The 57,671-nt window shown below is 66.5% G+C and carries 43 protein-coding genes and 1 tRNA gene (2 of these 44 cut by a window edge); 16 read left to right on the forward strand and 28 right to left on the reverse strand.

Going from position 1 to position 57,671, the window contains the following annotated elements:
• From ACT54L_RS00505 to cphA, 5 genes are all read right to left on the reverse strand, one after another.
• Positions 1-681 carry the 5' portion of an SDR family oxidoreductase gene (locus tag ACT54L_RS00505; RefSeq protein WP_476083581.1) on the reverse strand. The gene continues 63 nt to the left of window position 1, outside the view, so only the first 681 of its 744 coding nucleotides appear in the window; it begins with the start codon at positions 679-681; its stop codon lies beyond the left edge, outside the window.
• A gap of 67 nt (positions 682-748) precedes the next feature.
• Positions 749-1,468, reverse strand: coding sequence for a GNAT family N-acetyltransferase (locus ACT54L_RS00510; RefSeq protein WP_476083582.1), 720 nt, complete (start codon positions 1,466-1,468; stop codon positions 749-751).
• Positions 1,469-1,568: 100 nt separating this feature from the next.
• On the reverse strand, positions 1,569-3,395 hold the full coding sequence (locus ACT54L_RS00515) for an IlvD/Edd family dehydratase (protein ID WP_476083583.1): 1,827 nt from the start codon (positions 3,393-3,395) through the stop codon (positions 1,569-1,571).
• Positions 3,396-3,595: 200 nt separating this feature from the next.
• Positions 3,596-5,794: a cyanophycinase gene (locus ACT54L_RS00520; RefSeq protein ID WP_476083584.1), complete on the reverse strand. Its 2,199-nt coding sequence runs from the start codon at positions 5,792-5,794 to the stop codon at positions 3,596-3,598.
• 10 nt (positions 5,795-5,804) lie between these two features.
• Positions 5,805-8,549 (reverse strand): cyanophycin synthetase, encoded by a 2,745-nt coding sequence (gene cphA, locus ACT54L_RS00525; protein WP_476083585.1) that lies wholly within the window; start codon positions 8,547-8,549, stop codon positions 5,805-5,807.
• Positions 8,550-8,929: 380 nt separating this feature from the next.
• Between cphA and ACT54L_RS00530 the strand changes: the two genes are divergently transcribed.
• From ACT54L_RS00530 to ACT54L_RS00550, 5 genes are all read left to right on the forward strand, one after another.
• A complete protein-coding gene (locus ACT54L_RS00530) occupies positions 8,930-10,078 on the forward strand; it encodes a succinylglutamate desuccinylase/aspartoacylase family protein (protein WP_476083586.1) in 1,149 nt (382 codons plus the stop codon).
• A gap of 199 nt (positions 10,079-10,277) precedes the next feature.
• A complete protein-coding gene (locus ACT54L_RS00535) occupies positions 10,278-11,657 on the forward strand; it encodes an amino acid permease (RefSeq protein WP_476083587.1) in 1,380 nt (459 codons plus the stop codon).
• The gene (locus tag ACT54L_RS00540) at positions 11,654-12,523 is read left to right on the forward strand and encodes a universal stress protein (RefSeq protein WP_476083588.1); all 870 of its coding nucleotides are present in this window, start codon (positions 11,654-11,656) and stop codon (positions 12,521-12,523) included. The genes ACT54L_RS00535 and ACT54L_RS00540 overlap by 4 nt, the downstream gene beginning before the upstream one ends.
• Positions 12,524-12,960: 437 nt before the next feature.
• Positions 12,961-14,256 (forward strand): hypothetical protein, encoded by a 1,296-nt coding sequence (locus ACT54L_RS00545; protein WP_476083589.1) that lies wholly within the window; start codon positions 12,961-12,963, stop codon positions 14,254-14,256.
• A gap of 75 nt (positions 14,257-14,331) precedes the next feature.
• Positions 14,332-15,624 carry a hypothetical protein gene (locus tag ACT54L_RS00550; protein ID WP_476083590.1) on the forward strand — a complete coding sequence of 431 codons (1,293 nt, stop codon included), beginning with the start codon at positions 14,332-14,334 and terminating at the stop codon, positions 15,622-15,624.
• A gap of 42 nt (positions 15,625-15,666) precedes the next feature.
• Here ACT54L_RS00550 and ACT54L_RS00555 read toward each other — a convergent pair whose 3' ends face one another.
• The 8 genes from ACT54L_RS00555 to hrpB all read right to left on the reverse strand — a co-directional run bounded on the left by ACT54L_RS00555 (position 15,667) and on the right by hrpB (position 28,463).
• On the reverse strand, positions 15,667-16,821 hold the full coding sequence (locus ACT54L_RS00555; protein ID WP_476083591.1) for an ABC transporter permease: 1,155 nt from the start codon (positions 16,819-16,821) through the stop codon (positions 15,667-15,669).
• On the reverse strand, positions 16,821-19,556 hold the full coding sequence (gene rbbA, locus ACT54L_RS00560; RefSeq protein ID WP_476083592.1) for a ribosome-associated ATPase/putative transporter RbbA: 2,736 nt from the start codon (positions 19,554-19,556) through the stop codon (positions 16,821-16,823). Before rbbA ends, ACT54L_RS00555 begins: the two co-directional genes overlap by 1 nt.
• 10 nt (positions 19,557-19,566) lie before the next feature.
• Entirely contained in the window at positions 19,567-20,556 is a 990-nt protein-coding gene (locus ACT54L_RS00565) for an HlyD family secretion protein (protein WP_476083593.1), read from the reverse strand.
• Between the two features lie 216 nt (positions 20,557-20,772).
• The gene (gene adiC, locus ACT54L_RS00570; RefSeq protein ID WP_476083594.1) at positions 20,773-22,320 is read right to left on the reverse strand and encodes an arginine/agmatine antiporter; all 1,548 of its coding nucleotides are present in this window, start codon (positions 22,318-22,320) and stop codon (positions 20,773-20,775) included.
• 24 nt (positions 22,321-22,344) lie between these two features.
• Positions 22,345-24,600 carry an Orn/Lys/Arg family decarboxylase gene (locus ACT54L_RS00575; RefSeq protein ID WP_476083595.1) on the reverse strand — a complete coding sequence of 752 codons (2,256 nt, stop codon included), beginning with the start codon at positions 24,598-24,600 and terminating at the stop codon, positions 22,345-22,347.
• 193 nt (positions 24,601-24,793) lie between these two features.
• Entirely contained in the window at positions 24,794-25,219 is a 426-nt protein-coding gene (locus ACT54L_RS00580; RefSeq protein ID WP_476083596.1) for a group II truncated hemoglobin, read from the reverse strand.
• Between the two features lie 61 nt (positions 25,220-25,280).
• The gene (mobA, locus tag ACT54L_RS00585) at positions 25,281-25,901 is read right to left on the reverse strand and encodes a molybdenum cofactor guanylyltransferase (RefSeq protein WP_476083597.1); all 621 of its coding nucleotides are present in this window, start codon (positions 25,899-25,901) and stop codon (positions 25,281-25,283) included.
• A 72-nt stretch (positions 25,902-25,973) separates the two neighbouring features.
• The gene (gene hrpB / locus ACT54L_RS00590) at positions 25,974-28,463 is read right to left on the reverse strand and encodes an ATP-dependent helicase HrpB (RefSeq protein WP_476083598.1); all 2,490 of its coding nucleotides are present in this window, start codon (positions 28,461-28,463) and stop codon (positions 25,974-25,976) included.
• A 237-nt stretch (positions 28,464-28,700) separates the two neighbouring features.
• On the opposite strand from hrpB, the gene ACT54L_RS00595 reads away from it, so the two are divergent.
• From ACT54L_RS00595 to ACT54L_RS00605, 3 genes are all read left to right on the forward strand, one after another.
• Positions 28,701-29,693 carry a WD40 repeat domain-containing protein gene (locus ACT54L_RS00595; protein ID WP_476083599.1) on the forward strand — a complete coding sequence of 331 codons (993 nt, stop codon included), beginning with the start codon at positions 28,701-28,703 and terminating at the stop codon, positions 29,691-29,693.
• A 207-nt stretch (positions 29,694-29,900) separates the two neighbouring features.
• Entirely contained in the window at positions 29,901-30,647 is a 747-nt protein-coding gene (locus tag ACT54L_RS00600; protein WP_476083600.1) for an acetoacetate decarboxylase, read from the forward strand.
• Between the two features lie 252 nt (positions 30,648-30,899).
• A complete protein-coding gene (locus ACT54L_RS00605) occupies positions 30,900-32,051 on the forward strand; it encodes a patatin-like phospholipase family protein (protein WP_476083601.1) in 1,152 nt (383 codons plus the stop codon).
• A 68-nt stretch (positions 32,052-32,119) separates the two neighbouring features.
• On the opposite strand, the gene ACT54L_RS00610 is transcribed toward ACT54L_RS00605, so the two are convergent.
• The gene (locus ACT54L_RS00610; RefSeq protein WP_476083602.1) at positions 32,120-32,887 is read right to left on the reverse strand and encodes a sulfite exporter TauE/SafE family protein; all 768 of its coding nucleotides are present in this window, start codon (positions 32,885-32,887) and stop codon (positions 32,120-32,122) included.
• Between the two features lie 128 nt (positions 32,888-33,015).
• On the opposite strand from ACT54L_RS00610, the gene ACT54L_RS00615 reads away from it, so the two are divergent.
• Entirely contained in the window at positions 33,016-33,909 is an 894-nt protein-coding gene (locus ACT54L_RS00615; protein ID WP_476083603.1) for a LysR family transcriptional regulator, read from the forward strand.
• A 52-nt stretch (positions 33,910-33,961) separates the two neighbouring features.
• Here ACT54L_RS00615 and ACT54L_RS00620 read toward each other — a convergent pair whose 3' ends face one another.
• The gene (locus ACT54L_RS00620; RefSeq protein ID WP_476083604.1) at positions 33,962-34,612 is read right to left on the reverse strand and encodes a glutathione S-transferase family protein; all 651 of its coding nucleotides are present in this window, start codon (positions 34,610-34,612) and stop codon (positions 33,962-33,964) included.
• Between the two features lie 277 nt (positions 34,613-34,889).
• Here ACT54L_RS00620 and ACT54L_RS00625 point away from each other — a divergent pair, with 277 nt between their 5' ends.
• Positions 34,890-36,110, forward strand: a complete 1,221-nt coding sequence (locus ACT54L_RS00625) for a polyhydroxyalkanoate depolymerase (protein WP_476083605.1) — start codon at positions 34,890-34,892, stop codon at positions 36,108-36,110.
• Between the two features lie 42 nt (positions 36,111-36,152).
• Here the strand turns inward: ACT54L_RS00625 and ACT54L_RS00630 are convergent, their stop codons facing one another.
• Entirely contained in the window at positions 36,153-36,980 is an 828-nt protein-coding gene (locus ACT54L_RS00630; RefSeq protein ID WP_476083606.1) for a bestrophin-like domain, read from the reverse strand.
• A 204-nt stretch (positions 36,981-37,184) separates the two neighbouring features.
• Between ACT54L_RS00630 and ACT54L_RS00635 the strand changes: the two genes are divergently transcribed.
• A complete protein-coding gene (locus tag ACT54L_RS00635; RefSeq protein ID WP_476083607.1) occupies positions 37,185-38,615 on the forward strand; it encodes a homospermidine synthase in 1,431 nt (476 codons plus the stop codon).
• Positions 38,616-38,727: 112 nt separating this feature from the next.
• Here the strand turns inward: ACT54L_RS00635 and mgtE are convergent, their stop codons facing one another.
• From mgtE to ACT54L_RS00670, 7 genes are all read right to left on the reverse strand, one after another.
• A complete protein-coding gene (gene mgtE, locus ACT54L_RS00640; RefSeq protein ID WP_476083608.1) occupies positions 38,728-40,092 on the reverse strand; it encodes a magnesium transporter in 1,365 nt (454 codons plus the stop codon).
• Positions 40,093-40,176: 84 nt separating this feature from the next.
• A complete protein-coding gene (locus tag ACT54L_RS00645; RefSeq protein WP_476083609.1) occupies positions 40,177-41,997 on the reverse strand; it encodes a BatD family protein in 1,821 nt (606 codons plus the stop codon).
• Positions 41,994-44,267 (reverse strand): VWA domain-containing protein, encoded by a 2,274-nt coding sequence (locus tag ACT54L_RS00650; RefSeq protein ID WP_476083610.1) that lies wholly within the window; start codon positions 44,265-44,267, stop codon positions 41,994-41,996. Before ACT54L_RS00650 ends, ACT54L_RS00645 begins: the two co-directional genes overlap by 4 nt.
• Complete coding sequence (locus tag ACT54L_RS00655) at positions 44,264-45,322, reverse strand: vWA domain-containing protein (RefSeq protein WP_476083611.1); 1,059 nt, start codon at positions 45,320-45,322, stop codon at positions 44,264-44,266. The genes ACT54L_RS00650 and ACT54L_RS00655 overlap by 4 nt, the downstream gene beginning before the upstream one ends.
• Positions 45,319-45,843 carry a DUF4381 domain-containing protein gene (locus tag ACT54L_RS00660; protein WP_476083612.1) on the reverse strand — a complete coding sequence of 175 codons (525 nt, stop codon included), beginning with the start codon at positions 45,841-45,843 and terminating at the stop codon, positions 45,319-45,321. The genes ACT54L_RS00655 and ACT54L_RS00660 overlap by 4 nt, the downstream gene beginning before the upstream one ends.
• A complete protein-coding gene (locus tag ACT54L_RS00665; RefSeq protein ID WP_476083613.1) occupies positions 45,840-46,787 on the reverse strand; it encodes a DUF58 domain-containing protein in 948 nt (315 codons plus the stop codon). Before ACT54L_RS00665 ends, ACT54L_RS00660 begins: the two co-directional genes overlap by 4 nt.
• A 13-nt stretch (positions 46,788-46,800) precedes the next feature.
• Positions 46,801-47,781 carry an AAA family ATPase gene (locus ACT54L_RS00670; RefSeq protein WP_476084390.1) on the reverse strand — a complete coding sequence of 327 codons (981 nt, stop codon included), beginning with the start codon at positions 47,779-47,781 and terminating at the stop codon, positions 46,801-46,803.
• 476 nt (positions 47,782-48,257) lie between these two features.
• Between ACT54L_RS00670 and ACT54L_RS00675 the strand changes: the two genes are divergently transcribed.
• The 5 genes from ACT54L_RS00675 to ACT54L_RS00695 all read left to right on the forward strand — a co-directional run bounded on the left by ACT54L_RS00675 (position 48,258) and on the right by ACT54L_RS00695 (position 53,539).
• A tRNA-Ser gene (locus ACT54L_RS00675) sits at positions 48,258-48,347 on the forward strand.
• Positions 48,348-48,840: 493 nt separating this feature from the next.
• Complete coding sequence (locus ACT54L_RS00680; RefSeq protein WP_476083614.1) at positions 48,841-49,857, forward strand: Bug family tripartite tricarboxylate transporter substrate binding protein; 1,017 nt, start codon at positions 48,841-48,843, stop codon at positions 49,855-49,857.
• A 186-nt stretch (positions 49,858-50,043) separates the two neighbouring features.
• Positions 50,044-51,294 carry an alpha-hydroxy acid oxidase gene (locus ACT54L_RS00685; protein WP_476084391.1) on the forward strand — a complete coding sequence of 417 codons (1,251 nt, stop codon included), beginning with the start codon at positions 50,044-50,046 and terminating at the stop codon, positions 51,292-51,294.
• Positions 51,295-51,330: 36 nt separating this feature from the next.
• Positions 51,331-52,437, forward strand: coding sequence for a lactonase family protein (locus ACT54L_RS00690; RefSeq protein ID WP_476083615.1), 1,107 nt, complete (start codon positions 51,331-51,333; stop codon positions 52,435-52,437).
• Between the two features lie 25 nt (positions 52,438-52,462).
• Positions 52,463-53,539 (forward strand): amidohydrolase family protein, encoded by a 1,077-nt coding sequence (locus tag ACT54L_RS00695; protein ID WP_476083616.1) that lies wholly within the window; start codon positions 52,463-52,465, stop codon positions 53,537-53,539.
• A gap of 227 nt (positions 53,540-53,766) precedes the next feature.
• On the opposite strand, the gene ACT54L_RS00700 is transcribed toward ACT54L_RS00695, so the two are convergent.
• The 5 genes in view from ACT54L_RS00700 to ACT54L_RS00720 are tightly spaced (at most 42 nt apart) and all read right to left on the reverse strand, a layout consistent with a single transcriptional unit that may run on beyond the window.
• Positions 53,767-54,657 carry an ABC transporter permease gene (locus ACT54L_RS00700; protein ID WP_476083617.1) on the reverse strand — a complete coding sequence of 297 codons (891 nt, stop codon included), beginning with the start codon at positions 54,655-54,657 and terminating at the stop codon, positions 53,767-53,769.
• Entirely contained in the window at positions 54,650-55,468 is an 819-nt protein-coding gene (locus ACT54L_RS00705; RefSeq protein WP_476083618.1) for an ABC transporter ATP-binding protein, read from the reverse strand. Before ACT54L_RS00705 ends, ACT54L_RS00700 begins: the two co-directional genes overlap by 8 nt.
• Positions 55,468-56,469, reverse strand: coding sequence for an ABC transporter substrate-binding protein (locus ACT54L_RS00710; protein WP_476083619.1), 1,002 nt, complete (start codon positions 56,467-56,469; stop codon positions 55,468-55,470). The genes ACT54L_RS00705 and ACT54L_RS00710 overlap by 1 nt, the downstream gene beginning before the upstream one ends.
• A gap of 29 nt (positions 56,470-56,498) precedes the next feature.
• A complete protein-coding gene (locus ACT54L_RS00715) occupies positions 56,499-57,506 on the reverse strand; it encodes an ABC transporter substrate-binding protein (RefSeq protein ID WP_476083620.1) in 1,008 nt (335 codons plus the stop codon).
• 42 nt (positions 57,507-57,548) lie between these two features.
• Positions 57,549-57,671, reverse strand: the end of a protein-coding gene (locus ACT54L_RS00720; protein WP_476083621.1) for a hydroxyacid dehydrogenase. 852 nt of this gene lie beyond the right edge of the window; the window shows 123 of its 975 coding nt (coding positions 853-975); the start codon falls outside the window, past its right edge — the gene reads right to left on this strand; the stop codon is at positions 57,549-57,551.

Consider the following 57,671-nt stretch of genomic DNA (forward strand, 5'->3'; position numbering starts at 1 on the left):
GGCGAGATAGAGCGCGAGATTGGCGATCTCTTCCGGCGTACCCAGGCGCCCCATGGGCTGGCGGCCGACGAAATCCGCCTGTACTGCGGCGATGGAGCGCCCGGTCTGCGCTGCCACCGCGGCAATGCGCTCATCCAGGGAGGGTGACTGCACCGTGCCGGGGCAGATGGCGTTCACGCGGATGCCCTTGGCCACATAATCGGCGGCGACCGCCTTGGTGAGGCCGATGATGGCGGCCTTGGTGGCGCCATAGGCATAGCGGTTCGGCACGCCCTTCACCGAGGAGGCGGCGGAGGCAATGTTGACGATGGAGCCGTGCCCCTTCTCCAGCATGCCCGGCACGAAGGCGGTGAGCGTGCGGTGGATGGATTTCACATTGAGGTCGAAGGAGAAATCCCAATCCTTCTCGCTGCACTCCAGCAGCGAGCCCTGGTGCACATAGCCGGCGCAATTGGCGAGCACGTCCACCGGGCCGATCTCCTTGGCGAGGGCATTGACTGCCTCTGTCGAGAGCACGTCCAGCACCCGCGCCTCGCCGCCGAAGCCCTTCAGCTTGGCAAGGTCCAGATCGGTGGCCACCACCGTGGCGCCCTCGCGCACATAGATGTCGGCGATGGCCCGGCCGATCCCCTGCCCCGCCGCCGTGACGAGGCAGGTCTTTCCCTTCAAGCGTCCACCCATGGTTTCCATCCCTTCGTGAGGTCTTTTGACAGGCCGGCTTTGCGCCGGCCCGATTGGTGTGAAGGCCTCAGGCCGTCGCGCGCAGGTCCTCCAGGCGCGCCTTCTGGCGGCCATCGGCGTCGAAATTGGCTGGAGAAAGCCAGGCCTCGAAGGCCGCCTTGGCGCGCGGCCACTCGGTGTCGAGCAGGGAGAACCAGGCGGTGTCCCGGTTGCGGCCCTTGACGATCATGTGCTGGCGGAACAGCCCCTCATAGGTGAAACCCAGGCGCTTGGCCGCCGCGCGGGAGGGCGCGTTGAGGGCGTTGCACTTCCATTCATAGCGGCGATAGCCGAGATCCTCGAAGGCGTGGCGGGCCATGAGATACATGGCCTCGGTGGCCGCCGGCGTGCGCTGGAGCGCGCGGGTATAGAGGATGTTGCCCACCTCGATCACCCTTTGGGCGGGCTCGATGCGCATATAGGTGGCATGTCCCACCGCCTTGCCGCTCGCAGGGTCCACCAGCGCGAACAGAAGCGGGTCGGCCTTGGTGGCGGCCTCCGCATAATAGCGGCGGAAGGTGGTCTCGTCCGGGAAGGGGGCGGGGGAGAGATAGGTCCACAGCGCCGCGTCACCCGGCCCGTGGGAGGCGGCATAGAGGTCGGCGGCGTGGAGGTCGCAGTCGAAGGGCACCACATGGATGTGGTGCCCTTCGTGACGCACCCGCTCGGGCCGGCGCGCGGCAGGCCCCTCCACGATGTCGCCAAGGGGCTGTCCGGACGCCGGTGCGTCGGCGGATGACTGAGACATAGCAAGACCTGCAAGCTAAGCCTAGAGCCGACGAAACAGCCGGCTCGCAAGGCGGGAAGGACACGTTCCGGCCCGGGAAAGCACCGGGCCGGACGGCACCTTAATGGTTGTCGCGCGGCACGCCCATGGTCTGGGCGACGCGCTGGTACTTCACCGCCGGCTTCAGCACCATGCCCTCGTCGAACTGCTCCACCATGCTGCGCTGGATTTCCTGCCAGGGGGTCTGGCTCTTGGGGATGGGGAAGCCGCCCTTGGCTTCCAGCTCCGCGCGCCGCTCGGTGAGTTCAGCATCCGAGATGAGGATGTCCGCCGACCCCGTATTGAGGTCGATGCGCACCCGGTCGCCGGTGCGCAGCAGCGAAAGGCCGCCGCCCGCCGCGGCCTCGGGCGAGGCATTGAGGATGGAGGGCGAGCCCGACGTGCCGGACTGGCGGCCATCGCCGATGCAGGGCAGCGCCTTCACGCCGGCCTTCAGGAGGGCGGCGGGGGGCTGCATGTTCACCACTTCCGCGCCGCCGGGATAGCCGATGGGGCCGGTGCCGCGGATGAACAGCAAGGTGTGCTCGTCAATGCCGAGACTCGGATCGTCGATGCGGTGGTGATAGTCCTCCGGCCCCTCGAACACCACGGCGGGCCCCTCGAAGGCGTTGAGGTCGTCCGGGTTGGACAGGAAGCGGGCGCGGAATTCCTCGGAGATGACCGAGGTCTTCATCACCGCATTGTCGAACAGGTTGCCGCGCAGCACGATGAAGCCGGCATCGGCCTTCAGCGGTTCGTCATAGGAACGGATCACGTTGCGATCCCACGAGAACTGACCCTTGCAATTCTCGCCCATGGTGCGCCCGTTCACGGTGAGCGCGCCCTCATGGATCTTGCCGGCGCCGATCAGCTCGGCCACCACGGCCGGAATGCCGCCCGCGCGGTGGAACTCCTCGCCCAGGAACTCGCCCGCCGGCTGCATATTGACCAGCAGCGGGATCTTGTGGCCCACCGCCTGCCAGTCATCCACGGTCAGCGGCACGCCCACATGGCGGGCGATGGCATTGAGGTGGATGGGGGCATTGGTGGAGCCGCCAATGGCGGAATTGACGCGGATGGCGTTCTCGAACGCCTCGCGGGTGAGAATGTCGGAGGGCTTCAGATCCTCCCACACCATGTCCACGATGCGCTTGCCGGTCTCATAGGCGATCTGGCCGCGCTCCCGATAGGGCGCGGGAATGGCGGCGCAGCCGGGCAGCGACATGCCCAGCGCCTCGGCCAGCCCATTCATGGTGGAGGCGGTGCCCATGGTGTTGCAATGGCCCACCGAGGGGGCGGAGGAAGCCACCACGTCCATGAAGGTGTCGTAGTCCAGCTTGCCCTCGGCATGCTCCGCGCGGGCCTTCCACACCACCGTGCCGGAGCCGGTGCGCTCGCCCTTCCACCAGCCGTTCAGCATGGGGCCGCCGGAGAGCACGATGGCGGGGATGTTCACAGTCGCCGCCGCCATGATGCAGGCGGGCGTGGTCTTGTCGCAGCCGGTGGTCAGCACCACGCCGTCGAGCGGATAGCCGTAGAGGATTTCCACGAGGCCGAGATAGGCCAGATTGCGGTCGAGGGCAGCGGTGGGGCGCTTGCCGGTCTCCTGGATGGGATGGACCGGGAATTCAAAGGGAATGCCGCCCGCCGCCGCGATGCCCTCGCGCACGCGCTTGGCGAGGTCCAGATGGTGGCGGTTGCAGGGGGAGAGGTCCGAGCCGGTCTGGGCGATGCCGATGATGGGCTTGCCGGACTGGAGTTCGGCGCGGGTGAGGCCGAAATTCAGGTAGCGCTCCAGATAGAGCGCGGTCATTCCGGGATTGTCGGGATTGTCGAACCACAATTGCGAGCGCAGGCGCCGTTCCGTCGCAGCCCCGTTCTGGTTCTTCTTGTCGTGCGGTCCGGCCATGGATGTCTCCCTTCGACCCGCCTGGGGGCGGGGAATTTCAATCGATTTGATTTGCCGAATTTATGCGCCGCCGCCGCCGGGAAATCAATTGCGTTTGGAGCGGTTCGCAACAGCCGTGCAGCTTGTGCATGGCAGCGCGGGGGGCCGGCTGCCGACACACCGGAGCCGTCAAAGGCCCCGGCGTGCCGTCCGATGTCAGGTTACGTCCGGTCGTCGCGAGGACATTCCACGTCGAGGCTCACCGTCCCCTCGCCCATGGCGGAGATGCCCATGAGGATGGCGCGGTTGCGCTGGTGCTCGGTCAGCGGGGTGCCGAGCGGCACGGCGCCGCACTCCACCACCAGCTCGTTCACGAGGCGCACCAGGGTGGCGGTTGCCGGTTCGGCCGGCGTGTGGCGGATGACCTCGCCCTTGGCCACGTCGATCTGGTCGCCCGGGCGGGCGAAGGACAGTTTCACCCCGCGGGCGACAAAGCTGTCGCTCTGAAGCACCAGGGAATTCTGGTCCACATCCGCCAGCACCACCCCATAGCGGCCGAACACGTCGATGAGGCCGCCGTCGCCCCGTGCGCACAGCATGCTTTCTTCGCAGATGCCGAAGCCGTAGCGCGCGCCCTCCTCCGCGCAGGCCACGACCAGACGGCCGAGGCGGCGGGAGGAGAAGAGGTTCTGGTCCACGATGCCGCCGCCGAAAAAGCCGACGCCCTCCTGGATGACGAGGCCGTAATGGCTGGTGTCGGACGACACGCCGAACCGGAACGCCTCCTGCGAGGAGCCCCCCGCGATCATGAAGCGTGACAGGGCGGAGGCTGAGCCGGAGGCACCGATCAAGGTCGCCCCTGCCGCCCGGGCCTTGGCGATGGCCAGCACCAGCGGGGTTTCCTCGCCCCGATAGAGCAGGCTTTCCACCAGTCGGATCTGGTTGCCGCCGGGAAAGAAGATGGTCTTCAGCCCGGCAATGCGCGCCATCAGCTCGGTGTCGTGGAAGCAGCTCTCCACATTGTCGATGGTGATGCCCAGATCGATTCCGGTGCGCCCATGCTCCTGCAGGGCGCGAATATGGGCCTGGGCGGTGTCGCGCGGATCGGAGGAGGCGGCGGCGATGATGCCGATGTCGCCCTCGCAATGGCGCAGCATCTCCACCAGCATGTCGGGGCCGCGCTGGAGGGGAGATGAGCCCAGCAGCAGCAGCCGCGCCTTGGGGGAGGGTTTCACGCCATAATCGCGCTGCAGCTTGGTGGCGCGGTTGGCGAGGCGCGCGGCGCTCAATTTCTCGCTCATGACCGTCGCCTTCAGATTGAGGGCGGTCATGCGGAAGCCGTTCTCGGTCTGGGCCACCAGCATGCGCGACTGCCCGCGCACCCGTTCCAGCTCCACCGTGACGGCCATGGAGGTCTTCAGATCCACGGCGCTCGCCCGGTCGGTGGCATAGACGATGGGGTCACCCAGCACGAGACGGCCGAGGAGGTCGTAGAGCGTATAGGCGCCGAACACGTTGCGCTGGGAACGGGCCGGCGCCCGATAGGCGATCTCGGCCGTGCGCACCCGCCGCTTGGTGGGGCCTGCGGTCGGCTTCATGCGCACGAGATCGATTTCGTCGCCATCGTCCAAATAGTGGAAGCGCATGTCCTCGAAGGTGCGGAAGCGCTCGTCGAAATTGGCGCCGGCCATATCGATGACGAAGGCACCATATTCGCCCACGATGCGCCCGCGCCGCCCCTCGACGATCAGGGCGGTGTTCTCGTCGATGCCGAAGCCGCGCTGAACCCCGCCCTTGGCCATGGCGATGATGAGGCGCCCGAGGCGTCCGCGCTTGATGAAATGCTGGTCCACCACGCCATAGGGAAAGAAGCCGAGCCCCTCCCCCACCAGCATGCCCGGCTTTTCCGGGTCGGCGGTCACCCCGTGCACCATGGCATCCAGCGAGGTGCCGCCGACGATCATCACCTGCGACATGATGGCGGCGCCGGCGCTGGAGCCGGCGATCAGCCCGCCCTCCAGATTGGCCTCGCGAATGGCGGCAAGGACTGGCGTCTCCACGCCCCCCGGCGCCAGGGCAGCGATGATGAGGGCCTGGTTGCCGCCGGTGAAATAGACGCTGCCGAAGGCGCGCACCATCGCCGCCACCGCCGGGTCATTGGCCGCGGCGGCCGCGTTCGGCCCGAAGACGGGGGCGACCTGCGCCTCGAAGCCGTAGGAGCGGAACACCTGCGCGGTTTCGAGCCCCACCTCCTCCGGCTCTCCGGAGGCGGTGGGAAACACGAGGATGCGCCCGCCGGACAGGCGGTGCATCTCCCCGAAGATGGCGGAATTGCCATCCTCGAGCCGACCGCCGATCACGGCGAGCCGCCGGGTCGGTTCGTCGCTCAGCCGCAGCGAGAACCAGTCATAGAAGGACATATCCCGCTCGTTACTCGATCGGTGCCAGGATCACGCCGCGCTCATCCGTGACGATCTTGAAGCCCTCGGGCACATCGAAGGCAATGCGCACCGGCGGCGCAGACACCTTTTCCTCTGCCGCCATCTCCTCCGGCTTGAAGTAGATGATCTTCTTCCAGCAGGCGGTGATGCCATCGCAGAAGACGAGCACCAGGTCGTCGCGCCGGGCCATGTTCAAAGCTTTGTCGACTGCGGTCAGTTCCTCCGGCGCGATCTGAATCTGCTCGTCCTTGACCCCGAAGGACATGAGCGCGGCGCGCATCAGGTCGGGAATCTCGGTGGGGCCCCGTCCGCGCAGATTGTCGTCGCGGTGGCAGATATAGGTGTCGAACTTGCCGGCCACCTTCTCCGCGATGTCGCGCACATCCTCGTCGCGGCGGTCGCCCGGGCAGGTGACGCAGACGATGCGCTTGCCGCGCGGCTTGAGGCGCTCCACCAGATCCACCATGGCGCCCACGGCGGCTTCGTTGTGGCCATAGTCCAGGATCACCCGGAAGCCGTGCTCGTCGAACACGTTCATGCGGCCCGGCGACTGGAAGAAGGTGTTGTCGAAGGTGCGCAGGCCGTTGCGGATCTGGTCGAGGCTCTTGCCCAGCGCATAGGCCATGGCCGCGGCGAACATGGCGTTCTCCACATTGTGGAGCGCCTTGCCCTCGATGGTGGCGGGGATGAGATGGGTCCAGATGAGGGGGATCTGGGTGCCGTTGTCATAGATGACGATCTGGTCGCCGTTCAGCCCCTCTTCCAGCACGATGGCCCGCTTGCCCAGCCGGATGTGCTCGCGCACCAGCTCGTGGTGGGGGTTGCGGGTGACGTAGAACAGGTTCTTGGCGGTGACGTAGGACGCCATCTTGAGCGTGTATTCATTGTCGGCGTTCAGCACCGCTGTGTCCCGCGCCACTTCCACCACCACGCGCTTCACGCGGGCGAGTTCATCCACCGTGTCGACGCCGCCAAGGCCCAGATGGTCGGAGGTGACGTTCAGCACCGCGCCCACGTCGCAATACATATAGCCGAGGCCCGAGCGCACGATGCCGCCGCGCGCCGTCTCCAGCACGGCAATGTCCACGGTCGGGTCGCGCAGCACCATCTTGGCGGAGACCGGGCCGGTCATGTCGCCCTTCACGGTGACATTGCCGTCGATATAGACCGCGTCGGTGGACGTCTGGCCCACCACATGGCCCGCCATCTTCAGGATGTGGGCGAGCATGCGCGAACAGGTGGTCTTGCCGTTGGTGCCGGTGAGCGCGGCCACGGGGATGCGGCTCTGCGTGCCCGGCGGGAACAGCATGTCCATGATGGCGCCGCCCACGTCGCGCGGCTTGCCCTCGGAGGGGGAGATGTGCATGCGCAGGCCAGGCCCCGCATTGATCTCGCAAATGGCGCCGCCCGTGTCGCGATAGGACTGGGTGATATCGGAGGTCAGGAAGTCCACGGCGCCGAGGTCGAGGCCCACCGCCAGGATGGCCCGCTCGGCCATGGACTTGTTGTCGGGATGGATGACGTCGGTCACATCCACGGCGGTTCCGCCGGTAGAGATGTTGGCGGTCTTGCGCAGATAGACCACCTCGCCCGCGGGCGGCACGCTCTGCGCCGTGTAGCCCTTCTCTCCCAGCAGGCGGAAGGCCTGGTCATCCAGCTCCAGCTTGGTCAGCACATTGTCGTGGCCGACGCCCCGGCGGGGGTCGAGGTTCACGATGTCCACCAGCTCGGCCACCGTGTGGCTGCCATCGCCCACCACGTGGCCGGGCACGCGCTTGGCGGCAGCCACCAGCTTGCCATTGACCACCAGGAGACGGTGGTCGTCGCCGACGATCATGCTCTCCACCACCACGGCGGAGCCTTCCTCGTCCGCCACCGCGAAGGCCTTTTCCACCTCTTCGTCGGTGGTGATGTTGACGGTGACGCCGCGCCCGTGATTGCCATCCAGCGGCTTGACCACCACCGGATAGCCGATGCGGCGGGCGGCCGAGACCGCCTCGTCGGCGTCATAGACCAGCTTCTGCTGCGGCACCGGCAGGCCGAGGTCACCGAGAATGGTGTTGCACACGCCCTTGTCGGAGGCGATCTCCACCGCGATGTGCGAGGTCATGGAGGTCAGCGCGGCCTCGATGCGCTTTTGATACTTGCCCTGCCCCACCTGGATCAGGCTCTGGTCGTTGAGGCGCACCCAGGGAATGTCACGGGCTTCCGCCGCCTTCACCAGGGCGAGCGCGGACGGGCCGAGCGAGCGCTTCTGCGCAAAGCGCAGGAAGCGGTCCAGCTCGTCCTCGAAGTCATAGGGCTCGTCGTCGGATGCGCGGGGCGCGATCAGCTCGATGATGAGGTCGCAGGCCAGGTCCCCAGCCTCCAGGCCGATCTCGTCGGATTCATAGCCGTAGAGCACTTCCACGTCGTCCGTGCCGGGCACCGGAAGGGCCTGGGCGAAATCGGTGGGCGCGCCGGCAAGGCGCTGCAGGTTCAGCGCCAGATGGGCGATCAGCTCCCCGAGCCCGCAATCGGGCGAGGTGCGCGCCCGCTCCACCCACAGGCTGCCGTCGGGCAGGCGGTCGGCGGCCATGGTGGGCACGAACGTCAGCAACCGGTCGAGAACGCTCGCGCCATAGCTGGCCACCGAGGCGGCGGAGCGGCTGCGCAGATCCACCGTGAGACGGATCAGCGGCACCTTGGCATAGCTGTTGGGCCCGACATAGGCGGCTGTCGAAATGATTTCCATGATGATGGTTCCCCAGCGTGCCGATGGGATCGGCGCTGCCCCGTTCTGGAAGCGACCCTGTTGTTTCCTTATGCCGGCCCCTTCCGGGCGGTGAACCGCCGGGGGCGTCGCGCGGCAGCGGCCCGACGACCGATGCTGCAGCGCAATACGCCCGGAGCCCCATCGGCCGCACCCGGATGAGCGGGGACACCTGTCCCGGCCCGCCCGACCGCGACCCGGCGGCCGCCGGTTCACGCGCCCGAAAAACTCCGAGCTGCGGGGAGCCTAGACCCAATCGAGAGGGGCAAGCAATATGACACGATCCACAACCCGCCGGCCGAGGCCAAGCCGCCCGGCGGGCGACCAAATTCCTTGCAGTGCACAACGGGGACGACCCTATCATGGCGCAAATTGAGGCAAATCCCACGTCGCGCACGCGGGTGCCGCTCGCCGGAATCGGACCCGACGGCGTCCCCGCTGCGCTCACCGTTCTGCGCTACGGCACCCCCGGCGCCCGGCCCAAGGCCTATCTCCAGGCGGGGCTTCACGCCGATGAGTTTCCCGGCATGCTCGCCCTGCGCCACCTTGCCGCGCGGCTGGAGGAGGCCGCCGCGCGGGGCGCCATCGCCGGCGAGATCATCCTGGTGCCGCAGGCCAATCCCCTTGGCCTTGCGCAGCACCGCTTCGGCTTTCTCCAGGGCCGGTTCCACGAGGCGAGCGGGCTGAATTTCAACCGCGACTATCCCGACCTGGCCGCCGCCATCGGCGATACCATCGGCGCGCACCTCGGCCCCGACGCCGCCGCCAATGTGGCCGCCGTCCGCGCCGCCATGGGCACGGCCCTGGAGGGGATGGAGGCGCAGACCGAGCTGGACCGGCTGCGCCTCACCCTCATGGGCCTCGCCTATGATGCCGACATCGTCCTCGACCTCCACGCCGACAACGAGGCGCTGCTGCATCTTTATATCGGCACCCCGCTGTGGCCCGATGCCCAGGACGTGGCCGCCGAGATCGACGCCCGGGCGGTACTGGTGGCGGAAGTCTCCGGTGGCCATCCGTTTGACGAGGCCTGCGGCGGGCCGTGGTGGGCGCTGGCCCACAGGTTCCCGGACCAGCCGATCCCGCCGGCCTGCCTGTCGGCAACCCTTGAGCTGCGCTGCAACGACACGGTGGACGAGGGCCTGGCCGCCCGCGACGCCGCCGCTCTGGAGCGCGTCCTGCGGCGCCGGGGCGTGATTGCGGGTGGGGTGGAGGAAGCCCTGCCCCGCCTTCTGTGCACCGCCACCCCGCTGGAGGCCATGCAGCAGGTGCGCGCCACCAGCCATGGCCTCATCGCCTATCACCGCCAGCTGGGCGACACGGTGCGGGCGGGGGAGGAGGTGGCACGGGTCATCGATCCCGTCGGCGCGAGCGTGCCCGTCCTTGCCACTACAGATGGACTTCTCTTTGCGCGCCACAGCCAAACTTATGCCTGGCCGGGCAAGGTGATCGGGAAGATCGCGGGCGCACATGCTCTGCCCGAGCGCACCGGCAGGCTGCTCACCGACTGAAGCCGGTCGCCCCCTCCCTATCCGGCAAAAAAGTGCGGGCAATGTGATTTTTTTGTGGCACGCTGATTGCTGGGTGACGCGACAGGCCCCGCAAAGGGGTGCCCGCCACCGGTGACGGGAGCGGGATCAGAATCGAAAGACGGGGTCTTCCATGAGTGGGTCGGGGAAGTGGAGTAGCGCCCTCCTGCGGTGCAAGCCGGTGAGCGCGTTGGTGGATGAGCACGGCAGCGGCAAGGCCCATCTGGAACGCAGCATCGGCCTGTTTCAGCTCACCATGCTGGGGGTGGGCGCCACCATCGGCACCGGTATCTTCGTTGCCCTCACCGCCGCCGTGCCGGAGGCGGGCCCGGCGGTGGTGCTCTCCTTCATCATTGCCGGCATCACGGCGGCGCTCACCGCCCTGTGCTATGCCGAAATCGCTTCCACCATCCCGGTCTCGGGCTCGGCCTATTCCTATGCCTATGCCACGCTGGGCGAATTGGTCGCCTATCTGGTGGGCGCCTGCCTGCTGTTGGAATATGCGGTCTCCGCCTCCGCCATCGCGGTGGGCTGGGGGCAGTATCTGAACGAATTGTTCCTGGACGTGTTCGGCTGGAAGATGCCGGACGCCATCAGCCAGCCGCCGGGCGCAGGCGGCTATTTCAACCTGCCGGCCATCGTGCTGGTGGCCATCTGCGCCTCGCTGCTCATGAAGGGCGCGCGGGAATCCACCACCATCAATGCCATCCTGGTGGTGCTGAAGCTCGGCATTCTCGCCCTGTTCGTCATCATCGCCTTTTCCGCCTTCAATTCGGAAAACCTCACGCCCTTCATGCCCAAGGGCTGGCTTGGGGTGGGCACCGCGGCGGGCACCGTCTTCTTCTCCTATATCGGCATCGACGCCGTCTCCACCGCCGGCGAGGAGGTCAAGAACCCCCGTCGCAACATGCCGCTTGGAATCATCTTCTCGCTGGTGCTGGTGACGCTCGTCTATGTGCTTGTGGCCTTTGCGGGCGTGGGCACGCAGAAATGGACCGAGTTCACCGCCCAGGATGCGGGCCTTGCGGTCATCCTGCGCAACATCACCGGCGCCACCTGGCCTTCCTTCGTGCTCTCGCTGGGCGCCATCATCTCCATCTTCTCGGTGACGCTGGTGGTGATGTACGGGCAGACCCGCATCCTCTTCGCCATGAGCCGCGACGGCCTGCTGCCCAAGCTGTTCCAGCAGGTGGACCCCAAGACCATGACGCCGGTGACCAACACCTACATCGTCGCCATCTTCATCGCCTTCCTGGCCGCCTTGATCCCGCTGGATGTGCTGGCCAACCTCACCTCCATGGGCACGCTGATCGCATTCGCCGTGGTGTCGCTGGGCGTCATCATCCTGCGCCGCACCCGGCCGGACCTGCCGCGCGGTTATTCCGTGCCCCTCTTTCCCTATGTGCCCATCGCCAGCGTGCTGTTCTGCCTCTACCTCATCACCCAGTTGCCCTGGGACACCTATGCCATGTTCGTGGTGTGGATCTCGGCCGCGCTGGTGATCTATTTCAAGTTCTCCCGCAGGCACTCCCTCCTCAATGCGGACGGAGGCAGCCAATGAGCTATGTGGTGGGCTATTCCCCCGACCGGGGCGGTGCCGACGCGCTGGCGGTGGGGCGCATGATGGCGCAGGCCGGCGATGTGCCCCTCACCGTGTGCGTGGTGACGCCGGAGACTTGGGGCTATCCCTCCCCTGCGGCGGTGGATGCGGAATATAAGGTGTTCCTGGCCAAATATGCCGAGAAGGCCCTCGCCAAGGCTGCCGCCTATCTTGGAGGCAAGGTGAAGGCCGATTTCGTGGCCACCTCCGCGCCATCGGCGGCCAAAGGCATCACCCGCGTCGCCAACGAGATCGATGCCGAGGTCTCCATCCTCGGCTCGGCGCGCGATGGCAAGAAGATGCGCTGCGTGCTCGGCTCCACCGCCTCGGCGGTGCTGGCGGGCACCAAGTTTCCCACCATGCTCGCCCCCTTCGGCTATGCGGCCTCAGCCCCCGAGAAGCTGGAGCGGGTGACCTGCGCCTATTCCGACGACCATGAGGGCCGCTCCACCTTGGAGGTGGCCGTCTCGCTCGCCCGCCGCCATGGCGTGCCGCTGCGCCTCGTCACCTTCGTGGTGCGCGACAAGCAGATGTACCCCTCGGACGTGGGCCTCAACGCCGAGGACATGGTGGCCAATGCCTGGAAGCAGCAGGCCACCGCCGCCCAGGCCCATGCGCTGGAGCAGCTTCCCGACGACATCGCGGCCACCGCCACCATCGGCGACGGCCGCGACTGGAAGCACGCCATCGCCAATGTGGGCTGGCTGAAGGGTGACATCCTGGTGGCTGGCGCCCACCATGAGCAGGGTGTCTGGGCCTTTCTTTTCGGCACCGCCTTCACCCGCCTGCTGCGCTATGCCAGCGTGCCCATCGTGGCGGTGGACTGAGCGGCCGGCGCGCGCTCCAAAAAAGCGCGCGCGAGGCGGCCCAAGACGACAGCGCCCTGGCGCGCCGCCGGTGGGAGCGGGTCAGCTTGAGGCGCCCCCTCCGCTAAACCTCCCGCCGCCCCATTCCCCACGTCCCTGGGTTTGAGTTGGCGCCGGCCATCGGCAAGGGCCGGTCCCGAGCGCCTTCCGGTCAAACTTCGCCACCCCCTTCGCGGCGCCGACTTCGACACCGCCTATTTCGTCCGGGGGCCGCGGGCGCGGGACCTAACGCCTTGATATGGCAGGCGGCGGCGATGGCCTTTGCCTGGGCTTGGGGGAGGCACCGCGCCCGTCGTCGAAGGTGGGGGCGCGCGCGCCAGCAATGACCGCCCGGCCGTCACAAGCTTGATATCCAAGGCACCTAAAGCTCGGGTGCGTTGGGATTTTAGAGGTACTTCATGACCTCTGTTTATGACAAGCTCAAACTGCTGGAGGCCCTGGATCGGGCCCCGGTGGCGCGGATCCGGGAGATCGGCGGGGAGTGGGAGCTCGTTCGATTTCCAAAGCTGGCAAGGACATCTACATATTTGAATTTCACGCGCGATGCCACGTATGACCAGCTGGACGCCTTATTTGATACGCTCATCGACGGCGCCAATAGGGGCGAATCTGGACGGAAGGGTGTTGCGCGTTTTCTGTGCTCAGCGCTCAAGGGGCTGTCCTATCATTTGCACCTGCGCTACGGCGACCGTGCAGACCCGGGCAACGGCGGACTGGCACTTACAGATCCGAACGAGCTGCTCTCTGCCCGGGCAATGAGAATTATTCCAGAGCGATTCACAAGGCTCGAAGAAAAAGTACAGTTGCTCGCTGCGAGCATATCTTGGTTCAGATTCCCTAATATTTTTAGTCAAGACAGGTTCATCCGACACGCAGATATTCTTGAAAAAGGTGTGTGCTTTGGACTAGCAACAAACTGGTGCCTAAGATTTCTTTTCGGCGGGAAGGAGTCCTACAGCAGCAGCAAAAAAAACACCCCGGCCCTGCCAGAGAACGAGCAGGCTGCAAAGCATGTGATGGAAAACTGGGACAGTGGGAGAATGGCGAAGAAGGCGCCATTCATTTACCACATCCAGAATACCCTCGAAGAAAAGGCGAGAACACTCAAGCTCAACGAGAAGACAACCATCAGCTCCAACTTTTTTAATCCGCTGAGCGATGAGCAGCTGGAGAAAATGGATCGCCTGCTCAGGGACACACCAAAATACCTTAACGCAAGCCCTCAGACTAACGTTCAAGCATTCATCAACCGAAAATTCAAAGAACTAGGCGACGCGCGTATCAAGAAGACCTATATTCGACAAGGAGAGGGATGCGCGCTGGGATTGTACAGCATCAGCAGTACAGATAATATTTTGATAAAATTCGTCAATACCCTTCTATCCAATTGCCAGGGGACCGGCAAGCGCGCCTACGTAATTGCATTTTCTTTTGACTCGAACTCAGATCATGCATCCACCAAATACGGCGCGAGCATTCCTTACTTCATCGAAAGACACTCCGGCGGCCACGCGATCGGGATTCACTGCTCGGAAGGCGGACGCTGGGGCCTTCTCGACCCCAGTTATGGCGAAGTGACCAACCAGCCCAAAGACGTGATGGCGGACATCCTTTGCGATATATTTTCATTTTACTCTATAAAGAAGAATATATGGAAAGTCTTTCTTCTTGAAGTATCCACCGGCCAAAATTAACTCCTGGCCGACCCCGCTCACACAGACGACACCCGCGTCAACCAGCCTCGCACGATCGCGCATCAGGAGGTATAAATGACCTCTACAGGCAGTGATTACGCCAAGCTTAAGATTCTGGCCGACCTCGACAATGCCAGCAAGGCCAAGATCTGGGAGAGCAAAAACGGCGACTGGGCGCCCTACAAATACACGGCTCCGATCAGCCGGGAGTATGTGGCCCTGGATTTCACACGGAGCAAAACGTTCGAGAAGATCCACGTTCTATTCAAAAAGGCCACGAACGATCACGATGAGGGAAATGTCCACTTCGCCAAGAAAGCCAGGCTTGACTTTGCACTATCGGCCCTGAGGGGACTTTCCTATCATCTACATCTGATCCACGGAGAACGCGTCGATTCAGGCCCTTTCCACCCGGCAGCCGAGTTTCCGGGCGGACCCGACATCCCCCTCACAAAGCAGGATGTCGCGAAGCGATTTGCCCAGATCGAGCATGCGGTGGTGCTGCAAGCCAGAGACGTTTCCTATCATCGGTTCCCAATCCGCTATACGCAGTTCGATTTCATCCCCGACGCAAAAGTGCTCAATGGTGGGGTCTGTGCCGGAATAGCGACCAATTGGTGCCTGAGGTTTCTCTTCAAGGGCAAGCGCTCTTACGCCGTGAAGAAAAACGGCGTTGCACTCCAAACTGACGACCCCGCATACAAAGCACGCATGGCGAACAGAGCGCCCCGGATTTATCACCTGCAAACCAGCATGGGCACCAAATTTGGCGAGATGAATGTAAAAGGCGAAGAGAATATCGGAACGGCCATTTCGGCCCCGATGACCACAGCAGACGAACGCTTGAATTTGGACGCACTTCTTAAGGCGACACCACTTTATGAGAACGCAGACCCGATAAACAGAGTCAATCAATTTATTAACAGGCAAAGAGAAGAGTTCAGAAATTGCAATATTAAGAAAACCTATATGGATGGATGGGAATCCGGTTCAAAGCTCGATTTTTATTGCACCCACGGGACAGACGCCCGGTTGGAAAAAACCATACGCACTCTTTTCTCCAATTGCAGCGGATCCGGCAAGCGCGCTTATGTCATCTGCTTCCAGTGTTCCGAGACGCTGGATCGCAGAGCGAACAAGCGCAGCATCCCCTATTTCGCAAGACAACGTTCCTGGGCTCATGCCATCGCAATGCACTGCTCGGAAGACGGGCGCTGGGGCTTCATGGACCCCAATTTTGGCGAAGTACACAATCTGCCCAACGGGGAATTACAGGACATTTTTTGCGATCTTCTGTCCTACTACTCCGTCACGAACCACATATGGGGCATAAGGCTCATTGAAGTGTCCGGCAAACAAAATCCATGATGGGCGTGCGCCGGGCGCGGGCGCGCGCCAGACGAAACCTTGTCACTGCTGCGCCGCCAGGAACCCCCGGAACCGGACCAGCGAATAAGAAAAGAACACCATGCCCACCGCCGCCGTCGCCAGAAAGCGCGGCCAGACCACGTCGAAGCCCGCGCCGCGATAAAGGATGGCCTGGGCGAAGGCGACGAACTGGGTGGAGGGGGAGACCTGCATGATATATTGCAGCGCCTGCGGCATGCTCTCCAATGGCGTGAAGCCGCCGGACAACATGTTCATGGGCAGGACGATGAGCATGAACATGAGGCCGAGCTGCGGCATGGAACGCACCACCGTGCCGAGAAAAATGCCCAGCGAGGCGGTGAAGAAGAGATAGAGCGCCACCCCGGCCATGAAGAGCGGCACCGAGCCGGCAATGGTCATGCCCAATATGCCGCGCAGCACCACCAGCACGGAAAGGCCCGTCAGCACCAGGATCACCGCGCCATTGGCGAGGATCTTGGCCAGCATCACCTCCACCGGCCGCACCGGCAGCACGAGGAGATGCTCCAGTGTGCCATGCTCGCGCTCGCGCACCAAAGCTGCGCCCGCCAGCAGCACCGAGAGCATGGTGATGTTGGTGATCAGCCCCATGGTGCCGGTGAACCAGGAGCTTTCCAGCGCCTGGTTGAAGGCCGAGCGCACCTCCAGCGTCGGATTATAGGAGGCTTCCTTGTCCGAGCGGGTGGCAAAGCGCAGCACCTCCCGCTGGAAGATGTTGGAAATGTCGGTGGCCCCCAGCCCCGCCTGCATGAGGGCGGTGGCATCGATGAGCAATTGCACATCGGGCGAGCGCCCCGCCAGCACGTCCTGCTCGAAGCGGGGCGGGAAATCCAGCGCGAAGACGTAGCGCGCCTGGTTCATGGCGCGATCCAACTCGGCCGGCCCCACCGCCACCGGTGCCTGGAAGCGCGGCGGCAGCAAGGCATCGGTGATGGCATGGGACAGCTGGGAGCGGTCCTCGTCCACCACCGCCACGGTCGCACGGTTCAGGTCGTGCTTCATGCCATTGGCCTGCACCAGGATGGCGGCCGAAAAGGCATAGAGCACCAGCACCATAAGCACGGTGTCGCGGCGCAGGCTCTCGAACTCCTTGAGCAGCAGCGGCGGCAGGTTGGACATGAGCCGTGGGCGCTTCAGGGTCTGGGGCAGGCTGGACATCACACCTCCTGCTTCTTCAGGAGCAAAAGCGCCGCCCCCAGCAACACCGGCCAGAAGGCGAGGCTCGCCAGGATGGACGGCATCAGGTCGATCAGCGACAGCCCCTTGGTGAAAGCGCCGACGCTGGCGCGCATGAAATAGGTGGTGGGAAAGAAGGTGCCGATCACCCGCGCCACCCCGTCCAAAGTCGGCACCGGCTGGAGCAGGCCAGAGAACTGGCTGGCCGGCACCATGGTCAGAATGGAGGTGGCGAACAGGGCCGCCACCTGGGTGCTGGTGAAGATGGAGATGAAGAGCCCGAAGGCCGTGGTGGAGAGCACATAGGCCAGCGCACCAAGCGCCAGCCCCAGGAAGCTGCCCTTCAGCGGCACGCCGAAAATGGTCAGCGCCATCACCACCATGACGCCGAAATTCAAGATCGCCAGCGCCGCATATGGCAATTGCTTGCCCAGCAGGAATTCCACCTTGGTGACCGGCGTGACATAGAGATTGGTGATGGAGCCCATCTCCTTCTCGGTGACGACCCCGAGCGCGGTCAACACCGCCGGGATGAAGATGAGCAGCAGGGCGATGGTGGCCGGCACCATGGCATCCAGGCTGCGGAAGGCCTGATTGTAGCGGTAGCGCATGACGAGATTGGCGGGGCTCGTGATGGTGCTGCCCGCCAGCTGCGCCGCCTCCTGGATGAAGCGCAGATGCACGCTTTCCACATAGCCCACGATGGTCTCGGCCCGGAACGGCATGGCCCCGTCCACGGTGATGAAGACCTCCGTGTCCTTGCCCCCGCGCAGGTTGGAGCCGAACTTCGGCGGGATCTCGATGGCAAACGTGATGGCGTTGGCGCGCAGCTTCTCCTCCAGCTCCGCCGGCCCGCTCAAGGGCGCCTCCAGGATGAAATAGGGCGAGTGGGCATATTCATCCACATAGGCCCGGCTTTCCGGCGTCTGGTCGCGGTCGAGCACGGCAAAGCGCAGATGGTCCACGTCCAACGTGATGCCGAAGCCGAAGATCAGCATCAGGAGCGCGGTGCCCAAGAGCGCAAAGGTCAGGCGCACGGGGTCGCGGCGCATTTCCATGGCCTCGCGCCAGGCATAGGCGCCCATGCGACGCACCGAGAAGACGGCGGGCTTGCGCAGCCCGTCCGCCGCCGCCTTGGGCATGGCCACGGGCGCATCCTTGCGCCCGCCCATTTCCATATAGGCGATGAAGGCCTCTTCCAGCGTGGCGACGCCCTGCGCCGTCTTCAGCTCGGCCGGCGTGCCGGTGGCGATCACCCGGCCGGCATGCATGAAGGAGATGCGGTCGCAGCGCTCCGCCTCGGTCATGAAATGGGTGGAGACGAAGATGGTCACGCCATTCTCGCGGGACAGCCGCTCCAGCCGGTCCCAGAACTGGTCGCGGGCCACCGGATCGACGCCGGAAGTGGGCTCGTCGAGGATGAGCAGTTCCGGCTCGTGCAAGATGGCCACCGCCAGTTGCAGGCGCTGGCGCACGCCGAGCGGCAGGCTGTCGGAGAGCGCCTCCAGATGGGGCCCGAGATCGAAGTCCGCCACCAGGGCTGCAAGGCGCGCCTTGGCGGCTTCCGCCGGCAGGGCGAAAAGCCGGGCGTGCAGGTCGAGATTCTGCTGCACGGTCAATTCGCCATACAGCGAGAAGGACTGGGACATGTAGCCCACGCGCCGGCGGGTCTCCATGTCGTCGGCAGCCACCGCGTTGCCGAACAGCAGCGCCTCGCCGGAACTGGCCGGCAGAAGGCCGGTGAGCATCTTCATGGTGGTGCTCTTGCCGCAGCCATTGGAGCCGAGGAAGCCGAAGATCTCGCCCTTGCGGATGGTGAAGTTGACGTCGTTGACGGCGATGAAGTCGCCGAAACGGCGGGTGAGCCCCTTGGCCTCGATGGCCACCGGCGCGTCGGCGGGAATGGCCGCGCGATCATGATCCTGCCCCACCCCATCCGGCCGCTCGGGCAGGAGGGCGATGAAGGCGCGTTCCAGATTGGGCTGGCCGGTGCGGGCCAACAGCGCGGCGGGCGCGTCATCGGCCAGGATCGCCCCGTCATTCATCAAGACCACCCGGTCGAAGCGGGCGGCCTCGTCCATGTCGGAGGTGGCGACGATGACGCACAAATGCGGACGCTCGGCCTTGATGGCGTCCACCAATTCCCAGAATTGCCGGCGCGAAAGCGGGTCGATGCCGGTGGTGGGCTCGTCGAGGATGAGAAGGTCCGGGTCATGGACCAGCGCGCAGCACAGGCCGAGCTTCTGCTTCATCCCGCCGGAGAGCTTGCGCATCAACCGGTCCTGGAAGGGGGCAAGGCCAGTGCCCGCCAGGAGCGGCGCCAGGCGCTCCTGCGCCTCGTTCGGGCTGGCGCCGAACAGACGGGCGAAAAAGGTGATGTTCTCGCCCACCGTGAGATTGGGATAAAGGTTCCGCCCCAGCCCCTGGGGCATGTAGGCGATGCGCGGCTGCACGCCCTCGCGGTCGCGGCGCACGGACATGTCGATGCCAAGCGCGCGCACCACGCCCCCTTGCACCGCCTTGGAGCCGGCGAGCAAGGCCAGCAGCGTGGACTTGCCCACCCCGTCGGGCCCCACCAGCGCCAGGGAGGCGCCGGCATTCAGGTCGAGGTCGATGCCCTTCAGGGCGACATAGGCGCCATAGAGATGGCGCACCCCGCGAAAGGACAGGCCCGTGCCGGGCGTGTGTTCGCCGGGGGCGGAAGACGGATCGTCCATGATCGCCCCGCTACTTCGCCACGGCCTCGGTCACGGACGATTGCAGCCAGGCGGGCCAGGGCGCGGCCGGATCGATGCGCACATAGGCCATGCCGGTCACACCGGTCTTCACCATGTCGATATGGTCGGAGACCAGTTGGGAGGGGATGCGGATCTTGACCCGGAACACCATGCGCTCCCGCTCGGTCTGGGTCTCCACTTGCTTCGGGGTGAATTGGGCGCGGGTGGAAACAAAGGAGATGCGGCCGGGGATGGGCGTGTCGGGGAGCGGCTCCAGCACCATGCGCGCCTCGGCTCCCAGCGCCAGCTTGCCGGCCAGCGCGGCGGGCAGGAACACGGTCATGTAGACATCGGACAGATCCAGCATGGTCACCGCCTTGCCGCCCGCCGCCAAGACCTCGCCCGGTTCGGCGAGGCGATAGAGGATGCGGCCCGCCTTGGGCGCCTTCAGCGTGCCGTCGGCCACCTGCCGGGCAAGCCGGTCCGCCTCCGCCTGGGCGGCGCGCACCGCCGCCTCATTGGCGGCAAGACTGCTCTGGGCGGCGGAAAGGGCCGCCTGGGCGGTGAAGCGCGCCGTGCGCTGCTGGTCCACCGTCTGGGCGGTGGCGAAGCCACGGGTCAGCAAGGTCTCGGAGCGCTGCAGTTCCTTGATGGCGAGATCCAGTTCGCTGGAGCGCTGCTCGGCCACGTGGGAGGCCTGCTCCAGTGCCTTCTCCGCCTGCTGGGCCTGGGCCTGGGCGGTGCGCAGGGCGGCGGAGGTCTCTTCCACATCCATTTGGGCGACCACCTGGCCGGCCTGGACGAAGTCGCCCTCCTCCACCATCACCTGCGCCACCCGGGCGGCATATTTGGTGGCGATGTCGATCTCCGTGGCCTCGATGCGGCCATTGGCGGAGACGAAGCCGGCAGGCAATTGCTGGCGGGTCTTCAGGTAATAATAGGCGCCCCCGCCAGCGGCGAGGGCCATAAGCACGAGCACAACGAGGATCTTGCGGAGCATCAGGGAGGTCCATTCCGGTCGGCCGGAACCCGCATCAGGGTTCCGAATTTCCATGTCTCGCCCATTGGGGACCGCAACTTCCCACCTGGGACCACCTCCGCCGCACGGCGGGGGTGGAAGCAAGGGGCACTCTATGGTGCACCGCACCGCGCTTCGTTGACGCAGGTCAACGGGTCCCGGTCAACCGGGCCATTTCCTCACGCCAACTCCACTTCGTTATGCCAGGTCCAGGGCCGGTCCCGCCGGCGGTTCTCCCCGCCACTCCAGCGTCGCATGGGGCGAGCGGGTGCGCAACGAGCCGGCTTCATGCTTGCCCACCGCCTCCCAGAACATCAACGCCAGCGCGGCGATGGTAATGGCAAGCGTCGCATAGCGGATCCAGCGGGGCGCCGCGCCGCCCGTATGCACCGTGCCGTCCTCCACGTCGCGCTTGTGGTTGAGGGCGAGGGCATAGAAGACGATGGTGGCAATGACGAAGATCAGCGACCAGCGGGTCTGGTTGCCGTCCGAGCCCACCATGGCCCACAGGGAATAGACCGCCGCCACCAGGGCGATCATGGTGTAGATGCTGTATTCCTTGCTCGGCATCTTCTTATAGCCGATCACCTTCAAGGCGATGGCCGAATAGATGTAGGGCAAAAGCGTCATGATCACAGCGATGGAGGCAATCTTGCCGAACTGCTCGCTGGCGGTGGGCGACATGGTGGCCAGCACCTGCACGCTCATGATGATGGCAACCACTGCAAGGCCCGCCGAGGGCACGCCCTTGGAATTGACCTTGGCGAACAGGTTGGGGAACAGCCCGTCATCGGCCGCGGCCTTGGCGGTCTGGCCCACCAGCAGCGTCCAGCCGGCGAGCGAGCCCAGGCATCCGATGGCGGCGCAGGCAGCGACGATATTGGCCGCCGTGTCACCCAAGGCGAGGCGCGCCGCATCGGCGAAGGGGGCGGAGGAGGCCACCAGTGCCTTGTTGGGGATCATGCCCATGATGACCGAGGAGGAGAGCACGTAGCACACCGCGGCGATGACAACGCCGAACACGGTGGCGATGGGTACGTTGCGCTTGGGGTTCTCCACCACGCCCGCCGAGACTGAGGCGGTCTCCACGCCGATGAAGGCCCAGAGCGTGAAGTTCAAGGTGGCGCCGATGGCCGAGAAGGTGCCCTGGCCCGAGACGTTCCAGCCATCGGCATAGGTCTTCCCGGAGAACCAGAACCAGCCGAGAATGGCCATGCCCACGATGGGCACCAACGCAAAGGAAGTGGTGAAGGATTGCAGCCGGCCCACCACATTGGGGCCGAGGATGTTGGCATAGGTGAAGAACCAGACCAAGGCGATCTGGGCGAGCGCGGAGATCAGCGGGTCCTTCAGGCCGGGGAAGAAATTGGAGAGATAGCCGAGCCCAGCCACCGCCAGACCCACATTCCCCACCACATTGGCGAGCCAATAGATGAGGTTGGTCTGGTAGCCCATATAGTCGCCAAACGACTTGCGGGCATAGGCATAGGGCCCGCCCGCCGCCGGATCGATGGAGGCGAGCTTGGCAAACACCAACGCCAGGGAGACCGCCCCCACGATGGTGATGAGCCAGCCGAAAATGGCGATGCCGCCGGTGGCGGCAAGGTTCGCCGGGAGCATGAAGACGCCCGAGCCCATCATGTTGCCCGCCACCATCAAGGTGGCCGCCACCAGGCCGATCTTCTTGCCGCCGCTGGATGCGCCATTGGCCGAAGCCGCCGGCGCCGCTGTGGTCGCCTCGCTCATGCCCACCTCCCCTTTCCCGTGGCCTCAGGCCGTGATGCACAGGACGCGATAGGTGCCGTCTTCCACCTCGACACCGTGGGTGTCGTGGCCAAATCCCGGGAAGCGGCGGTCGAAGGCTTCCAGCGCCTTGAGATAGGCGAGTGCCTTGGCGCCCGCCTTCTCGCCCGGCATCAGGAGGGGAATGCCCGGCGGGTAGGGCACCACGCCGGTGGCCACCGTGCGGTCCGCCATTTCGTCGAGGGTGAGGGCCTCCACCTTGCCCTTCACCAGCTTCTCGTAGGCTTCGACGGGAGAAAGGTCCGGCTCGGGCAGTTCGGAAAAGCCGTCCGCCATGGTGGAGGTGGTCTTCAGGTCCTTCATGGCGGCGAACATCTCGTCCGCCAGGTCCTTCAGGCCCATGGCTCCGTAGCGGGCGGGGACCAGTGCCACGAGGTCGGGCAGCACATGCTCGAGCGGGGCGTTGACGTCATAGTCGCGCTTGAAGTCGGCGAGTTCGCTGACCAGCGTGCCCCACTTGCCCTTGGTGACGCCGATGGAGAACAGGAACAGGATGGTGAAGTCCGTGGTCTTCTCCACCACGATGCCCTGCCGGTCCAGATAGAGCGTGACGATGGCGGCGGGGATGCCCGTCTCGGCCAGAACGCCCGAGGGCGACATGCCGGGGGTGAGCACCGACACCTTGATGGGGTCGAGCATGCACCAGTCGTCCTCCAGCCCCTCGAAGCCGTGCCAGGCGGCCCCAGGCGCCAGCACCCAGCAGGCGGGATCGGTGGCAAGCTGGGTCTCGTCCGCCAGATGGAAGGCCACCTTGCGCCCGCTCCGGTCGGTGACGAAATCCGGCTGCCAGGTGGTGAAGAACCAGGTGCCCCGCTCGCCATATTCGGCATGGAGCCGCGCCATGATCTGGCGGAAGGCCACCGCCTCGCGGATGGATTCGGTGGTCAGCGCCTTGCCGGAGGCGCCGTCCATCATGGCCGCGCTCACGTCGTTGGAGGCGATGATGGCGTAATTGGGCGAGGTGGAGGCGTGCATCATGAACGCCTCGTTGAAGCGTCCATGGGGAATGGGCCGGCGCCCGTCCCGTACGTGGATGTAGGAGGCCTGGGAGAGCGCCGCCAGCAGCTTGTGGGTGGACTGGGTGGCGAACACCGTCGGCCGGGACGGGTCATAGGCCTTGGCATCGCCGAACATGGCGAAGCGGTCCTTGTAGAGCGGATTGAAGCGGGCGTAGCCGTACCACGCCTCGTCGAAATGCAGGCGGTCCAGGCTCTGGCCCAGGAGCGCCTCCACCTTGGCCACGTTGTAGCAGAGGCCGTCATAGGTGGAGTTGGTGATGATGGCGTGCTGGGGCTTCTGGTCCACACCCTCCCCCACCAACTTATTTCCCGCGATGGAAGCGGTGATGGCCTCCGGCGTCAGCCGCGAGGGCGGGATGGGGCCGATGATGCCGAGGCCATTGCGGGACGGCATCATATAGGTGGGAATGGCGCCGGACAGCGTCATGGCGTGCTCGGCGGACTTGTGGCAGTTGCGGTCGCACAGGCAGACATCGTTCCGCGTCACCGAGGCCATGAGGATGACCCGGTTGGAGGTGGACGAGCCGTTGGTCACATAATAGGTGCGGTGGGCGCCGAACACGCGGGCGGCATATTTCTCGCCCTGGCCAATGGGGCCGGAATGGTCCAGCAGCGAGCCCAGTTCCCCCACCGAGATGGACAGGTCCGCGCGCAAGAGGTTCTCGCCGAAAAACTCGAAATAGGCCCGCCCCGCCGGATGCTTCAGGAAGGCAGTGCCGCCGGTGTGGCCCGGCGTGTGCCAGGAATATTCGTGGACCTGGGAGAAGCGGGCGAGCGCGCCGAACATGGGCGGCAGCACCTGGCTGCGATAGCGCTCCGTGGCCGCCACCACACGGCCGGCGATGAAGCGGGGCGTGTCCTCCATCAGCCAGACGAAATCATCCACCTCGCCCATGGCATCCAGCGGAATGGTGGAGGCCAGCGAGCGGTCGGCGCACAGGAAGATGGGCACCGCCGAATTGCGGGCGCGGATCGCGGCGATGGTGGCCAGCGCCGCCTTGTGGTCGGCATCGCCCTCCATGTCCCAGTCCAGCAGCACCGCCTGGATCGCGGCGTCGGCAGCGAACAGGGCGCCGGCATCCTCGCAGGAGGTGGCGGTCACCACGTCCACGTCCTGTTCGATCAGTTCGTCGGCGAGGGCGCGGGCAGCCCGGCCCGGCGGCGTCTGAGAATTGATGTGGGAGTGCGCGAGCAAAGCTCGCATCCCGAGGCCTTCTTCCCGAGAACGTGCCATTCCAGGTCTCCTGCCCTGACGTCGGACCCTGGGCGGGAGCTTAGCACGGAGAACGCGATTTCAGTCTTTGACTTGCCTCACATTTCACGTTTAGGCAGCGCAGTATTTACAACGCTACCCTGAAACCGTTCATGTCTTGATCGCATTGCAGTGCGAAAACTGCTCACGCCTTGTTCTGCATGTGCACGGCGAGCGCTTCCACGCGGGGCATCACCACGTCCTTGAGGCCGGGATCCTCCACCGTCTCGTCGAAGGCACGGCGGAAGCAGATGAGCCAGCCATCCCGCTCCAGGGGCCCGATGGGCGCGCGGAAATGACGCTGGCGCATCATGGGCGCCCCGTGGCGCTCCACGAACAGCGGCGGACCGCCGAACCAGTAGGACAGATATTCGAACAGCTTCTGCTCGCTGCCGGCGAGGCTTTCGGGATGGATGGCCCGGCATTCGGCGGCTTCGGGCAAGGTATCCATCAATTCATAGAAGCGCCCGGTGAGCCGGCGAATGCCTGCCTCCCCGCCCATGCGGTCATAGACCGAGCGCTCGGCCTGCTGCTGTCCGCCTTGCTGCTCTTGCTGGTCCTCTTGCGCCATGCCGCCCGACATCCTCATCCTCGAAACGCGCCACCATAGCGGGGCCGGCGGCGCATGCCACTCAGGGCTCCCCCGGATGCACCGCCTGCCGGCGCGCCTGCTCCAGGTCGGCGGGCGTGTTCACATTGAAGAAGATGTTGGCTTCGGCCGCATAGGGCTCCACCTCGGCGGGAGGCAGGATGTGGGCGTCCAGCGTGGCGATGACCTTTTCCAGCTTCAATTCGCCGCGCAGCAGGAAGGGCCGGAGCAAAGGGGCGATGCGGCGGGCATAGATGGCGTGGAGCGGCTGGAGCCCGTAGGCGTCGCGCGGCACTGCGGCGTCATGGCCGTCGAGGGCATAGCTCAGGTGCCGGATGAGCGGAGCGGACAGGAAGGGCATGTCGCAGGCGCAGACGAACACTTGCTCGGTCGGGGCCTTCAGAAGCGCCGTATAGATCCCGCCGAGTGCAGCATGATGGGGCATCACGTCCCCATGCACTTCCAGGCCGCGCTCCGCATAGGGGGCGGGATCGTTGGCGATGACCATCACATGCGCGCAGGTCTCGGCCAGGCGGGCGAGGATGTGGTCGATCACAGGCACGCCGCCCACCGTCACCAGCGCCTTGTTGATGCGCCCCATGCGCCGGGCCTCGCCGCCGGCCAGAACCACGCCGGTGAGTCCCTCAATGACCTTGATCGACATGACCAGCCCTTTGCTTGCGGACCTTGTTGTCCCCCATCCCAGCCACAGGAAGCGGGCGGCATCACGGCGCCTTCAGGTGCCTCTTGGTTTCGCCCGCGTGGTCGGTGGAGCCTGCGAAGGGTCTTCGGGCCAGGGATGCTTGGGATAGCGCCCGCGCATGTCCGCCCGCACGTCCCGCCAGGAGCCACGCCAGAATTGCGGCAGGTCCTTGGTCATCTGGATGGGCCGATGGGCGGGGGAGAGCAAGGCCAAGGTAAGGGGCACCCGCCCGCCGGCGATGGCCGGGTGTACGGTGAGGCCGAACATCTCCTGCACCCGCACCGACACGGCCGGCCCGCCTTCCGCCCCATAATCGATGGGCAGGCGCGAGCCGGTGGGCGCCTCGAAATGGGTGGGCGCCTCCGCTTCCAAGCGGCGGGTCAGCTCATAGGGCAGAAGCGCGTGCAGGGCGTTGGAGAGGTCTCCCGCCGTGATGTCGGAAAGGGACGTGCGCCCCTCCAGATAGGGCGCGAGCCAGTCCTCCGGCGCCTCGCCGAGGGCGGCATCGGAGAGGTCCGGCCAGGGCTCGCCCTCGGCCGCGCGCAGGAAAAGCACCCGGTCGCGCCATTGGGAGAGCGCCGCGCTCCAGGGCAAACGGACAAGGCCCAGCCCCACCACGCCCCGCGCCAGCGTCGCCGCCGTCTCCGGCCCCTGCGGCACGGGGCGGGGGCGGTCCGCCAGCACCAGGGACCGCAGGCGCCGCGTCTCCCGCGCCCGCACCGCGGCGGCTTCCGCATCGAAAGCCACCTCGATGCCGCTGGTAATGTCGGCGGCGAACAGGCGTTCCAGTTCGTCCGCCTCCAAGGCGGCGGCCAGCGTGATGCGGGCGGCCTCGGCCCGGCCGGAGATCTCGGCCACCGCCAGAAAAGGCGCACGGGCCAGCGCGGCGGAGGGTTCCATCACCCCGCCCCTTCCATTGGCCAGGAGAAAGCGGGTGCCATCGCCCCGGCCCTTGGCGACGCGATCCGGGAAGGCCAGCGCCAGGAGGCCGGCGGGCGAGGCGCCCTGCGCCAGGGAAAGGCGCCCCTCCCCTGCCCCGCGCCTGGCGCTCTCCGCCCAGCGATCGGCAAGCCGGCGGGCATCGTCCGCCCGTCGGGAACGCTCGCGCCGGAAGCCGTCCAGGCGATGGAGAAGGTCGACGCCATCGCCGCCCAGGCCGCGCTCCACCAGAAGGGCGGCGATCTCCGCCGCCTCCTGCGCCAGGCCCGCATCGGCACCGGCAATCACCATATGGGAGAGGCGCGGCGGCAAGGGCAGGCGCGCCATGCGCCGGCCGAGCGGCGTCACCGCGCCATCGGCGTGAAGCGCGCCCAGCAGCACCAGCAGCGCCTTGGCCTCGGCCAGAGCCGGGACGGGCGGCGGATCGAGAAAGGCGAGGCTGCGCGCATCGCGCACGCCCCAGGCGGCCAGATCCAGCACCAAGCCGGTCAAGTCGGCGGCGAGAATTTCCGGCGTCGCGAAAGGCTGGAGGCTCGCCGTCTCCCCCTCGCCCCACAGGCGATAGCAGATGCCCGGCTCGGTGCGCCCGGCGCGGCCCCGCCTTTGGTCGGCGGCGGCGCGGGAGACGCGCACGGTCTCAAGCCGCGTCAGGCCCACATCGGGCTCGAAGCGGGGTACGCGGGCAAGGCCCCCATCCACCACCACCCGCACGCCCTCGATGGTCAGGCTGGTCTCGGCGATGGAGGTGGCGAGCACCACCTTGCGCGTGCCGGTCGGCGCGGGCAGCACGGCCCGGTCCTGCTCGGCGGCGTCCAGCGCGCCATAAAGGGGCACGATGGCCACGTCCCTGTCGCGCACGCGCTCGCGCAGAAGGGTTTCGGTCCGGCGGATCTCCCCCGCGCCGGGCAGGAAGGCGAGGATCGAGCCGCGCTCGGCCCCGAGCGCCCGCACCACCGCATCGGCCACCTGACGGTCGATGGGCGCGCGCGGATCGCGGCCGAGATAGAAGGTCTCCACGGGAAAGGCCCGCCCTTCGCTCTCGATCACCGGCGCCGGGGCGCTCTCTCCGCCCAGCAAGGCGGCCACGCGGGCGCCGTCGAGGGTGGCGGACATGGCGAGCAGCCGCAAATCTTCCCGAAGGCCGCCTTGGGCATCGAGCGCCAAAGCAAGCCCCAGGTCCGCGTCGAGGGAACGCTCGTGATATTCGTCGAACAGCACGGCGGCGATGCCGGACAATTCGGGATCGTCCAGGATCATGCGGGTGAAGACGCCTTCCGTCACCACCTCGATGCGGGTGCGGCGGGAGACCTCCGCCTTCAGGCGCACCCGATAGCCGACGCGCTCGCCCACCTTCTCGCGCAGCGTCTGGGCCATGCGGGTGGCAGCGGCACGGGCGGCGAGGCGGCGTGGCTCCAGCACCAGGATCTTGCGCCCGGCGACCCAGGGCTCGTCCATGAGGGCAAGCGGCACCCGCGTGGTCTTGCCGGCGCCGGGGGGCGCCACCAGGACGGCGTTCGGCCCCCGCTTGAGCGTCTCGCGCAAGGGTTCCAGAACGGCATCGATGGGCAGGCGGGTATCGAACATGGGACCGGGACGATGGGTCGGCGGGGCGCGTCCTGTAGCATGGCGGGGGGCACGGCCGAAATGGGTCCGAAACCCAGCCGACCGCCCGGGTGCGGGGCGACAAATGCCGCCACGTCGCTTATCTAGGGAGCGAACGAACCGTCGGCGCACCCGCTGCGTCGCGGATCGAACGGGTTTCTCCTTCAAGCCTTCGGAGGGCGGATTGCCCCCGACGGCGCAGACACATCCGGCTGGCGCATGTCCACTGTTCCCTCTTCGCTTACCGACAAGGTCCGCACCTTCACCCTCGACAGCGGCATCGTTCATTCCGGCTTTCTGGGCGGGACCTGCGTGCTGGTGGAGGATGCGGGCGCCGCGACCCTCGTGGGGGCAGACCTCGCCAAGGTGACGCTCCATGACGGCGTGCCGCTGGAGGTGGCCGGCAACGGGCGCCGCCTCGTCAGCGGCGGCGATGACGGCAAGGTGGTGGAACTGGCCACCGACGGCACGGTGACGACCCTTGCCACCCACAAGGCCCGCTGGGTGGACCATGTGGCCCTGGGGCCGGATGGCATCACCGCCTATTCGGTGGGAAAGACCGCCCACATGATCTCCCCCAAGGGCGAGCCGCGCCAGTTGGAGGTGGGCTCCACCGTCGGCGGCCTTGCCTTCGCCCACAAGGGCATCCGCCTGGCGGTGGCCCATTATGGCGGCGTGACGCTTTGGTTCCCGAATGCGCCGGGCTCCAAGCCCGAGACACTGGGCTGGAAGGGCTCGCACCTGGGGGTGGTGTTCAGCCCCGACAACCGCTTCGTCATCACCACCATGCAGGAGGCCGCGCTCCATGGCTGGCGGGTGGTGGATGGCGGCCACATGCGCATGACCGGCTATCCCAGCCGCGTGAAGTCGTTTGAATTCACCGCCGACGGCAAGTGGCTGGCCTCGTCCGGCTCCACGGAAGTGATCCTGTGGCCGTTCCAGTCCAAGGAAGGCCCCATGGGCAAGCAGCCCTCCATGTTGGCCCCCTCCACCACCGGCAAGGTGACGCAGGTGGCCTGCCATCCCAAGGACCCGGTGCTGGCCGCGGGCTTCGAGGACGGCATGGTGCTGATGGTGCGCATCTCGGATGGCGCGGAGATCCTCCTGCGCAAGCCCGACGCCACGCCGGTAACCGCCATCGGCTGGCGGGCAGATGGCGGGGCGGTGGCGTTCGGCACCGCCTCGGGCAGTGCCGGCTTGCTGGAATTCTGAAGGACGGCCCTTCGCGCGGTACGATGCTCCGCCGCGGGGGCTTTTTTTATACGGTGGCGGTGCGCGCCACGGGATCGCGTCTCGGGGCTGTCACGCGGGCCAGCTATGGGCTAACCTCATGGTCATCTCGCGGTTGCGAGATGACGTTGCGGACGGCACCCTCCGGCCGCACCACCCGTTCCGGTCGGATGGAGTTCGGAGTTCCTCATGAAGATCGAAGACGTTCGCCGCACTGCTTATTCCATGCCGCTGACGAACCCTGCGTTCCCGAAGGGACCCTATCGGTTCTTCGACCGGGAATTCATGATTATCACCTATCGCACCGACATCGAGGCGCTGCGCAAGGTGGTCCCCGAGCCGCTCGAAGTGTTCGAGCCGATAGTCAAGTATGAATTCATTCGCATGCCCGACTCCACCGGCTTCGGCGACTATACCGAGACCGGACAGGTCATCCCGGTGAAGTTCAATGGCGTGGAGGGCGGCTATGTGCACTCCATGTATCTGGACGACGAGGCGCCCATCGCCGGCGGCCGCGAATTGTGGGGCTTCCCCAAGAAGTATGCCCATCCCAAGATGGAAGTGGAGAAGGACGTCCTCACCGGCCGCCTCCATTATGGCAAGACGCTCTGCGCCGAGGCCACCATGGGCTACAAGCACGTGGCCGCCGACAAGGACGCCGTGCTGAAGGCGCTGAAGGCGCCCAACTACATGATTAAGATCATCCCCCATGTGGACGCCACGCCCCGCATCTGCGAGCTGGTGCGCTATTATCTGGAGGATATCGACCTTAAGGAATGCTGGGTCGGACCCGGCGCCCTCGGCCTCTACCCCCATGTCATCTGCGATGTGGCCCGCCTGCCGGTGCTGGAGATCGTCTCCGCCCTGCACCTGCGCGCCGACCTGACGCTGGGCATGGGCGAGGTCATCTACGACTATCTGGCCGAGCCCAAGTGAGCTGAACCAGTGAAGCTGAACCAGTGAAGCTGAGCTAGTGAAGCCGGGCTAAAGTGACGTTGAGTGTCTGAGACCGAGTGTCTGGGGCGGCGACGGCCGGGGCGTTCCGATGCCACGCCGGTCCGCCTGAGGCGACCTTGAACCCGGGGGTGGCGGGCCCATGCGCCCGCCGCTCCCATTCCATGATCGTTGCAGGTCCCCGCAGACCGCGCCTGCCGCGCGGGCGGGAGGATGCCAGGAAACGAGGAACAGATGAGCACGCGTCTGGATCACAATCCGCAGGAAATCGCCGCTCTCGTTCACGATTATGACCGGGTCGCGCTGGTCTTCCAGGGCGGCGGGGCGCTGGGCGCCTACCAGGCCGGCGTCTACGAGGCCCTTTCCAATGCGGGAGCCGAGCCCAACTGGATCTCGGGCGTTTCCATCGGTGCCATCAACTCGGCCATCATCGCCGGCAACACGCCGGAAAACCGGGTGCCGCGCCTGCGCGAATTCTGGGAAACGGTCTCGGGGCGCAAATTCTTCCCCTTCACGCCCGAAGGCGACCTGTTCCGCGCCATGCGCAACCAGATGAGCGCGCTGGCCACCATCGGCCTCGGCCAGCCCGGCTTCTTCCGCCCCCGCTGGCCCAATCCCTGGCTGCTGCCCACCGGCGCCGAGGGCGCTACCAGCCTCTACGACACCTCGCCCCTGCGCGAGACGTTGCTGCGCCTGGTGGATTTCGACCTCATCAACAACGGCCAGAAGCGCTTTTCGGTCGGCGCGTCCAACGTGCGCACCGGCAACTTCATCTATTTCGACAACACCACCCACCGCATCGGACCCGAGCATGTGATGGCCTCCGGCGCCCTGCCGCCGGCCTTCCCGGCCATCCGCATCGACGGGGAATATTATTGGGACGGCGGCGTGGTCTCCAACACGCCCCTGCAATGGCTCCTGGACCAGCCCGACCATCCGGCCACCCTGGTGTTCCAGGTGGACCTGTTCAGCGCCCGCGGTGAACTGCCCCGCGACATGTATGACGTGATCGAGCGCCAGAAGGACATCGGCTATTCCAGCCGCACGCGCTACACCACCGACCTGTTCCGCCGGGTGCAGGAGATGCGCACCCAGCACGCCCAGACGGTGCTGCGCATCCCCGAGCAATTGCGCACGGAGGAAGACCAGCGGGTGCTGGACGATTACGCCAATTCCGGCCCGGTCAACATCTGCCACCTGATCTATCAGGAAAAAGAATACGAGCGGGACTTCAAGGACTACGAATTCTCCGGCACCTCCATGCGCGATCATTGGCAGGCCGGCATTGAGGACACCATGCGCACCTTGCGCCACCGCGAATGGCTCCGCCGCCCGCCGAAGGAAGCCTCCGTGGTGGTGCACGACGTGCACCGCATCGACGACTGAACTCGCGTCCACGCGACAAAAAGGGCCCGCCGGCATGTTCCGGCGGGCCCTTTCATTTTGCGTTGCCGTCAGATCAGGACGGCGCGGGCAAGCATATGAAGGCCGAGCAGCGCAAGGCCGGCGAAGAAGCAGCGCCGGAAGGCGGCGGGAGAGACTTTCAGGCGCAGCCGGCGGCCGATTTCCATGCCGGCCACCGCGGGCACCAGCGCGGCCAGCGAGGCCAGCATCATGGTGGGGTCGGAAAAGGGCGCCCCCTGCCCCATCAGCGCAAAGCCCAGCGCGAAAGTGGAGACGGCAAAGCCCAGCCCCAGCGCCTGCACCAATTCTTCCTTGGGCATGTCCAGGGACTGGAGATAGGGCGCCATGGGCATCACCGTGACGCCGGTGGTACCGGTGAGCAGGCCCGAAGTGAAGCCCGCCACCGGGGAAAGCCAGGGCTCCAGCGCCGGCGGCGTCTTCAGATGCAGGTTCATGAGGCCCATGACCCCATAGACGGTCAGCGTCAGGCCCAGGATGCCCGGCGCCAGATGAGATTCCAGCCCGCCCATCACCAGCCCGCCCAGGAGTGTGCCGGCCACGACAGTCAGGATCATCGCCCAGAAGCGCCGCACCGTATGGGCGAGGCGCGGGCCGGTGGCGAGTTGCACCACATTGGAAATGGCCGCCGGCACCACGATCAGCGCCGCCGCCTGGGCGGGCGGCATGACCAGGCACAACAGCCCCACACCGACAGTGGGCATGCCCATGGCAATGAGGCCCTTCACCATGCCCGCGAAGACGAGCACGGCGACGATGAAAGCCAAGGTGGTTTCGGGGATGGTCAGGGGAAAGGCCATGGCGTTGGGCACATGAGAGGGAGCAGTGGGGCGGTCCGTTCTGCTCTAAGGCCGGCGTGGACTTGCAACAATGCGGAAGATACGGCCTTATCCTTCGCCTTATCCGTAGGATGTGCCGGACGGACCTCATGCGCTTCGACCCTGCAGACCTGCGCCTGTTCCTCTCGGTGGTGGAGACCGGCTCCATCACCGCCGGCGCAGAGCGCGCGCATCTCGCCCTTGCCTCCGCCTCCGCCCGCATCAAGGGCATGGAGGAGGCCATCGGCACCGCGCTTCTCACCCGCAGCCGGGCGGGGGCGGTGCCCACCCCGGCGGGCGAGGCCCTCGCCCATCATGCCCGGCTGATCCTCGACCAGACCGAGCGCATGCGCGGGGAGCTGGCCCGATACGGGCGCGGGCTGAAGGGTCATGTGCGGCTGTGGTGCAACACGGCGGCCCTGGGCGGGCGGCTCCATGGCGACCTCGCCACCTTCCTCACCGCCCATCCGGACGTGGACCTGGACCTCTCCGAGCAGCCCAGCCGCCAGATCACCCTCGCCTTGGCGCAGGGGCTCATTCATCTCGGCATCGGCTCCGATGCGGTGGACACGCGCGGCCTGGAACTGTCGCCTTATGGCGAAGACCGGCTCGTGGCGGTGCTGCCCCCGGGCCATCCCTTGGCAGAGCGCCCCGCCGTGCGGTTCGCAGATCTCCTCGCGGAACCCTTCGTCGGCCTGCCGCCGGGCAATGCCATGCAGGAACTGGTAGGCCGTCAGGCCCTGCGCACCGGCGCCGCGCCCAAGTATCGGGTGCGGGTGAACGGCTTTGAGCCGGTGGCGGTGATGGTGGCGGCGGGTGTTGGGGTGGCCGTGCTGCCGGAAGCGGCGGCCCTGCGCCTTGCGCAGGGCGGCGCCATCGCGGTGCGCCCCCTGGACGAGCCCTGGACGCGACGGCGCCTCGTCCTCTGTGTGCGCGCCCGCGCCACATTGCCCGCCTTCGCCCGCGAATTGCTGGAGCACCTGGAGGCGCGGGCCGCAGCCTGAGCGATCAAGACCGGACGGTCGCGCGCGGCGACCTGACCGGCCGGTGACGCCCTCAGAACTCCACGTCCAGCTCTTCCAGCTCCTCAGGCTCCGCCTTGGCGCCCTCGATCCACTCCAGCATCAGCGGCAGGGCCATGATGCGGTCGCGATAGGCGGCGCAGGCCGCATCCAAGGGCACGTCATAGGTGGTGAAGCGCGAGCAGACCGGAGCAAACATGGCGTCCGCCAGCGTGGGACGCGCGCCCATCAGGAACGGCCCGCCATGGGCGGCAAAGCAGCCGCGCCAGATGGCCACGATCCGTTCGATGTCCGCCCGCGCGCCCGCCCACACCTTGAAGCCGGGATAGCGGCCCTTGATGTTCATGGGCAGGGCCGAGCGCATGTTGGCAAAGCCGGAATGCATCTCGCCCGAAATGGACAGGCAGTGCGCGCGCGCCGCCCGGTCGTCCGGCAGCAGGCCCGCCTGGGGGAACACTTCGTTGAGATAGGAGGCAATCGCCAGCGTGTCCCACACCGTCACGCCCTCATGCACCAGGCGGGGCACCAAGAAGGAGGGAGACAGCAGCAGAAGCTCCGCCTTGGCGGAGGGATCGTCCACGGGGACGCGCTCCTCCTGGAAGGACAGGCCGGCCATCTTGCACAGCAGCCAACCCCGAAGCGACCACGAGGAATAATTCTTGCTGGAAATGGTCAGCGTGCTCATGCCGGGCCCCGATTTTCGCCGCGAGGATCAATCTTAGCGGTTGCATGTTGCATTGCACCACCCCCCGCTTCAATATCTAGTTTAGAGGGCTTTACAGGTACATCCGAACCGCGTCAGGGGGAAGGCGAAATTATGAAAATCTCCCAACGACTTAGATCCTACCAGACGACACCGGGGCGTGTCGCCCCCTAACGGGCCGGGCGAGACGTTTGACCGCAAGGTAAGAAAAATCGCGGCCGCGGACGCAGTCCGACACGGCCGAAAGGCGCAGGATCCCATGATGTACCTAGCCTACCAGACCCAGGCCGACCTGATGGAGCCCATCCGTTTCGGGGCAAAAATGGCGCGCCGCATGCTGGACAGCCCGTTCATGGGCCTGCTCAGCGGCAACAGCGGCATCCGCCATCTCTCGGCGGCCTATGAGATGGTCGAGCGCGCAGCGCTTTCCCATGCCCGCCTGCCCTTCCACATCGACACCACCACGGTGGGCAATCGGGATGTGGAGGTGGTGGAGGAGAATGTCTATCGCCTGCCCTTCGGCACGCTGCTGCACTTCAAGAAAGACGTGGACGTGCCCCAGCCCCGGGTGCTGGTGGTGGCCCCGCTCTCGGGCCATTTCGCGACCCTCCTGGTGGGTACCGTGCGCACCCTCCTGCCGGACCACGACGTCTATATCACCGACTGGCACAATGCCCGCGACGTGAGCCTGGACGAAGGCCCGTTCGCCTTCGACGACTATGTGGAACACGTCATCAAGTTCCTGGAATTCATGGGGCCGGGCTCGCACCTGCTGGCGGTGTGCCAGCCCTGCGTCCAGGCGCTGGTGGCTGCCGCCGTAATGGCGCAGGAGGACAATCCCGCCCAGCCGCGCAGCATGACGCTGATGGCCGGGCCCATCGACTGTCGCATCAATCCCACCAAGGTGAACGAGCTCGCCACCTCCAAGCCCATGTCCTGGTTCGAGCGCAACCTCATCGCCACCGTGCCGCCGGGCTTTGCCGGCAGCGGGCGCAAGGTCTATCCGGGCTTCGTGCAGCTTTCCGCCTTCGTCTCCATGAATCTCGGGCGCCACATGAAGGCGCATTTTGAGCTGTACGAGAACCTCGCGGCCGGCGATCTGGAAAAAGCGGAGACCACCAAGGTCTTCTATGACGAATATTTCGCCGTCCTCGACCTTGCCGCCGAGTTCTACCTGGAGACGGTGCAATATGTGTTCCAGGAATATCGCCTGCCTAAGGGCGAATTGACCTATCGCGGCAATCCCATCGACTTCAAGGCCATCCGCCGCACCGCCCTCCTCACGGTGGAAGGCGAGCGGGACGACATCTGCTCCATCGGCCAGACGGTGGCGGCGCAGGACATCTGCTCCAGCCTGCGGCCCCACCGCAAGCGCCACCACATGCAGGCCGGCGTTGGCCATTACGGCGTGTTCAGCGGCCGCAAATGGGCGGGCCAGGTCTATCCGCTGGTGCGCAACCACATCCTCGCCAGCGACTGATCCCGCCGCCCGGGACGTGTCCCGGGCGTTGGCTGTCCGCTGTCAGCGCAGGGGCGGCGGCCCGGCCAGCGGCCCGCGCGAGAAGTCCTGGTGGACCTGGTAATATTTCACCGGGTCGATGCGCGAGACCCCCTCTTCATAGGGCTCGTCATTGGCGATGACGCCGCAGACCACCAGCGACACCACCAAGGTGGCGCCCAGCGTCATGATGATGAGCAGCCGCAACTGGCCGGAATGCACCACCGCCACCGCCAGGATGAGCAGGAGACCCAGGCTCATGGTCTGGTAGAGCTTGGTGTAGCTCACATGATGGATGGCGATGTCGATGCGCTGGGTGCGGCTGGTGAAGGCCTGGCGCACCAACTCGTCGATCTCCAGCGGCGCCAGGCCGACCCCATCCGTCACCTTATATTGGCCGACCTGGGCAATGATGTCGTACAGCAGCTCGCGGGCCTTCACGCTGGTTTCATTATAAGGATCAGTCATCTTCTCAAGGATCGGCCATTCCCGCTCCAACACAAGCCGCCCGTAATCGCGGATGTCCTGCCGGATATTGTCGCCGATGGGAGAGCCCAGGCCGTCGGCCAGCACCCAGATCTCCGAAAGCGCCCGCGCTTCTTCGTTCACCGCCCGCAAGGCGGCGGATTCATTGTCCCACACATCGGCGCCCAGAAAGGCGGCGGTGAGGCCGAAAATGGCCCCGAGGGGACTGAAGACCGAGGCTGAGACGCCGGCAAAGGCATTCGGCGCGCGCTTGCGAACCGCGTGGACGCAATAGACCACGACAGCCGCATAGCAGAGCATGAACAGCGTAAGGACAAGAACCTCCTGATCGGAGGGAAGTGAATCCACCCACTGCAACACATTCATGACAACACCGCTCCACCCGCACCTGCGCAATTGTGCGGAGGCCCCGTGAACCTCATGTGTCAGCGGGACTTACCCTTCGCATCCGCCCGCGGCTTTTCGATCTTCTTTCGTTTTATGGCTTCCAGGGTGTTGACGGCGCGGTCCCGCCTCAGCATGGTGCCGGCGGCCACATTGGTGTTGGCATTTGGAGGAGTATCGAAAATTATGAGCGATTGGCCGGTTCACGCGACCATCGACGGCCCCATCGTAATGATCGGCTTCGGCTCGATCGGGCGCGGAACCCTGCCGCTGATCGAGCGGCACTTCGACTTCGATCGATCCCGCTTCGTGGTGATCGACCCGGTGGACGACGACCGCAAGCTCCTGGACGCGCGCGGCATTCGCTACATCAAGGCGGAAGTGACCGCCGAAAACTATCGCGACCTCCTCACCCCCCTGCTGACGGCGGGCGGCGGGCGCGGCTTCTGCGTCAATCTCTCGGTGGACGTGTCCTCCGTGGCGGTGATGGAGCTGTGCCGCGAGCTCGGCTGCCTTTATATCGACACCGTCATCGAGCCCTGGAAGGGCTTCTATTTCGACGAGACGCTCGGCCCGGCCGCGCGCACCAATTATGCGCTGCGCGAAGGGCTGCTGGACGCCCGCCGCCGTTCGCCGGGCGGCCCCACCGCCGTGTCCACCTGCGGCGCCAATCCGGGCATGGTGTCCTGGTTCGTCAAGCAGGCGCTGCTGAACATCGCCAAGGACATCGGCCTTGAGCGGCCCGAGCCCACCACCCGCGAGGAATGGGCGCGCCTGGCCCAGGCGCTGGGCGTCAAGGGCATCCACATTGCCGAGCGCGACACGCAGCGCGCCCGCGATCCCAAGCCCCGCGACGTGTTCGTCAACACCTGGTCGGTGGAAGGCTTCGTCTCCGAGGGCCTCCAGCCGGCGGAGCTGGGCTGGGGCACGAACGAAAAGGAAATGCCGCCGGAAGGGCGCACCCATGAGGGCGGCTGCGGCGCGGCCATCTATCTCATGCGTCCCGGCGCGGAAACCCGCGTGCGCTCCTGGACGCCCACCCCCGGGCCGCAATATGCCTTCCTCGTCACCCATAACGAGGCCATCTCGATCGCCGACTATCTGACGGTGCGCGAGGGCGACAAGGCGGTCTACCGGCCCACCTGCCACTATGCCTACCACCCCTCGAACGATGCCGTGCTCTCGCTGCACGAAATGTTCGGCTCCGGCGGGCGCATGCAGAGCGACTGGAAGATCCTGGACGAGCATGAGATCGTCGACGGCAGCGACGAGCTGGGCGTGCTGATCTATGGCCACGCCAAGAATGCCTATTGGTTCGGCTCGCAGCTCTCCATCGAGGAAGCCCGCCAGCTCGCCCCCTACCAGAACGCCACCGGCCTTCAGGTGACCTCCGCCGTGCTGGCCGGCATGGTGTGGGCCCTGGAGAACCCGGAGGCCGGCATCGTGGAAGCCGATGAGCTGGACTTCCGCCGCTGCCTGGAAGTGCAGACCCCCTATCTCGGCCCGGTGATCGGCACCTATACGGACTGGACGCCCCTGACCGAGCGGGTCAAGTTCTTCCCCGAGGATCTCGACCTGGACGATCCCTGGCAGTTCAAGAACATCCTGGTGCGCTGAGCCGCACCGTCAAGACCCGCGCGGCCCCTTGCGGGCCGCGCCTTCAGCGCCCGCCTCCCGGCGGGCGCTTTTGTTTTGGGGGCGTGGGGGGCCGGATGCCGGCCCCCTCCCCTCACAAGATGGTGCCGTGGAGGAACAGCCAGGCCACCGAGAAATAGATCACGATGCCGGTCACATCCACCAGGGTGGCCACGAACGGGGCCGAGGCGGTGGCGGGGTCGAAGCCCAGGCGCTTCAGCGCGAACGGCAGCATGGACCCCGACAGCGAGCCGAAGGTGACGATGCCGATGAGCGCCACGCCGATGGTGATCGACAGCAGCACCCAGTGCTCGCCATAGTCGAAGATGCCGGCTTCCTGCCAGATGGCGATGCGGGCGATGCCGATGACGCCGAGGATGGAGCCCAGCACCACGCCGGTGGGCAGTTCGCGGAACGCCACCCGCCACCAGTCGCGCAAGCGCAATTGCTGGAGCGCCAGGGCGCGGATGATGAGGGAGGTGGCCTGCGACCCCGAATTGCCGCCCGAGCTCATGACGAGCGGAATGAACAGCGCCAGCACGATGGCCTTCTCCAATTCATCGGAGAACACCTGCATGGCCGAGGTGGTGAGCATTTCGGAGAGGAACAGCACACACAGCCAGCCGGCGCGCTTGCGGATCATCTCGCCGAAGCTGATCTGCAGATAGGGCTCATGAATATGCTCCATGCCGCCCATGCGCTGCACGTCCTCGGTCTGCACGTCGATCATGGCGTCGATCATGTCGTCGAAGGTGCAGATGCCGATGATGTGGCCGGTGGTATCCACCACAGGCACGGCCAGGAGGTCGTACTTGGCGATCAGCCGGGCCACGTCCGCACGGTCCGCCAGGGCATTGGCGGTGATGGGGGCGTAGGTCGGCGCCAGCGAGAGGATGGGGGCGGCCGGATCGGCGGTGATGAGCGCGCGCAGCTTCACCACATTCACCAGGCGACGGCTCACGGGGTCCAGGAGATAGATGGCGTAGATGGTCTCGCGGGAGGATTCCACCTCGCGCAGATGGGTCAGCGTCTGCTGCACCGTCCAGTCGCTGGGCACGCTGACGAACTCCGTCGTCATGATGGAGCCGGCGGAATTGTGCGGATAGGTGAGCAGCCGGTCGATGCCGGCGCGGGTATCAGGGGTGAGGCGATCCTTCAGTTCGGAGCGCTTGGGCTCGCCGATCCAGCGCAGAAGGTCGGCCACCCGGTCGGAGGACATGCGCTCCATCAGGTGGGCGGCCTTGTCCCCCGGCAATTCCTCCATCACCTCGCACGCCCACACGAAGTCGGGCTGGTCCATCAGCTCCACCGCCCAATCCTCGGGCAGGCGCTCCATGAACTGGACCGCCTCCTCGAGGGACTTGCGGTTCAACAGCTCCACGATGTCGGCCACATGGTGGGAGGCGAGCGAACTCGGCGCGGCCGAAATCGCGGCTGTATCGATCGGATCCTGCTTCATCCCTGGTCCCCAGTCCGCCCCGCACGCGCGGGGCCCCTGCAAGCCCTTAGCCGGAATGGGAGAAAGCCGTGTGACGGCCGGACGTCAGCCTTCGGAGGGATAGAGGGGGGCAAGCCGTGCCCCGCGCGGAGCGCGCGCCGGCCGGCGGGCCGCCCGCTCCGCCTTCACCGCCTTGACGAGCGTGCGGCCGCGCCAGGGGGCCGGCATGGCGCCGTGGAGGGCAGTGCCCAGCGCCTTCCCGGCCTCTTCCAGCTCCGGCGCGCGGGGCGCTCCGGCGGCCCGTAGGAAGGCGAGATAGGCGGACTGGGCGGCGGACGCATCATTGCGCTTGCCGGCGGCCGCCAGCCGATCAAGGGCGGCGGTGACCACGGCCTCCCCACCGCCCCGGCCGGCGCGGAAGGGTGCGCGGCGGGCGGGCGCGGGCCGCAAGGTGCGCCGACGGGCGCGGGCGGCGCGATGCCGGCCGATCACGGCCAGGAACAGGCCAAGCGTCAGCAGGCCCGCCGCCACCGCCGCCACCAGGCGCGCATGGGTCTCGATATAGGCCAGGGCGGGCACCACGATGGCCGCCACCAGGTCCTGCCCCGGCGGGGCGGGGGCGCCCTGGGCGGGCTCCTGCGGCTCGTCCTCCACCACGGCCACATTCTGGTCGGCGGATGTGGGGGGTGCGGGGGCGGCGCCGGCGATGGAGAAGGTCTCGGGCGGCAGCACCGCCTTTTCCTGGCGGTTGGCGGCGGTGTTCCACCAGTCCACCTCCACCGCGGGCAAGGTGAAGGTGCCCGGGCGGGACGGCACCACAGACACCACCTGCGTCAGCTGGGCCGCCGCTTCGCCCTTCACCTGCACGGCTTCCGGCCGGCTCTCATCCTCATATTGGCGCAGCCCGTCCACCGCGAGGGGGGCGAGCGGGGGCAATTGGTTGGGGGTGGCGCCCACCGCCACGAGGCGGATGGTGCGGGTCAGCGTATCGCCCACCTGCGCCTTGGTGGGCGGGCTCGACCATTGGCTGGTCAGCGTCACCGCCTTGGCCGGCAGGAACCAGCCGGTGGCGGCGCTGGGCCGGGGCTTGACCTCCACATCCAACGGGTCGGTATGCAGGTTGATCTCGCGCCCGGGCGCGCCGGCATCAAGCCAGCCGGACGGGCTGGGCTGGCGCCCGAGCAGGCGCGCCATCTCCGCATCCAAGCTGGCGGAAGACGAGCCCGGAACGGTGGCCTTGAGGGTGATGGGCAGGATGTGGATGGTGCCGCTTTTCTGCGGCGTCATCACATAGTCCTGCTGATAGACCCGATACCGCTTCTTGCCGATGGTGCGCACATAGGTCTGCTGTTCGCCGCGGGGGGCGAAGCTGGCGCCCTCGGCCTCGGGCCGCGTCAGCGCGCCCGAACGCATGCCGAGCGCATCATAGATGCGCACGGAAATGGGGATCTCCCCCTGCACATAGGCGTCGCCCTTGCCCGCCTCCATCTGCACGAACAGGGGACGATCCTCATTCACGTCCACGGGGGGCGCGGCGGCCACGTCGAGCCGCACCGGCTGGGTGGAGAGGCCGGCCACGCTGAGGGCGGGGATGGTCAGGGTGCCCGTGCGCTTGGGCGCCAACAGCATCACCCATTCGTTCACCACGGTGCGCTTCCCGTCCACGGTGGTGGTGCGGCTGCCGCGCCGGCGGTCGACGATCTCGAAGTCCCGGGACAGCGCGGACAGGTCGGGCGGCGTGCTGCTGTCGCCCCCGGCAAGCGAGAGGACGAGCGTCACCGTCTCGCCCATGGCCACCGACGTGCGGTCGGTGGTGGCGGTGAGCGTCGCCGCCAGGGCCGGCAGCGCGGCGAGGAGGCTCCCCAGGAGCAGGACGGCCAGCACCGCCCGCCGCACAGCGGTGCGAACGGAGGGAAGGGTCGTCATGGGCCCTTCTCCTCATAAGCGGGCACCGGCGAGCCGGAATAATAGGAGCGGATGCGGGCGCGCAGCAGGCCCACCGGATCATCCGGCACGCTGCGCAGCGCCTGCTCGCGATTTTGGTCCTGCTCCGTCATGGGGCGGGGCATCAGGACCATCTGCGGGTCCTTGGACGGGTCCTTCGGCGTGCCGCCGGGCTGCACCTGCACCGGCCGGGCGGGCTGCGCCTGCGGGGCCTGGCCCGGTTGCGACTGGCCCTGTTGACCTTGAGCCGGCTGCGCCGGCGTAGGCTTGGGCTGGGGCGCGGGCTGGGCCGGTTGCGACTGGCCCGGCTGCTGGCCTTGCTGCGGCCCTTGTGGCTGGGGCTGCGCGGGCTGCGGCTGGGGGGCGCCTTGGGGCGGCTCCGGCTTCTGGTTCGGCGGCGGCGGCGGGGCGAACGGGTCGGGCTGGTCCTCGCCCGGCTTGTCGGGCGGCGGCGCCTTGTCCGCGCCCGGCGACTTGGGATCGGGCTTCTTATTGTCCCCTGGCTTGGTGGGGTCGGGCTTGGAGGTGTCGGGCTTGGAGGTGTCGGGCTTATCCTGTCCCTTCTCCTTATCCGGTCCCTTCTCCGGCCCCTGACCCGGCTCGGGCTTCTTCTGGTCCTTGCCCTGGTCCTTGTTGGGTCCCTGGTTCTGGCCCTTGTCGGGACCGGGCTGCTCGGGCTGAGGCTTGTCGCCGGGATCCTTCTTGGGTTCGGGTCCCTTGTCCTGGCCCTTGTCCTTGCCGTCGGAGGGCTTCTGGTTGGCCTGCGACTGCCCCCCACCGCCCTGCTTCTGCTGGTCCTTCTGGTCCTTCTGGTCTTTCTGGTTCTTCTGATTCTGCTGGTTTTGCTTGTTCTGCTCGTCCTGCTGCTGCTTGCGCAGCTCCAGGACCTGCTTGACGATGTCCAGATTGTGCTGGGCGTCCGCATCCTTCGGATCGCGAGCGAGCGCGGCCTCATAGGCCGAGACTGCCTCTTCCAGCTTGCCGGCCTTGGCCAGCGCATTGCCGCGATTATAGTCCGCTCCCGGCATGGAGCCGAAGGTGGAGGCGGCGGCATCGTAATTGCCGCCCTCGTAAAGGGCGCTGCCCTTCCAGGCGGGATCCGCAAAGCTGCGGGCGGCGGCGTCGTAATCCTTGCGGGAGAAGGCGCTGGCGCCCTGCTGGTCGGGGGTTTGCCAGAGGTTGCGCCAGGTGCTGTCAGCCCGCTGAAGGGCGGCGGCGTCCGGCGCCTCCAGGGCCTGCGCCCGCGCCGCGCCGGACAGCGCACCGCCCAAGAGGAAGGCGAGCGGCAGGGCCGCGAGCCAGCCGCGCCGGAACGCCAGCGCCGCGAGCGGCGCCGCCAGAAGCAGGAGCCAGGGCCCCATATCCACCCATTGGTCGGCCTTCAAGCCGGTCTCCTGCAAGGGCGTGCGCGCTTCCGCCAGCGGCGAGCGCGACGCCACCGCCCGCGCCAACACCGCATCCAGATCACGCCCGTCCGGCGAAACCGCGGCAAAGCGCCCGCGACCAAGGCCGGCCAAGGCCTTCAACTCGCTTTCCCCCGCGCCGCTGCCGCCGGACACGGACACATCGAGCACATTGACCACATAGCCCGCGGCCGCGGCGGCCGAGACAGCGGCCTTCGTCAGCGGCGGGTTCTGGCCTGCCCCATCCGCCACCAGAACGATGCGTCCCGTGGGCGCGCCGGTGTTCTTCAGGAGCTTCACCGCCTCGGCGATGCCGAGGTCCGGCCGGTCGCCGGGCACGGGCATGAGGTCGGTGGCCAGTTCCGGCAGCATCAGCCCGACCACACGGGCATCCTCCGTGAGGGGCGCGGCCACGAAGGGCGCCTCCGCATAGATGACGAGCCCCACCTGCCCACCCTTCATGCGGCCGAGCATGTCCTCCACCTTGTGGCGGGCGGCCACCAGGCGCGAGGGCTTGCGGTCGGTGGCGTCCATGGAGCGGGAGAGCGAGAGCACCACCACCACAGGATCGAGCCGGTCGAGCGTGGGGGTCGGCACCTTCTGCCAGGCCGGGCCGGCAAGCGCCACCACGGTGAGCGCCCAGGCGAGCAGCAGCGCCGGCACGGGCCAGCGCCGCATGCCCGCCCGTTCACGCACCGCGAGGTGACGCAGGAGATGGGCATCCACCAATCCCGCCCAGTCGTCCCGCCCCTGGCCGAGCCGGCGCCACACCAGGAGCGCCAGCAGAACGGCGGGGATGAGCGCATAGAGCCAGTCAGGCCGCAGGAAATGGAAGCCGGCCGGGATCATCCGCGCGCCTCCCCGGCGGCCGCCGCAGGAGCAGGAGCAGGAGCAGGAGCAGGAGCAGGAGCAGGGGCAATCGCCACCCGCCGCCGCGTCGGCAGGACGCCCAGCAGGCCGCCCAGGAAGGACAGCCCCAGCGCCACCGCGAGCGGCCAATGGAACAGGGAGACGGTGGGGCTGAGATAAAGCGGCTCGCCCGCCACCGGCTCCATCCGGTCAATGTCCGCATAGATGGCCGCAAGGCCGGCGCTGTCGCGGGCGCGGAAATAGCGCCCCCCGGTCATGTCCGCGATCTTCTGAAGCGCGTCCTCGTCCAGGTCCATGGACGGGTTGATGATGCGCGAGCCCATGGCGAGCCGGTCGGCACCGACCCCGATGGTGTAGATCTTCACATGCTCCTGCCGGGCCACCTCGGCGGCGAGGATGGGGTCCAGCACGCCGGAATTGTTGGCGCCGTCGGTCAGGAGGATCATGACGCGCTGGTCATCGGGCCGCGTGCGCAAGGTCTTCACGGCCAGCGCGATGGCATCCCCGATGGCGGTTTCCTGGCCGGTAAGCCCGATGCGGGACTGGTCCAGCAACTGGCGCACCACGTCGCGGTCGAAGGTCAGCGGGCTCTGGATATAGGCCCGCGACGAGAACAGGATCAGCCCCAGCCGGTCGCCCTTGCGCCGGGCGATGAAGTCGTCGGCCACCGACTTCACCACGGTGAGGCGGTCCGTGGGCTTGCCGTCCTTGGAGAGATCCTGGCGGGCCATGGAGCCGGAGAGGTCGACGGCGAGCATCAGGTCGCGCCCGTCCACCGGCAGCGGCACGGGCGTGCCCACGATCACCGGCCGGGCGGCGGCCGCCACCAGGAGAAAATAGATGAGGCTCATGAGCACGAGGCGCACCAGCTTCTTGCGCCGCGCGCCCTCCCCCACCAGGCCCGCCGCCCGCATCTGGGCGAAGAAGGGCACCCGCAGCGCGCCGGAACGCGACACCTTGGCCGCCGGCACAAGGAAGCGCACCAGCACCGGCACCAGCAGAAGGAGAAAGGCGAAGGGCCATTGAAAGGTCATTTGGCGTTGACCTTGATCCAGGTGCACAAGGCCGCCACCAGGGCCGCGCGGGGCACGCCATCCCCGCCGGGCGCGTGCGGCGGCACATAGGGGGCGAGCGCGACGAAGCGCGCCACCTCCTCCCCCATGCCGCCCTTGCCGGCGGCCAGCACCTCTTCCCAGGCGGGGCCGGTGAAGGTGACCGCCGCCTCGTCCCGCCCGCGGGACACCACGATGCGGCGCAGAAGGATGGCGCTCGCCGCCGCCACGGACCGGGCATCGGGATGCGCCTTCACATCGGCCGCGATGGCCTTGACCTGCTGGCGCACCTTGTAGGACAGCGTCTGCCGGCGCCGCCATTCCAGATAGAGTGCGATCAGCAGCACCACGAACAGCGCGCCCGCCAGCATCCACCAGCCCGGCGCCAATGGCCAGAACGGCACCTCGCCCGGCAGATGCAGGCCGCGCAACTGAGCGAGCAATTCCTGCCCCGGCGGGTCCAGAGGCGATGGCGGCAGGGAATAAGGCTGCTGCGGGTTCATCGCGGCCCCTTCCGTCCCGGCTGCAGGCGCGCGGGCGAGAGCAGGTCGGCGGGGTCCTCGCCGGTGCGCAGCACGCGAAAGGCCAGGCCCCGCTTGCGGGAGAAGGCCTCGATGCGCGCGCGCCGCTCGGCGAACAGCCGCAGATAGGCGGCGGGCGCGGCCCGGCCTTCCAGGTCCAGGATGGCCACGGTCTTGCCGTCGCTCAACCGATAGGCCCCGGGCGGCGGGGCGGCCTCTTCCAGCGCATCCTGCACGAACAGGTTCGCCACCTCGCAATGGGTGGCAAGCCGCCCCATCTCCTGCTCGGCATGGGCATCGAAATCGGCGAAGTCGCTGGCCACGAACACCAAGGTGCCCGGCCGGCTGGCATGGCGGGCGCGGGCCAGCGCATCGGCCAAGGGCGGGCCGTTGCGGGCATGGGTGGGAGAGAGCGCATGGCGGGTGCCCTCCGCCATGGCCTTCATCAAGCCGAGCACCTCGTTGCGGCTGCGGCGGGGCGCGAAGGCGGAGAGGCCATCGGGCGTCAACACCAACCCGCCGACACGGTCGCCGCCCTCCAGCGCCACCCACGACACGAAGGCGCAGGCGCGGGCCGCCAGCACCGACTTGAAGCACACCCGCGTGCCGAACAGCATGGAGGGGCGCAGGTCCAGCACCACCAGCACCGGGCGCTCCCGCTCCTCCTGGAACAGCTTGGTGTGCGCCTTGCCGGTGCGCGCCGTCACCCGCCAGTCGATGGTGCGCACGTCATCGCCCGGCTGATAGGTGCGCACCTCGTCGAATTCCATGCCCCGGCCGCGGAACGAGGATTTGTGACCGCCGAAGCGCAGGGTGCGCACCTTGTCCGCGCCCCCATAGCCGCGGGCGCGCCCCTTCGGCCGCGCCGCGATCAGCTCGTTGAGGTCGGCGACAATGCCGGTCAGTTCGTCCCGGTCGGCGGCCATCAGCGGCGGTCGCTCAGCTCACCGGCACGCGGGCGAGCAGGGCATCGATGAAGTCATCGGAGGAATATCCGTCCGCCTGCGCCTCGAAGGTCAGGAGCACGCGGTGGCGCAGCACCGGCTTGGCGATGGCCTGCACATCCTGCGGCAGCACATGGTCGCGGCCCCGCAACCAGGCATGGGCGCGGGCGCAGCGGTCGAGCGCGATGGTGCCGCGCGGGCTGGCGCCGAAGGAGACCGCCCCCTTGAGATCCGCGCCGTAAAGCTCGGGCGCGCGGGTGGCCGCCACGATCTGCAACAGATACGTCTCCACCGCCTCTGACATGTGCACCGCCTGGACGGCGCGGCGGGCGGCGAACACCACCGCCTGGGGCACCCGCTCGCCGAACGCCAGTTCCTCGCCCCGCGCCTCGCCCCGCACGATGCGCAGGATCTGCCGCTCGGCCGCAACGTCGGGATAGCCGATGCGCACATGCAGCAGGAACCGGTCGAGCTGCGCCTCGGGCAGCGGATAGGTGCCTTCCTGCTCGATGGGGTTCTGGGTGGCCATGACCAGGAACAGCTTTGGCAAGGCATAGGTGGTGCCGCCCACCGTCACCTGCCGTTCCGCCATGGCCTCCAGGAGCGCTGCCTGCACCTTGGCCGGGGCGCGATTGATCTCGTCCGCCAGGATGAAATTATGGAACACTGGACCCGCCTGGAAGCGGAAGGTGCCGTCCTCGGGCCGGTAGATGTCGGTGCCGGTGAGGTCGGAGGGCAGCAGGTCCGGGGTGAACTGGATGCGCTGGTCGTCGCATTGGATCGCCCGGGCCAGCGCCTTCACCGCCTTGGTCTTGGCGAGACCCGGCGCGCCCTCCACCAGGAGATGCCCGTCCGCCAGCACCGCCACCAGCAAGAGGTCCACGAAGGCCGGCTGGCCCACGATGGCCGCATTCATATAGGCCGCCAGCCGGTCGAAGGTGCGCTTGGGCAGGTCGCTCGCCGCCAGCGCGGCCATCGCCTGCGCCTCCCGGGCCTGCGCCTGTGCGTGGGCGGCAGCCTGGGCGTGGGCGGCTGCCTGGGCGTGGGCGGCTGCCTGGGCGTGGGCTTGGGCGTGCGCCTGGGCAGCTTGGGCTTGAGCAGCTTGAAGCTGGGCGGCGTCTGGACTCTGATTCATCTCGGCTCGGCTTCCGGGGGGCGTTCGACCGGCGCCCTCTATAGCGCAGCATCCAGGCCGGTCGCACGCCCACAAAAATGACTTTTAGGTAATGGCATATTTCTACCCACACCTGGGCCGAAATCCGGCGGCGCGCCGCGACCTTAAGTTCCAGGCGCGCCCTGGCGCGCCCCGCCCGGCGGCATGCCCCGGCGGCCATGGCGCGCGCGGCATGGTGGACACCACGCGTGCGCGCCTGTTATCCGACTTGTCTGCGCCTCATCTCTCCGCTAGAAGCGCTCCACCACAACGGTGCCCCTGGGCACCGCGCCCCGGATGGAGAGGTGGCAGAGTGGTTGAATGCACCGCACTCGAAATGCGGCATACGGGCAACCGTATCGGGGGTTCAAATCCCTCCCTCTCCGCCAGCTCGTGAAGATCTGCCATATCTTTCAAGAGCTTGAAAGAATTAGGCCCTCCCCGCCCCCCTTCCCCACGTCTTGAAAACTCTGGCCACGCACGCGAGAGAGCCATTTGAGCTCGCCGCGCCTCGGTGTTCGCCACACGGGTGAAGCCCAGCCCTTTTGCAGGGCGTGCAGCACGTCGGCGATATGTGCGCCGCCCGGTGCCCAATGTGCTTTCTGGCGCCAGATCCCAAACCACTCGGCTGAGCCCTCCGGCGCGCTGTTGCGCTGTGGAGCGTTATCGCGCCCGAAATCGCAGGGGGGCAAACGCCGAGCGGGGGGGTCCTTCGCATCGATCGGACACTGGCCCTTTGCCGCACAAGCATCGGGCGGGGGACCACCCGTGCCGATGAATGCATATTGAAACGACGTTGCATTTCTGATTATCTGGCCACTGTTCGGTTGCGCGACGGAGAAGCGCGCGGTTGCCGATGGGTCAACGGCGAAGGAAACGCTTATGGATCACGAACGTTGCGGCAGCCGCCGCTCGGTCGCCAAACATGTCTTGCTGACCAGACGCACCCTTTTGATGGCGGCAGCGCTGGCGCCGTTCGCGGCTGAAGCGCAAGCGCAGACGGCTTGGCCGTCCAGGCCCATCACCTATGTGGTCCCCTATCCGGCGGGCGGCACCACCGACCTCCTCGGTCGGCTGGTTTCCCAGGCCCTTTCTGAGGCTCTTGGCGTGCCCGTGGTGGTGGACAACCGCTCCGGTGCTGTGGGAACCATCGGCGGCGCCTTCGTCGCGCGGGCCGCACCGACCGGCGATGTGCTTCTGGGCACCTCGATCGGGCCGCAGACGATCATGCCCCATTTGATGAAGTTATCGTACGACCCCGCCAAGGCCTACGAGCCGATCGTCACCATCGGGACGGTGCCGCACGTCCTGGTCGTCGCGGAGAATTCGCCGTTCAATTCGGTGCAGGATCTGATCGCCGCCGCCAAAGCCAAACCCTCCAGCATTTCCTTTGCGTCCGGTGGCCTCGGATCGATCATCCAGATGCAAGGTGAGTTTCTCGCCCTGCAGACCGACACCACCATGGTTCACGTGCCCTATCGCGGCGACGCGCCGGCCATTCAGGACGTGATGAGTGGCCAGGTGAATTTCGTCTTCACCCCGGTCTCCGTCGGTGTGCCGCAAGTCCAGGCGGGCAAGGTCAAGGCACTCGCCGTAACATCGGCCCAACGCCTGCCGGCGCTGCCGAATGTGCCGACAATGACCGAATTGGGCTTCAAGGATTTCGTGATCGAGCAATGGCAGGCCGTGTACGCGCCTGCAGGGACGCCGGCTGACAGGGTTCAAAGGCTCAATCGGGATATCGATCAATATCTGCACAAGCCGGAGACGGTGGCCCATCTGGAGAAGGCTGGCGTCACCGTGGTCGGCGGCACGCCAGATGAACTTGCCAAGCGGCAGGCCACTGATTTCGAGCGTTGGGGTCGGATCATTAAGGCCGCCAACATCAAGATGGAGTGACCGCTCCCTCCAGGCGCTGAGCCTCGGTCGGCGACCGATCCGTCGACGGCTGAGAAAGCGGACATCTTAGATGGCGCCAGATCCTCGTGATGGGGGTGCAGGGTGTTTGCTGGCCAAACTCCGTATGCCGGGGCGCTGCACGACGGCTGCGCCCCAGGAACGAGAAGCACCGGAGCAACAATGACCATGTCCGGTTCACGCAAGTCGACCCCGGTGACGGCGGCGAACGGCGGACAAAATTCCATTGCAGAGAGGAATCTGTATCGCGCAAAGCTACCGCGACGTCTTCGTGATGTGCTGGCACTCGACGATTTCGAAACTCTTGCCCGCCGGCATTTGCCCCGCCCGATCTTTGGATATGTTTCGGGAGCGGCGGAAACGAACGCCTCCCTCCGCGACAACCGTACAGCCTTTGACCGCTACGGCTTCGTGCCCCGTGTGCTGATCGACGTCTCCAAGAGACGGCAGTCTACGGAATTGCTCGGCCGCGCCTATGCTGCTCCATTCGGCATCGCGCCCATGGGCATCAGCGCTTTGTCTGCGTTTCGCGGGGACCTCGTTCTCGCCGAGGCTGCCGCCGCGGCCAACATTCCCATGATCCTGAGCGGCTCGTCTTTGATCCGGATGGAGGAGGTCGCCGCCATTGGCAGGACGACCTGGTTTCAGGCCTATCTCCCCGGCGAGATAGACCGGATCGAGGCTCTCCTCGATCGGGTCAAGCTGGCGGGCTTCGACACGCTGGTCCTCACGGTGGATACGGCAGTTCTGGCAAACCGCGAAAACAATATCCGCAGTGGCTTTTCGACCCCGCTTCGGCCCAGCCTGCAACTCGCCTGGCAGGGCCTGACGCATCCGCGTTGGACCGTGAACACGTTTCTGCGAACGTTGGTCACGCACGGCATGCCGCACTTCGAGAATTCCGCAGCCCAACGCGGTGCTCCCATTCTGGCCAAGAGCGTCATGCGCGATTTCGGGGCGAAGGATCACTTGAACTGGCAGCACCTCGCGCTCATCCGCCGAAAGTGGGCGGGGAGGCTGGTGGTGAAGGGGATCATGTCGAGCGGCGACGCCAAATTGTGCCGCGACCACGGCGTCGATGGCATCATCGTTTCCAATCATGGCGGACGCCAGCTTGACGGGACGGTTTCGCCGCTCCGCGTTCTCCCAGGCATTGTCGATGCCGTCGGCGCAACATTGCCTGTCATGATGGACGGAGGCATCCGGCGCGGATCCGACGTGCTCAAGGCCCTTGCGCTCGGGGCCCGCTTTGTCTTCGTCGGGCGGCCGTTCAACTACGCTGCTGCGGTCGGCGGGGAGGTGGCCGTGCGTCACGCCATCGATATCCTGTGCAGCGAGATTGCCAGGAACATGGGATTGGCCGGTGTCACCTGCCTTGAGGAAATCACGCCAGACCTGCTGCTGCCGATCGGAGCGTGAGCCGAAGAGAGCGGAGCGCCGTTAGGAGCCGTTGCGATGTCCACCGTGGGAACCATCGCCGTCTACATCTCGAACGCGATAGATGGCGACATCTCCGTCTATCGGATGAGCCCGGCCGACGGTGCCCTGGCAGCATTAGGCCGGGTCACGGCTGGGCCTGTGGTCATGCCCATGGCCGTATCTCCCGACAAGCGCCATCTCTACGCCGTCGTCCGCTCCGCACCCATTCGCGTCCTGACGTATGGCATAGACGCGCACTCGGGCGCCCTTGTGCCCGTTGCGGAGGCGCCGCTGCCGGAAAGCATGCCTTACGCGGCAACGGATCGCCGTGGTCGCTTCTTCTTCACGGCCTCCTATGCGGGAAACATCATCGCGGTCAGCCCCATCGATGAGGATGGCAGGATCACCCGGCCCGCATCCCAAATTGTGCCGACCGGGACCCATGCCCACGCGATCCAAGCCGACGTTACCAATCGTTTTGTCTTTGCGACCAGCCTCGGCAGCGACCAGATCGCGCAGTTTCGGTTCCATGAAGACACCGGACTTCTGACCCCCAATACTCCGGCGACCATTGCGACCTTTCCGGGGGAAGGCCCTCGCCATTTGGCCTTTTCTCCCGACAATCGGTTCGCATATGTGCTTCACGAACTGTCCGGCACCGTCTCTCACTATGCATTGAATGCCGAGACCGGGACGCTGAGCCTCGTCGGGTCTACCGTCACGGTCCCCTCCGATGCTGGCCTCGTGCGGGGGAGCATTCAGCCGGCCATCACTGCGGCGCGGCTCGCCGAGCGATCCCGGGAAACGGCTGCATCGTCAAAACCAGCGATCTCAGCGGCCGATATTCAGATCACGCCGAACGGCCGCTTCCTCTTCACCACCGAACGCACGAGCAGCAAGCTTGCCCTGCTTGAGATTGACGGCGTCAGTGGCGCGCCGCGCTATGTCGTAAGCTTCGACACGGTGAGGCGCCCGCGCGGCATCAAGATTGACCCGACGGGCCGATACCTCATCGCCTCAGGCGAACAATCGGACATGGTCGCGGTCTATCGCATCGCGTCGGACACGGGGTGGCTTGAGGAAGTCGGCCGGTATCCCGGCGGGCGCGGCGCGAACTGGGTCGAGATCATAGATTTTCCATGAAACGAGGCTTCCACGAGACCAACTGGTGCCGGCCCGCCGTCGGTCGGGACTTGATAATCGGGAAAAAGCGAGGACCGCGATCATGCCATCAAGTCCCTCCTCCGAACCGATCGGCAGCGGCAACCAGACGGTCCCCTCCATGACCCAGCAGACGGACACACCCGGAATCGTTGTGCGCTGGTCATCGGGAATGCGCCCCCCTCGCATCGCCTTGCCCGTGGGCGCGGTGGACTGTCACCATCACATCTATGATGCGCGTTTCCCTGCCGATGAACGGGCGACCTTGGTTCCGCCGGACGCCTTGGTGGAAGATTACGAGCGGCTCAAGCTCCGGCTCGGCTTCACCCGCCACGTCATCGTCCAGCCCTCCACGTACGGCACGGACAATCGCTGCCTGCTCGATGCCCTGGCGCGCTTCGGGGCGTCCGCGCGGGGCGTCGTCGTGGTCGACGAACACATCGACGAGGATAGCCAGCTCGCCATGCACGAGAGCGGCGTCCGCGGCGTCCGCTTCAATCTCTCCTTGCCCGGCGGTCTTCAGATCGAAGCCATGCCCGCTGTGGCGAAGCGGATCGCTCCCTATGGCTGGCATATCCAGGTGGTGGCAAAGCCGGACAAGATCATGGCCCATGCCGATCTGCTGGCAAGCCTACCTGTCCCATTGGTCTTCGATCATCTGGGCCAAATCCCGGCCCCCGCCTTCGAGCATCCGGCCTATGAGATCATCGGCGCGCTCCTCGAAAGACGACGGGCTTGGCTGAAGATCTCCGGCCTCTACACGTTCGGAACGGACGGAGCACCCCGCTATGGGGAGGCGGAGGCCCTGGCCCGAGGGTATCTCGGCCGGTGCCCCGAGCGTCTGGTGTGGGGCACGGATTGGCCGCATCCGACCATGCCCGAGGACGCCAAGCCCGACGACGCAATGATGGTCGATCTGATTACCGACTGGATCGGTTCCGCTGACGTGTCGCGCCGGATCTTCGCGCGCAATCCGGCTGAGCTGTACGGCTTTGATGAAACGTGCGGTCTCGACCACGGATTGATCGCCGTGCCGCGCGAACCTGTGCGCTCGGCGGTGGATGGCGCGGCGGGCGAAGGCTAGAGCACTTCCGAGCGAAGTGGGAACCGGTGCGCGGCAAGGAAATGCGTGAAAGCAAAGAGATAGAGCGTTTCAGTGTTTCCATGAAACTCTGAGACGCTCTAGGTCGCAGGGACCCGCCCTCACGGGCGCCAGCGCAACGGATCCCGGTGCGCGCAGAGGCGACATGATGTCTCCAAAGGTGAACGGGCACGGGGAAAGCCGGCGGGCCAGCTTTCCCCGGGGCGTCGTCAGTGGTTCTGCATCCCCCATTTGCGCACCGTCGCCGCTTCAATGGAGCGGAAGACCAGGCCCTCCACCGCCAGGCCGATCAGGATGACGGTGAGCAGGCCTGCGAAGACGGTGGCGGTTTCCAGTGCGTTGCGCGCCTCGAAGATGTACCAGCCGAGGCCAGCCGCATTGCCCGACACGCCGAAGACCAGTTCGGCCGCGATCAGCGTGCGCCATGCGAAGGCCCAGCCGATCTTCAGACCGGCGAGGATCGAGGGGAAGGCCGCCGGGATCAGGATGAAGATCACCAGCCTCAAGCCCCCGAGCCCGTAATTTCGTCCGGCCATGCGCTGCGTCTGGCTGACTGAGAGGAAGCCGGTGAAAGTGTTCAGCGACACCGCCCACAGCACGGAATGGACGATGACGAAGACAATGCTGGACGTGCCGAGCCCGAACCAGAGCAAAGCAAGCGGCAGGATCGCGATGGCCGGCAATGGGTTGAACATCGCCGTCAGCGTCGCCAGCAGGTCGGTGCCGAGGCGCGTCGAGACGGCAAGGGTCGTCATCACCGCCGAGAGCAGGATGGCGGCGCCGTAGCCGATCAGCAGGACGCGCAGCGAACTCACGGCCGCGCTTGGCAGCCGGCCAGACGACATGTCCGCCCACCAGGCGGCCAGCGTATCGCTCAGGGAAGGGAACATCAGCGGGTTGCCGAGCCAGCGGGCGTAGACCTCCCAGGCGATGCCAAGCCCGACCAGGACGAGCGCCCTGCGGACGCCCGTGATGGCGAAGATGCCTTCCCACAGCCCGATCGGACGGCTGATCTCGCCGATCCGGCTGATGTCCTCCGGCTCGCGCTCGATATCCGGGCGCGGGAGGTTGCGCATCACGGCAAGCGTTGCATCAGTCATGAGCCGTCTCCTGGGTCCCGAACAGCATGCCGTTGATCTTGCGGTTGAAGGCCATGAAGTCGGCGTCACCCTGATGCTCGTGGCTGTAGGCCGTCGCATCGAGTTCGGCGCGGACCTGGCCGGGATGGGGCGTCAGCACCAGGATACGGGAGCCGAGGATGATGGCTTCCTCAATGGAGTGCGTCACAAACATCAGGGTGAAGCGCACATCGTCCCAAAGCTCGAGCAGTTCCTCCTGCATGCGCCGGCGGGTCAGCGCATCCAGGGCCGCGAACGGCTCGTCCATCAACAGGATGCGCGGCTCCATGGCGAGTGCGCGCGCGATCGCGACGCGCTGCTTCATGCCGCCGGACAGCATGTGCGGATAGACGTCCTGGAACCGCTCCAACCCCACCTTGACGGTCGCGCGGCGGGCGCGGTCCCGGATCTCGCTCTTGGGGAAGCGCCCGGAACGGCGCATGGAGAACATCACGTTGTCCAGCACGGTCAGCCAGGGCATCAGCTGATCGAACTCCTGGAACACCATCATGCGGTCTGGCCCTGGCCGGTCGATGACGCGGCCATCCAGCTTCATCGTGCCCTCGGTCGGATTGAGGAAGCCGGCGACGCATTTCAGGAGGGTGGATTTGCCGCAGCCGGAGGGGCCGAGAAGAATGAAGCGATCCTGCTCCTTGACGTCGAAGGAGACGCGATAGGTCGCGGTGACGAGGCGATCGCGCGTCTTGTATTGCAGCGTCACCCCGTTGACCTGCAGCAGGGTCTGCGGATCAGCGGCCACGGCCAGGCCGGACATGTTTTCGGTCGCGAGCATCAGCTTCCCTGCCCTTGGTTGACCGGCGGGAACATGACGTCCTGCCACTTGGCAGGCGCCTCCTTCATCTCACCGTTGCGTTGCATGAAGCCGGCGAAGGCCATCAGGCCTTGCGGCTCGACTGTGAAGGTCTGCGCCTTGATCGCCGCTTCGACTTCCGCCGGCGTGAGCGCTGTCTTCTCGACTTCCATGTAAAGCTTGGCGGCCTGGGCGGGGTCCGCCTTGATGAGGGCCATCGCCTCCTTGAGGCCAGCGACGATGGTATTCACCGCAGCCGGGTTGGCGTTGGCGAACTTGCTCGTCGCGCCGAGAAGAGCACCCGAATAGGGGCGCCCAATGATGTCGTTGCCGTCGACAACCTTGTAGCACTTGCCGGAGGCTTCCAGCGTCGAGATGAAGGGGGGCGCGGCGAAGTAGAGCTGGATCGCGGATTTCGAGATCAGCGCAGTGGTGGCGTCCGGGTGCGGCAGGACCACCATCTGCCTGTCGAACCGGCCGGCCTGGCCGGGACCAAAGGCCTTCTCCGCCGCCATCCTGAGCAGGATCGCCTGGGGCGCTGTGGTCGCGGTGACCGCGATGCGCATGTCCGGCTTGATATCGGCGATGGACTTCACGGCGGGATCGTTGGTGTAGAGGGTGAGCACGGCCTCGTTGCAGGCCGCGACGCCCTTGATGTCGTAGGAGCCGCGCGTCTTCAGCCAGGCCGCAAGCAATGCCGTCGGCCCATAGGCGCCCACATCGAGGCTGCCGCTGAAAATGCCGTCATTGATCGCAGGCGAACCGCTGACGCGCTGAACCATGAACGTGGTGTCGCCGATGCCGTTTTCCTTCGCATGCTTGGCAAACAGAGCCAGCTTGTCGGCGACCGTGGTGGCCAGATGGCTGGTGCCGAACTGGATGGCGATGGTGACGGTCTTCGCCTGGGCGCGGGCGGGCAAGGCCAGGTTGGCCAGCGCGGCGCAGCCGAAGGCGAGCGTTGTCCGCCGTGTGAGGGGGATCATCCTGCTTCCTCCTTTTCGGTCTTGCCGGTTCAGTCGCCGGTGCCGTTTGCGATGGGCGGGAAGAAGGTGTCCTGCCAGCGGGCGGGCGCCTTCTTCAGCATGCCGATCTTGGTCATGAAGGTCGCATAGGCCATGATGCCATGCGGCTCCGTTGACCATTTGTTGTCGCGGATCATCGCCGTCAGCGCGTCCTTCGAGAGAGTGAAGGGCTCCGCGCGCAGGTAGATGTCTCCAGCTTCCGCCGGCTTCGCCCGGATGAAGTCCTCGGCCTGCGCGATCGCGTTGACGATGCCCTTTGCCACCGCCGGCTGCTCATTCACAAACTTGCCGGTGGTCGCGAGAAGCCCGCTCGTCGCCGGGTGGCCCAGAATATCCTCGGACGTCACCACCACGTGCAGCTTCGGATTGGAATCGAGCACGGTGATGAAGGGATCGTTGGCGAAATAGCCTTCGATCGTCGAGGAGCCGGACGCCATCATGGTCGCCGCATCCGGATGCGGCAGGCTGACCATCATCTTGTCGAAGCGGCGGATGCCGGCCTCGCCGAGCTGCTTGTCGGCCGCCATCCGCAGCAGGATCGCCTGCGGCGTGTTCAGCGCGGTGACGGCGATGCGGGAGGTGTCGGGGAAGTCGGCGACCGTCTTCACCTCGGGCCGCGACGTGAAGAGCGCATAACGCCCCATGGAGAGCGCGGTCAGGCCGCGGATATCGTAGGAACCGCGCGTCTTTTCCCAGGCGACGAGCATGCCCGGCGTGCCCATGGCGCCCAGCTGGATGGTGTTGGACAGCAGCCCGTCATTGATGGCCGGTGCGCCGCTGAACTTCTTGACGACGACCTGCGTGCCGGGCGCGCCGGCCGCCTCGACGGCCTTGCCGAAGAGACCGAGGGCATCGGCGACGATGATCGGCAGATAGCCGATGCCATTCTGCATCGCGATGGTGACGGTCGCCTCGGCGCGCGCGCGCCGAGGAAGGGCTGCGACACTGGCCGCCGCCAAACCGAAAGCCAATGCGTGGCGACGTGAGACAGGCTTCATGATGGTCCTCCCAAGTCGAGAGCGGCTCTTAGACGGCGCTCTTCAGGCGGCTGCAGCGGCATACTCCGGATTGACGTTGGCACGCGGATCGAACGGCTTGCCTTCGATCACGTCGAGCGCCTGCTCGATGGCGCGCACACCGACCCGTTCGGCCGCTTCCCGCGT

Source organism: Aquabacter sp. DMC10 (genome assembly GCF_056314145.1).

Bases quoted from the DNA above. Each gene is read 5' to 3' on its own strand.
- ACT54L_RS00630 (WP_476083606.1), bottom strand. From the start codon at position 36,980: ATGAATGTGTTGCAGTGGGTGGATTCACTTCCCTCCGATCAGGAGGTT.
- ACT54L_RS00540 (WP_476083588.1), top strand. From the start codon at position 11,654: ATGAGCTATGTGGTGGGCTATTCCCCCGACCGGGGCGGTGCCGACGCG.
- rbbA (WP_476083592.1), bottom strand. From the start codon at position 19,556: ATGGACGATCCGTCTTCCGCCCCCGGCGAACACACGCCCGGCACGGGC.
- cphA (WP_476083585.1), bottom strand. From the start codon at position 8,549: ATGGAAATCATTTCGACAGCCGCCTATGTCGGGCCCAACAGCTATGCC.
- hrpB (WP_476083598.1), bottom strand. From the start codon at position 28,463: ATGTTCGATACCCGCCTGCCCATCGATGCCGTTCTGGAACCCTTGCGC.
- ACT54L_RS00555 (WP_476083591.1), bottom strand. From the start codon at position 16,821: ATGTCCAGCCTGCCCCAGACCCTGAAGCGCCCACGGCTCATGTCCAAC.
- ACT54L_RS00550 (WP_476083590.1), top strand. From the start codon at position 14,332: ATGACCTCTACAGGCAGTGATTACGCCAAGCTTAAGATTCTGGCCGAC.
- ACT54L_RS00715 (WP_476083620.1), bottom strand. From the start codon at position 57,506: ATGAAGCCTGTCTCACGTCGCCACGCATTGGCTTTCGGTTTGGCGGCG.
- ACT54L_RS00705 (WP_476083618.1), bottom strand. From the start codon at position 55,468: ATGCTCGCGACCGAAAACATGTCCGGCCTGGCCGTGGCCGCTGATCCG.
- ACT54L_RS00680 (WP_476083614.1), top strand. From the start codon at position 48,841: ATGGATCACGAACGTTGCGGCAGCCGCCGCTCGGTCGCCAAACATGTC.
- ACT54L_RS00580 (WP_476083596.1), bottom strand. From the start codon at position 25,219: ATGGCGCAAGAGGACCAGCAAGAGCAGCAAGGCGGACAGCAGCAGGCC.
- ACT54L_RS00655 (WP_476083611.1), bottom strand. From the start codon at position 45,322: ATGACCTTTCAATGGCCCTTCGCCTTTCTCCTTCTGCTGGTGCCGGTG.
- ACT54L_RS00625 (WP_476083605.1), top strand. From the start codon at position 34,890: ATGATGTACCTAGCCTACCAGACCCAGGCCGACCTGATGGAGCCCATC.
- ACT54L_RS00565 (WP_476083593.1), bottom strand. From the start codon at position 20,556: ATGCTCCGCAAGATCCTCGTTGTGCTCGTGCTTATGGCCCTCGCCGCT.
- ACT54L_RS00670 (WP_476084390.1), bottom strand. From the start codon at position 47,781: ATGGCCGCGCTGGCGGCGAGCGACCTGCCCAAGCGCACCTTCGACCGG.
- ACT54L_RS00700 (WP_476083617.1), bottom strand. From the start codon at position 54,657: ATGACTGATGCAACGCTTGCCGTGATGCGCAACCTCCCGCGCCCGGAT.
- ACT54L_RS00650 (WP_476083610.1), bottom strand. From the start codon at position 44,267: ATGATCCCGGCCGGCTTCCATTTCCTGCGGCCTGACTGGCTCTATGCG.
- ACT54L_RS00595 (WP_476083599.1), top strand. From the start codon at position 28,701: ATGTCCACTGTTCCCTCTTCGCTTACCGACAAGGTCCGCACCTTCACC.
- ACT54L_RS00605 (WP_476083601.1), top strand. From the start codon at position 30,900: ATGAGCACGCGTCTGGATCACAATCCGCAGGAAATCGCCGCTCTCGTT.
- ACT54L_RS00690 (WP_476083615.1), top strand. From the start codon at position 51,331: ATGTCCACCGTGGGAACCATCGCCGTCTACATCTCGAACGCGATAGAT.
- mobA (WP_476083597.1), bottom strand. From the start codon at position 25,901: ATGTCGATCAAGGTCATTGAGGGACTCACCGGCGTGGTTCTGGCCGGC.
- ACT54L_RS00685 (WP_476084391.1), top strand. From the start codon at position 50,044: ATGTCCGGTTCACGCAAGTCGACCCCGGTGACGGCGGCGAACGGCGGA.
- ACT54L_RS00660 (WP_476083612.1), bottom strand. From the start codon at position 45,843: ATGAACCCGCAGCAGCCTTATTCCCTGCCGCCATCGCCTCTGGACCCG.
- ACT54L_RS00515 (WP_476083583.1), bottom strand. From the start codon at position 3,395: ATGGCCGGACCGCACGACAAGAAGAACCAGAACGGGGCTGCGACGGAA.
- ACT54L_RS00575 (WP_476083595.1), bottom strand. From the start codon at position 24,600: ATGCGAGCTTTGCTCGCGCACTCCCACATCAATTCTCAGACGCCGCCG.
- mgtE (WP_476083608.1), bottom strand. From the start codon at position 40,092: ATGAAGCAGGATCCGATCGATACAGCCGCGATTTCGGCCGCGCCGAGT.
- ACT54L_RS00645 (WP_476083609.1), bottom strand. From the start codon at position 41,997: ATGACGACCCTTCCCTCCGTTCGCACCGCTGTGCGGCGGGCGGTGCTG.
- ACT54L_RS00545 (WP_476083589.1), top strand. From the start codon at position 12,961: ATGACCTCTGTTTATGACAAGCTCAAACTGCTGGAGGCCCTGGATCGG.
- ACT54L_RS00610 (WP_476083602.1), bottom strand. From the start codon at position 32,887: ATGGCCTTTCCCCTGACCATCCCCGAAACCACCTTGGCTTTCATCGTC.
- ACT54L_RS00530 (WP_476083586.1), top strand. From the start codon at position 8,930: ATGGCGCAAATTGAGGCAAATCCCACGTCGCGCACGCGGGTGCCGCTC.
- adiC (WP_476083594.1), bottom strand. From the start codon at position 22,320: ATGAGCGAGGCGACCACAGCGGCGCCGGCGGCTTCGGCCAATGGCGCA.
- ACT54L_RS00600 (WP_476083600.1), top strand. From the start codon at position 29,901: ATGAAGATCGAAGACGTTCGCCGCACTGCTTATTCCATGCCGCTGACG.
- ACT54L_RS00635 (WP_476083607.1), top strand. From the start codon at position 37,185: ATGAGCGATTGGCCGGTTCACGCGACCATCGACGGCCCCATCGTAATG.
- ACT54L_RS00510 (WP_476083582.1), bottom strand. From the start codon at position 1,468: ATGTCTCAGTCATCCGCCGACGCACCGGCGTCCGGACAGCCCCTTGGC.
- ACT54L_RS00520 (WP_476083584.1), bottom strand. From the start codon at position 5,794: ATGTCCTTCTATGACTGGTTCTCGCTGCGGCTGAGCGACGAACCGACC.
- ACT54L_RS00665 (WP_476083613.1), bottom strand. From the start codon at position 46,787: ATGGCCGCCGACCGGGACGAACTGACCGGCATTGTCGCCGACCTCAAC.
- ACT54L_RS00620 (WP_476083604.1), bottom strand. From the start codon at position 34,612: ATGAGCACGCTGACCATTTCCAGCAAGAATTATTCCTCGTGGTCGCTT.
- ACT54L_RS00710 (WP_476083619.1), bottom strand. From the start codon at position 56,469: ATGATCCCCCTCACACGGCGGACAACGCTCGCCTTCGGCTGCGCCGCG.
- ACT54L_RS00615 (WP_476083603.1), top strand. From the start codon at position 33,016: ATGCGCTTCGACCCTGCAGACCTGCGCCTGTTCCTCTCGGTGGTGGAG.